At 70.9% G+C, this 56,942-nt stretch carries 51 protein-coding genes (2 of these 51 cut by a window edge); 31 read left to right on the plus strand and 20 right to left on the minus strand.

The window, feature by feature from the left end; all coding sequences use genetic code 11:
* Both OH768_RS03645 and OH768_RS03650 read left to right on the plus strand, forming a co-directional pair.
* Positions 1-235 carry the 3' portion of an MBL fold metallo-hydrolase gene (locus OH768_RS03645; protein ID WP_406449932.1) on the plus strand. 515 nt of this gene lie to the left of the window's left edge, so the window shows 235 of its 750 coding nt (coding positions 516-750); the start codon falls outside the window, past its left edge; its stop codon occupies positions 233-235.
* A gap of 9 nt (positions 236-244) precedes the next feature.
* The gene (locus OH768_RS03650; RefSeq protein WP_406449934.1) at positions 245-1,480 is read left to right on the plus strand and encodes a DUF4032 domain-containing protein; all 1,236 of its coding nucleotides are present in this window, start codon (positions 245-247) and stop codon (positions 1,478-1,480) included.
* 5 nt (positions 1,481-1,485) lie between these two features.
* On the opposite strand, the gene OH768_RS03655 is transcribed toward OH768_RS03650, so the two are convergent.
* Entirely contained in the window at positions 1,486-2,517 is a 1,032-nt protein-coding gene (locus OH768_RS03655) for a LacI family DNA-binding transcriptional regulator (RefSeq protein WP_406449936.1), read from the minus strand.
* 157 nt (positions 2,518-2,674) lie between these two features.
* Between OH768_RS03655 and OH768_RS03660 the strand changes: the two genes are divergently transcribed.
* Both OH768_RS03660 and OH768_RS03665 read left to right on the plus strand, forming a co-directional pair.
* The gene (locus OH768_RS03660; RefSeq protein ID WP_406449938.1) at positions 2,675-3,460 is read left to right on the plus strand and encodes a TIM barrel protein; all 786 of its coding nucleotides are present in this window, start codon (positions 2,675-2,677) and stop codon (positions 3,458-3,460) included.
* A gap of 127 nt (positions 3,461-3,587) precedes the next feature.
* The gene (locus tag OH768_RS03665) at positions 3,588-3,983 is read left to right on the plus strand and encodes a Gfo/Idh/MocA family oxidoreductase (protein WP_406465126.1); all 396 of its coding nucleotides are present in this window, start codon (positions 3,588-3,590) and stop codon (positions 3,981-3,983) included.
* A gap of 238 nt (positions 3,984-4,221) precedes the next feature.
* Here the strand turns inward: OH768_RS03665 and OH768_RS03670 are convergent, their stop codons facing one another.
* Positions 4,222-5,094 (minus strand): universal stress protein, encoded by an 873-nt coding sequence (locus OH768_RS03670; protein WP_406449940.1) that lies wholly within the window; start codon positions 5,092-5,094, stop codon positions 4,222-4,224.
* Positions 5,095-5,269: 175 nt separating this feature from the next.
* Between OH768_RS03670 and OH768_RS03675 the strand changes: the two genes are divergently transcribed.
* The 5 genes from OH768_RS03675 (at position 5,270) to OH768_RS03695 (ending at position 12,476) form a co-directional block, all read left to right on the plus strand.
* A complete protein-coding gene (locus OH768_RS03675; protein ID WP_406449942.1) occupies positions 5,270-5,803 on the plus strand; it encodes an RICIN domain-containing protein in 534 nt (177 codons plus the stop codon).
* Between the two features lie 155 nt (positions 5,804-5,958).
* Positions 5,959-7,635: an FAD-dependent oxidoreductase gene (locus OH768_RS03680; RefSeq protein ID WP_406449944.1), complete on the plus strand. Its 1,677-nt coding sequence runs from the start codon at positions 5,959-5,961 to the stop codon at positions 7,633-7,635.
* Positions 7,632-9,089, plus strand: a complete 1,458-nt coding sequence (locus OH768_RS03685) for an ATP-binding protein (protein WP_406449946.1) — start codon at positions 7,632-7,634, stop codon at positions 9,087-9,089. The genes OH768_RS03680 and OH768_RS03685 overlap by 4 nt, the downstream gene beginning before the upstream one ends.
* Entirely contained in the window at positions 9,086-9,436 is a 351-nt protein-coding gene (locus OH768_RS03690; protein WP_406449948.1) for a UBP-type zinc finger domain-containing protein, read from the plus strand. Before OH768_RS03685 ends, OH768_RS03690 begins: the two co-directional genes overlap by 4 nt.
* Positions 9,437-9,512: 76 nt before the next feature.
* Positions 9,513-12,476: an AAA family ATPase gene (locus OH768_RS03695; RefSeq protein ID WP_406449950.1), complete on the plus strand. Its 2,964-nt coding sequence runs from the start codon at positions 9,513-9,515 to the stop codon at positions 12,474-12,476.
* Between the two features lie 3 nt (positions 12,477-12,479).
* Here OH768_RS03695 and OH768_RS03700 read toward each other — a convergent pair whose 3' ends face one another.
* Genes OH768_RS03700 through OH768_RS03715 form a run of 4 tightly spaced genes read right to left on the minus strand, consistent with a single transcriptional unit; the run spans position 12,480 to position 19,096 of the window.
* Positions 12,480-13,712, minus strand: coding sequence for an SGNH/GDSL hydrolase family protein (locus OH768_RS03700; protein WP_406449952.1), 1,233 nt, complete (start codon positions 13,710-13,712; stop codon positions 12,480-12,482).
* Positions 13,709-16,075 (minus strand): glycosyl hydrolase family 95 catalytic domain-containing protein, encoded by a 2,367-nt coding sequence (locus OH768_RS03705; protein ID WP_406449954.1) that lies wholly within the window; start codon positions 16,073-16,075, stop codon positions 13,709-13,711. The genes OH768_RS03700 and OH768_RS03705 overlap by 4 nt, the downstream gene beginning before the upstream one ends.
* 23 nt (positions 16,076-16,098) lie before the next feature.
* Entirely contained in the window at positions 16,099-17,883 is a 1,785-nt protein-coding gene (locus tag OH768_RS03710) for an alpha-galactosidase D (protein ID WP_406449956.1), read from the minus strand.
* Positions 17,884-17,923: 40 nt separating this feature from the next.
* Positions 17,924-19,096, minus strand: coding sequence for an ROK family protein (locus OH768_RS03715; protein WP_406449958.1), 1,173 nt, complete (start codon positions 19,094-19,096; stop codon positions 17,924-17,926).
* Between the two features lie 135 nt (positions 19,097-19,231).
* Here OH768_RS03715 and OH768_RS03720 point away from each other — a divergent pair, with 135 nt between their 5' ends.
* A complete protein-coding gene (locus OH768_RS03720; RefSeq protein WP_406449960.1) occupies positions 19,232-19,975 on the plus strand; it encodes a hypothetical protein in 744 nt (247 codons plus the stop codon).
* A 49-nt stretch (positions 19,976-20,024) separates the two neighbouring features.
* Here OH768_RS03720 and OH768_RS03725 read toward each other — a convergent pair whose 3' ends face one another.
* Positions 20,025-21,812, minus strand: coding sequence for a M4 family metallopeptidase (locus OH768_RS03725; protein ID WP_406449962.1), 1,788 nt, complete (start codon positions 21,810-21,812; stop codon positions 20,025-20,027).
* A gap of 304 nt (positions 21,813-22,116) precedes the next feature.
* Here OH768_RS03725 and OH768_RS03730 point away from each other — a divergent pair, with 304 nt between their 5' ends.
* The 7 genes from OH768_RS03730 to OH768_RS03760 all read left to right on the plus strand — a co-directional run bounded on the left by OH768_RS03730 (position 22,117) and on the right by OH768_RS03760 (position 30,793).
* Positions 22,117-23,376 carry a serine hydrolase domain-containing protein gene (locus tag OH768_RS03730; protein ID WP_406449964.1) on the plus strand — a complete coding sequence of 420 codons (1,260 nt, stop codon included), beginning with the start codon at positions 22,117-22,119 and terminating at the stop codon, positions 23,374-23,376.
* 146 nt (positions 23,377-23,522) lie between these two features.
* A complete protein-coding gene (locus tag OH768_RS03735) occupies positions 23,523-24,878 on the plus strand; it encodes a CAP domain-containing protein (protein WP_406449966.1) in 1,356 nt (451 codons plus the stop codon).
* Positions 24,879-24,944: 66 nt separating this feature from the next.
* Positions 24,945-25,622, plus strand: a complete 678-nt coding sequence (locus OH768_RS03740; RefSeq protein ID WP_399123027.1) for an AIM24 family protein — start codon at positions 24,945-24,947, stop codon at positions 25,620-25,622.
* A gap of 174 nt (positions 25,623-25,796) precedes the next feature.
* Entirely contained in the window at positions 25,797-26,837 is a 1,041-nt protein-coding gene (locus OH768_RS03745; protein ID WP_406449968.1) for a tetratricopeptide repeat protein, read from the plus strand.
* Positions 26,834-27,862 carry a polyprenyl synthetase family protein gene (locus OH768_RS03750; protein ID WP_406449970.1) on the plus strand — a complete coding sequence of 343 codons (1,029 nt, stop codon included), beginning with the start codon at positions 26,834-26,836 and terminating at the stop codon, positions 27,860-27,862. The genes OH768_RS03745 and OH768_RS03750 overlap by 4 nt, the downstream gene beginning before the upstream one ends.
* Before the next feature lie 82 nt (positions 27,863-27,944).
* Positions 27,945-28,904, plus strand: a complete 960-nt coding sequence (locus OH768_RS03755) for a threonine/serine dehydratase (protein ID WP_406449972.1) — start codon at positions 27,945-27,947, stop codon at positions 28,902-28,904.
* A gap of 182 nt (positions 28,905-29,086) precedes the next feature.
* Positions 29,087-30,793 carry a nitrate/nitrite transporter gene (locus OH768_RS03760; RefSeq protein ID WP_406449974.1) on the plus strand — a complete coding sequence of 569 codons (1,707 nt, stop codon included), beginning with the start codon at positions 29,087-29,089 and terminating at the stop codon, positions 30,791-30,793.
* Positions 30,794-30,805: 12 nt separating this feature from the next.
* Here OH768_RS03760 and OH768_RS03765 read toward each other — a convergent pair whose 3' ends face one another.
* Both OH768_RS03765 and OH768_RS03770 read right to left on the minus strand, forming a co-directional pair.
* A complete protein-coding gene (locus OH768_RS03765) occupies positions 30,806-31,840 on the minus strand; it encodes a hypothetical protein (RefSeq protein ID WP_406449976.1) in 1,035 nt (344 codons plus the stop codon).
* Between the two features lie 65 nt (positions 31,841-31,905).
* The gene (locus OH768_RS03770) at positions 31,906-32,742 is read right to left on the minus strand and encodes an oxidoreductase (RefSeq protein ID WP_406449978.1); all 837 of its coding nucleotides are present in this window, start codon (positions 32,740-32,742) and stop codon (positions 31,906-31,908) included.
* 173 nt (positions 32,743-32,915) lie between these two features.
* Here OH768_RS03770 and OH768_RS03775 point away from each other — a divergent pair, with 173 nt between their 5' ends.
* The 4 genes from OH768_RS03775 to OH768_RS03790 all read left to right on the plus strand — a co-directional run bounded on the left by OH768_RS03775 (position 32,916) and on the right by OH768_RS03790 (position 37,417).
* On the plus strand, positions 32,916-33,593 hold the full coding sequence (locus OH768_RS03775) for a TetR family transcriptional regulator (protein WP_406449980.1): 678 nt from the start codon (positions 32,916-32,918) through the stop codon (positions 33,591-33,593).
* 289 nt (positions 33,594-33,882) lie between these two features.
* Positions 33,883-35,529: a serine/threonine-protein kinase gene (locus tag OH768_RS03780; protein WP_406449982.1), complete on the plus strand. Its 1,647-nt coding sequence runs from the start codon at positions 33,883-33,885 to the stop codon at positions 35,527-35,529.
* A 106-nt stretch (positions 35,530-35,635) separates the two neighbouring features.
* Entirely contained in the window at positions 35,636-36,658 is a 1,023-nt protein-coding gene (locus tag OH768_RS03785) for a hypothetical protein (protein ID WP_406465128.1), read from the plus strand.
* Positions 36,659-36,769: 111 nt separating this feature from the next.
* Positions 36,770-37,417, plus strand: coding sequence for a DUF2238 domain-containing protein (locus tag OH768_RS03790; protein WP_406465130.1), 648 nt, complete (start codon positions 36,770-36,772; stop codon positions 37,415-37,417).
* Here OH768_RS03790 and OH768_RS03795 read toward each other — a convergent pair.
* The gene (locus OH768_RS03795) at positions 37,350-37,835 is read right to left on the minus strand and encodes a DUF6328 family protein (protein WP_406449984.1); all 486 of its coding nucleotides are present in this window, start codon (positions 37,833-37,835) and stop codon (positions 37,350-37,352) included. The two genes, OH768_RS03790 and OH768_RS03795, sit on opposite strands and share 68 nt — an antisense overlap.
* 46 nt (positions 37,836-37,881) lie before the next feature.
* Positions 37,882-38,865: an aldo/keto reductase gene (locus OH768_RS03800; protein WP_406449986.1), complete on the minus strand. Its 984-nt coding sequence runs from the start codon at positions 38,863-38,865 to the stop codon at positions 37,882-37,884.
* A 130-nt stretch (positions 38,866-38,995) separates the two neighbouring features.
* Here OH768_RS03800 and OH768_RS03805 point away from each other — a divergent pair, with 130 nt between their 5' ends.
* Both OH768_RS03805 and OH768_RS03810 read left to right on the plus strand, forming a co-directional pair.
* Positions 38,996-40,720: a cholesterol oxidase substrate-binding domain-containing protein gene (locus tag OH768_RS03805; protein WP_406449988.1), complete on the plus strand. Its 1,725-nt coding sequence runs from the start codon at positions 38,996-38,998 to the stop codon at positions 40,718-40,720.
* 42 nt (positions 40,721-40,762) lie between these two features.
* Entirely contained in the window at positions 40,763-41,686 is a 924-nt protein-coding gene (locus OH768_RS03810) for a squalene/phytoene synthase family protein (RefSeq protein WP_406449990.1), read from the plus strand.
* Here the strand turns inward: OH768_RS03810 and OH768_RS03815 are convergent.
* The 5 genes from OH768_RS03815 to OH768_RS03835 all read right to left on the minus strand — a co-directional run bounded on the left by OH768_RS03815 (position 41,683) and on the right by OH768_RS03835 (position 46,583).
* Entirely contained in the window at positions 41,683-42,267 is a 585-nt protein-coding gene (locus OH768_RS03815) for a TetR family transcriptional regulator (RefSeq protein ID WP_406449992.1), read from the minus strand. The genes OH768_RS03810 and OH768_RS03815 overlap by 4 nt on opposite strands.
* On the minus strand, positions 42,264-43,754 hold the full coding sequence (locus OH768_RS03820) for an MFS transporter (protein WP_406449994.1): 1,491 nt from the start codon (positions 43,752-43,754) through the stop codon (positions 42,264-42,266). Before OH768_RS03820 ends, OH768_RS03815 begins: the two co-directional genes overlap by 4 nt.
* Positions 43,755-43,847: 93 nt before the next feature.
* Positions 43,848-45,059 (minus strand): FAD-dependent monooxygenase, encoded by a 1,212-nt coding sequence (locus OH768_RS03825; protein WP_406449996.1) that lies wholly within the window; start codon positions 45,057-45,059, stop codon positions 43,848-43,850.
* Between the two features lie 131 nt (positions 45,060-45,190).
* Complete coding sequence (locus OH768_RS03830; RefSeq protein WP_406449998.1) at positions 45,191-45,595, minus strand: roadblock/LC7 domain-containing protein; 405 nt, start codon at positions 45,593-45,595, stop codon at positions 45,191-45,193.
* A gap of 289 nt (positions 45,596-45,884) precedes the next feature.
* A complete protein-coding gene (locus OH768_RS03835) occupies positions 45,885-46,583 on the minus strand; it encodes a ribonuclease H (RefSeq protein ID WP_406450000.1) in 699 nt (232 codons plus the stop codon).
* Between the two features lie 90 nt (positions 46,584-46,673).
* On the opposite strand from OH768_RS03835, the gene OH768_RS03840 reads away from it, so the two are divergent.
* Positions 46,674-47,885, plus strand: a complete 1,212-nt coding sequence (locus tag OH768_RS03840; protein ID WP_406450002.1) for a low temperature requirement protein A — start codon at positions 46,674-46,676, stop codon at positions 47,883-47,885.
* A 13-nt stretch (positions 47,886-47,898) separates the two neighbouring features.
* Here OH768_RS03840 and OH768_RS03845 read toward each other — a convergent pair whose 3' ends face one another.
* Entirely contained in the window at positions 47,899-48,366 is a 468-nt protein-coding gene (locus tag OH768_RS03845; protein WP_406450004.1) for a nuclear transport factor 2 family protein, read from the minus strand.
* 57 nt (positions 48,367-48,423) lie between these two features.
* Between OH768_RS03845 and OH768_RS03850 the strand changes: the two genes are divergently transcribed.
* Positions 48,424-49,038 carry a TetR/AcrR family transcriptional regulator gene (locus OH768_RS03850; RefSeq protein ID WP_406450006.1) on the plus strand — a complete coding sequence of 205 codons (615 nt, stop codon included), beginning with the start codon at positions 48,424-48,426 and terminating at the stop codon, positions 49,036-49,038.
* A gap of 16 nt (positions 49,039-49,054) precedes the next feature.
* On the opposite strand, the gene OH768_RS03855 is transcribed toward OH768_RS03850, so the two are convergent.
* Positions 49,055-49,849, minus strand: a complete 795-nt coding sequence (locus tag OH768_RS03855; protein WP_406450008.1) for a VOC family protein — start codon at positions 49,847-49,849, stop codon at positions 49,055-49,057.
* Between the two features lie 292 nt (positions 49,850-50,141).
* Here OH768_RS03855 and OH768_RS03860 point away from each other — a divergent pair, with 292 nt between their 5' ends.
* Genes OH768_RS03860 through OH768_RS03870 form a run of 3 tightly spaced genes read left to right on the plus strand, consistent with a single transcriptional unit; the run spans position 50,142 to position 53,563 of the window.
* The gene (locus OH768_RS03860) at positions 50,142-51,584 is read left to right on the plus strand and encodes a family 2B encapsulin nanocompartment shell protein (protein WP_406450010.1); all 1,443 of its coding nucleotides are present in this window, start codon (positions 50,142-50,144) and stop codon (positions 51,582-51,584) included.
* 16 nt (positions 51,585-51,600) lie between these two features.
* Complete coding sequence (locus tag OH768_RS03865; RefSeq protein ID WP_406450012.1) at positions 51,601-52,638, plus strand: family 2 encapsulin nanocompartment cargo protein terpene cyclase; 1,038 nt, start codon at positions 51,601-51,603, stop codon at positions 52,636-52,638.
* Positions 52,639-52,687: 49 nt separating this feature from the next.
* Positions 52,688-53,563, plus strand: coding sequence for a geranyl diphosphate 2-C-methyltransferase (locus tag OH768_RS03870; RefSeq protein WP_406450014.1), 876 nt, complete (start codon positions 52,688-52,690; stop codon positions 53,561-53,563).
* 2 nt (positions 53,564-53,565) lie between these two features.
* On the opposite strand, the gene OH768_RS03875 is transcribed toward OH768_RS03870, so the two are convergent.
* Complete coding sequence (locus OH768_RS03875; RefSeq protein ID WP_406450016.1) at positions 53,566-53,958, minus strand: STAS domain-containing protein; 393 nt, start codon at positions 53,956-53,958, stop codon at positions 53,566-53,568.
* Positions 53,959-54,122: 164 nt separating this feature from the next.
* On the opposite strand from OH768_RS03875, the gene OH768_RS03880 reads away from it, so the two are divergent.
* The 3 genes from OH768_RS03880 to OH768_RS03890 all read left to right on the plus strand — a co-directional run bounded on the left by OH768_RS03880 (position 54,123) and on the right by OH768_RS03890 (position 56,852).
* Positions 54,123-54,797, plus strand: a complete 675-nt coding sequence (locus OH768_RS03880) for a response regulator transcription factor (protein WP_406450018.1) — start codon at positions 54,123-54,125, stop codon at positions 54,795-54,797.
* 43 nt (positions 54,798-54,840) lie between these two features.
* The gene (locus OH768_RS03885; protein WP_406450020.1) at positions 54,841-55,872 is read left to right on the plus strand and encodes a response regulator; all 1,032 of its coding nucleotides are present in this window, start codon (positions 54,841-54,843) and stop codon (positions 55,870-55,872) included.
* Positions 55,873-55,949: 77 nt separating this feature from the next.
* A complete protein-coding gene (locus tag OH768_RS03890; RefSeq protein ID WP_406450022.1) occupies positions 55,950-56,852 on the plus strand; it encodes an SGNH/GDSL hydrolase family protein in 903 nt (300 codons plus the stop codon).
* Here the strand turns inward: OH768_RS03890 and OH768_RS03895 are convergent.
* Positions 56,806-56,942, minus strand: the end of a protein-coding gene (locus tag OH768_RS03895; protein ID WP_406450024.1) for a TetR/AcrR family transcriptional regulator. The gene runs 529 nt beyond the window's last position; only the last 137 of its 666 coding nucleotides appear in the window; its start codon lies off the right edge, out of view; it ends in the stop codon at positions 56,806-56,808. The genes OH768_RS03890 and OH768_RS03895 overlap by 47 nt on opposite strands.

Below are 56,942 nucleotides of genomic sequence, written 5' to 3' on the forward strand. Positions count from 1 at the left end.
CCCGGACAGCGGGATCGTGATCTCCGGGGACGCCCTGGTCAGCGGTCATCCGACCTCGCGGATCGAGGGCCCGCAGCTGCTGCCCGGCATGTTCCACCACGAGCGCGACCGTGCCGTCGCCTCGCTGGACGTCCTCGAAGCGCTCGACGCGGACACCCTGCTGCCCGGCCACGGCCCCCTGCACACCGGTCCGATCCGTGAGGCGGCCCGACGCGCCCGCGAACACACGCTCTAGGGTCGCCTCATGGCACTGCAGATCAACGCGACCAACCCCGAGCATCCGGTGCTCCTGCTGGAACTGCCCTGGGACGTTCCGCTGGAGGAGTGGCCCGACGAGTACCTGGTGCCGCTGCCGCGCGGCATCTCCCGTCACGTCGTGCGCTACGCCCGCGCCGGCAGCGAGGTCATAGCCGTCAAGGAGCTGGCGGAACGCCCGGCGCTGCGCGAGTACGAGCTGCTGCGCGACCTGGACCGGCTCGGCATCCCCGCCGTCGACCCCCTCGCCGTGGTCACCGGCCGCGCCGACACGGCCGGCGAGCCGCTGGAACCGGTACTGATCACCCGGCACCTGGGCGGCTCGATGCCGTACCGCTCGATGTTCGAGACGACGCTGCGGCCGGCCACCATGCACCGGCTGATGGACGCGCTGGCCGTGCTGCTGGTGCGGCTGCACCTGGCCGGGTTCGCGTGGGGCGACTGCTCGCTGTCCAACACGCTGTTCCGGCGGGACGCGGGCGCCTACGCCGCGTACCTCGTGGACGCCGAGACCGGCGACCTGCATCCGCGACTCAGCGACGGGCAGCGGGAGTACGACCTCGATCTCGCCCGCGTCAACATCAGCGGGGAGCTGCTCGACCTGGAGGCGTCCGGGGCGCTGCACCCGTCCGTCGACCCGATCGAGTTCGGCATGGAGATCTGCGCCCGCTACCAGGGGCTGTGGGAGGAGCTGACCCGCACCTCGGTGTACCCGGCGGGCAAGTACCACTTCATCGAACGCCGGATCCGGCGCCTGAACGAGCTCGGCTTCGACGTGGCCGAGATGCAGATCGAGCACTCCCCGAACGGCGACACGGTCACCTTCGTGCCGAAAGTCGTCGACGCGGGCCACCATCAGCGCCAACTGCTGCGCCTGACCGGCCTGGACGCCGAGGAGAACCAGGCACGGCGGCTGCTGAACGACCTGGAGTCCTGGATGGCCACCCAGGACGACTACGCCCCGGGCGACCCCCTCGCCGCCCGGCCCGAGGTGCTCGCGCACCGGTGGGTGCGGGACGTGTTCCGGCCCACCGTGCGGGCCGTACCGCTGGAACTGCGCGGCTCGATGGACCCGGCCGAGATCTACCACGAGCTGCTCGAACACCGCTGGTACCTGGCCGAGCGGGCGCAGCACGACATCGATCTGGACACGGTGGTCGAGGACTACATCACCAACATCCTGCCGAAGGTGCGCGAGACCCTGGAGCCTGCCTCGGCGGAGTAGCGGGATCAGTCCGTGCCGGGCGCGCCCGTGGTGCCCCGGACCACGAGCCGCGGTGCGACGACCTGTTCGCCGTCCGGTACGGCCTCGCCGTCGAGGCGGGCGATGGCGCGGCCGACGGCGAGTTCCGCGAGGCGGGGGATGTCCTGGGCAACCGTGGTGAGGTCGATGTGCGCGAGCCGGGACAGGCTGGTGTCGTCGAAACCGACCACGGAGATCTCACCGGGGACGGCGACACCGGCCCGCAGGAAGGTGTCGAGGACGCCCGTGGCGCAGCGGTCGTTGAAGGCGAGGACCGCGCCGGGCCGGGGTTTCTCCGCGAGGAGGGTGCGGGCGGCCCGCGCGCCGTCGTCCTCGGTGAGCCCGCCGGGCAGGACCCGGATGTGCTCGTCGAGGCCGTGGCGGTGCATCGCGGTGCGGTAGCCGCGGCGGCGGTCGGCGGCGCCGGGCGCCCGGCCGCCGTCGATGTGGGCGATGGCGCGGTGGCCGAGCGCCACCAGGTGGTCGACGGCCTGGCGGGCGCCCTCGTCGTCGGCGGTGCGCACGACGTCCACGGCCGGCGGGGCGGGCCGCAGCCGCCGGGCGACCGAGACGACCGGGACCTGGGTGGCGAGGTGCGCGAGGCGGGTGGCCGGGACCTCGGGGCCGAGCAGGACCAGGGCCTCGCACCGGTCGGCGAGCAGCGCCTCCACTGCCTGCCGCTCACCGCGCGTGGGCGCCACCGCGCTGAGGGCCACCTGATAGCCGGCGGGCTCGGCGGCGGCGTAGATGCCCTCCACCAGGTCGGTGTGGAAGGGATGGCGCAGCCCGAACTGCACGCCGAGCAGGCGTGAGCGGTTGCTGCGCAGCACCCTGGCCCGGGTGTCGGGCCGGTAGCCGATCTCCTCGGCGGCCTTGAGCACCCGCTCGCGGGAGGCGGCGCTCGCGCCGTAGGCCCCGCGCATCACGATCGAGACCAGCGCGACGGAGACTCCCGCCCGGGCCGCGACATGGGCCAGGGTGGGCCGCTTGCCGTCGGGGACCTCGGGGGTGGCCGGCACGGGAGTCCTTACGGTCGAGGGGGCGTCGCCTGACGGGATCCTAGCTGCTCGACAGGGTTCTGCAACGTTCTAGAAGCATCCCGGGCGAAGCCTTGACACACGCATCCGGTAATGGCGTACTACTGCCATCTAGAACGTTCTAGAAGGGCGAGCGATCATGTACACGTTGGCGGTCTGTGCCGAGATGGTCTTCCGGGACCTGCCGGTCCACGAGCGGGCGCGGCGCATCCACGAAGCCGGTTTCCAGGTAGAGATCTGGGACTGGACCCGGCACGACCTGGACGCGCTCACGCGCACCCCGGCCGAGTTCTCGTCGATGACGGGCTACATCCGGGGCAGCCTCACCGACGAGGCCGGCGCCACCGAACTCCTGCGCACCGCCGAGGAGTCGGTCAAGGCCGCCGATCAACTCGGCTGCTCCCGGCTGAACTTGCACGGCACCGGCCTGAACTCCGAGGGCCTGCCGGTGGTTCCGGTGCGCGGCGAGCCGACGGGCCCGATGTGGATCGCCGCCCACCGCACCCTGACCCGCCTCGCCGAACTGGGCGAGAGCGCCGGAGTCACCTTCACGCTGGAGAACCTGAACGCCGCGGTCGACCACCCCGGTGTCCCGTTCGCGACGGCCGCCGACACCCTGGCCCTGGTCAAGGCGGTGGACCGCCCCGGCCTGCGGATGAACCTGGACCTGTACCACGCCCAGATCGGCGAGGGGAACCTCATCGAACTCGTCCGCAAGGCGCACCGGTTGGGCCTGATCGGCGAGATCCAGGTGGCGGACGTACCCGGCCGCCAGGAGCCCGGCACCGGCGAGATCAACTACCCTGCGATCGCCCGCGCCCTCGCCGACATCGGCTACGACGGCACGGTCGCGATGGAGGCCTGGGCCTCGGACGACGACAGCGAACGCGCCCTGGACCGCTTCCGCACCGCGTTCACGACCTGACCCGCCCCGGCACCCACACGGCTTTCACGGCTTCAGGGAGGACTCGCATGAGCCTCCAACTGCCCCTGGCCATCGGCCTGGTGAGCGCGGGCCGCATGGGCTCCTTCCGTGCCGAGACCCTCGCCGACTGCCCGCCGTCCGCCTCGCCGCCGTCGCCGACCCGGCCTCGGGCGCCACGCGGAACCCGGCCGACCGGCTCGACTGCCCCACCGCGTACACGGAGATCGGCGACCTGTTCGCGGACCCGGCGGTCGACGCGGTGGTGATCGCGACACCGGCCCGCACCCATGCCGACCTGGTCGAGGCGGCGGCACGCGCCGGCAAGGCCGTCTGCTGCGAGAAGCCGATGGCGACCACCCTCGCGGACGCCGACCGCGCCATCGCCGCCGCCGAGGCGGGCGTGCCGCTCCAGGTCGGCTTCAACCGTCGCTACGACGCCGGATTCCGGGCCGCGCACGAGAAGGTGGCTACGGGCGCCATCGGCACCCCGCAGTTGCTGCGCTCCCTCACCCGCGACCCGTAGCTGGCCGACCCCTCCCCCATCCCGCCGTGGACGATCTTCCTGGAATCCCTCATCCACGACTTCGACACCCTGCGCTACCTCAACCCCGGCGCCGAACCGGTCGAGGTCTTCGGCTCGGCGGGCATGCTGACCATGGGCGACATCCGGCGCACCCATCCTGACGTCCTACGGCGCCGACGGCATCGCGGCCGAGACGATCGCCTACGACCACGACCTGTTCCACGAGGCGCATCTGAGGTCAGGGAGCGGGCACCACGACCACCGGGCACTCCGCGTGGTGCAGCACCCCGTGCGCGACCGAGCCGATCCGCGCGCCCACCGCCGTTCGGTGGGCGCGCCGCCCGACGACCACCAACTGCGCCCGCCCGGCCACCGACAGCAGCGCCTGCCCCGCGCTGCCCATCTCGACGTGCTCGACGACGGGCACGTCGGGGAAGCGCTCCCGCCACGGCTCCAGCGCCTCGGCGAGCGCCTTCTTCTCGTACGGTTCCAGACCGCCGGCCTCGTCGAGGAGCTTCATGGAGCCCGGACTGTAGGCGAACACGGGCGGCAGGGTCCATGCCCGCACAGCCCGCACGGTGGCGCCACGTGCCGCCGCCGTCCCGAAGGCGAAGCCGAGCGCGGCGGCGCTGTCCTCCGGGTCCCCGTGCTGCCCCACGACGATCTCGCGCCCACCGGCCTCCCCGGACGCCTCGTCCCCGGCACGCACGAGCACGACGGGCCGTACGGCGTCGGCGATCACCTGCTGTCCGACGGAACCGAGCAGGAAGCCCACGACGGGCCCGTGCCCGCGCGAACCGAGCACCAGCAGTTCGGACTCGGCAGCGGCGGCGGTCAGGGTATCGACGGGGTCGCCCTCCAGAACGTCGGTGGTCACGTCCAGGCCCGGGTGGCGCTCGGCGAGCCTCCGGGCGGCCTCGGCCGCCGCGTCCCGCACCCAGCGGTCCTGGGTCTCCCGGTCCCCCGTGTCGAGGGCCTGGTGCTCCTCGTACCGCCACACGTGCACCACGCGCAGCGCCAGCCCCCGCCGTACGGCCTCCCGGCCCGCCCAGGCGAGCGCGGCGAGACTCTCCGCCGATCCGTCGACCCCTGCCGTGATCGGGCGTGTCATCCCGTGGCCTCCCTGTGTTGCGGTCACCTGTGTCGGACCCAGTCTTCACCACGCTGCCGCCAGGACGGCGTTCGTGAGGGGTCGGCCCCCTGTTCCGATGAACGGAACAGGAGGTGACAGTCCACTCACGGCGGGTCACACTCCACGCGTCCCGAACAGCTCACATGGGGGAAAAATGAACAATGTCCGAAGGCGCACAAGAGTCCTGCTGGCCACCCTGGCGGCCGTGATGATCAGTTGTTGGGGCATCGTCGACGCCTGGGCCGCCGACGCCCCGTCGGCCGGTCTGGCCGCTCCGGCAGTGGCCGGCTCGTATTTCAAGGTGGTCAACCGGTACAGCGGCAAGTGCATGGACATCAAGCAGGAGGAACGCCCGTTGGGGGCCCACGTCCAGCAGTACGACTGCACCGGAACGGACAACCAGTTGTGGACGGCGGTCCCCACCGGTGACGGCTACTACTTCCTGGTGAGCAAGCAGAGCGGCCTGTGCATGGCCCAGTTCGCCGGCGTCCTCTGGATGCTCAACTGCAACGGCGTGACCAGTCAGCAGTGGAGCGCGGTGGCCGCGGGATTCGAGTGGAACGAGCTGCACCATCGCAGCAGCGGTCTGTGCGCGTACGCGACCGGCACGGGCAACCTCGCGCTGGAAGAGCTGACGCCCTGCTCCGCCGGCTCGTTCAGCCAGCACTGGCAGTTCGTCACCGTATGACGAGGTGAGCCGCGCCGCGCTCCCGGCGCCGCCGCGGCCCCGGTATCGGGTGTACCGGAGCGAAGCGGGGCGATCGAACATACGATGGTCGGGAGCCGGCGCGGTGACAACGGCGCCGCCGTGCCGTGAAGCCGACCACTCGGGGTGGGAGACGTATGGCACAGGCCGCCGAATCCGCGCGGACCGTCATCATGACCGTGGACGACGATCCGGGAGTTTCCCGTGCCGTCGCCCGTGACCTGCGGCGGCGGTACGGCGAGTCGTACCGGATCGTGCGCGCAGAGTCGGGCGAGTCCGCGCTGGACGCGCTGCGCGAGCTGAAGCTGCGCGGGGATCTCGTGGCCGTGATCCTGGCGGACTACCGCATGCCGCAGATGAACGGCATCGAGTTCCTGGAGCAGGCCCTCGATGTGTACCCCGGCGCGCGTCGGGTGCTGCTGACCGCGTACGCGGACACCGACGCGGCGATCGACGCGATCAACGTCGTGGACCTCGACCACTATCTGCTGAAGCCCTGGGACCCGCCCGAGGAGAAGCTCTACCCGGTCCTCGACGACCTCCTGGAGGCGTGGCGGAACAGCGACTACCGGCCCGTGCCCGCCACCAAGGTGGTCGGACACCGCTGGTCGGCGCGCTCCTCGGACGTACGGGAGTTCCTGGCCCGCAACCAGGTGCCGTACCGCTGGTACTCGGCGGACAGCCCGGAGGGACTGCGGCTGCTGTCCGCCGCCGGGGAGGACGGGCAGCGGCTGCCGCTCGTCATCACCGCCGACGGGTCGGTGCTGGTCGAGCCGGAGGCACCCGAGCTGGCCGCGGAGGTGGGGCTCGCGACCACACCCACGGCCGACTTCTACGACCTCGTCGTCATCGGCGGCGGACCGGCCGGGCTGGGCGCGGCCGTGTACGGCGCCTCGGAAGGGCTGCGGACCGTCCTCGTGGAGCGGTCGGCGACCGGCGGGCAGGCCGGGCAGAGTTCGCGGATCGAGAACTACCTCGGCTTCCCGGACGGCGTGTCCGGGGCCCAACTCACCGACCGGGCAAGGCGGCAGGCCACCAAGTTCGGTGCCGAGATCCTCACCGCGCGCGAGGTCACGGGGCTGGAGGCCAGCGGGTCGGCGCGGGTGGTGCATTTCGCGGACGGTTCGGCGGTCGCCGCGCACTCCGTGATCCTGGCGACCGGCGTGTCCTACCGGCAGCTGGAGGCACCCGGCACACCCGACCTGACGGGCTGCGGGGTCTACTACGGTTCGGCGCTGACCGAGGCCGCCTCCTGCCAGGGGCACGACGTGTACATCGTCGGCGGCGCCAACTCGGCGGGGCAGGCGGCGATGTATCTGGCCCGGGGCGCCAAGTCGGTGACCCTGCTGGTGCGCGGGCCCTCGCTGGCCGCGTCGATGTCGTACTACCTGATCCAGCAGATCAACGAGGCGGAGAACATCTGCGTGCGCACCGGCACGGTCGTCGACGCCGCGCACGGATCCGACCACCTGGAGCAGCTCACGCTGCGCGACACGGAGAGCGGGACGACCGAACTCGTCGACGCGCAGTGGATGTTCGTGTTCATCGGCGCGGCCCCGCTGACCGACTGGCTGGACGGCGCGGTGCTGCGCGACGAGCGCGGGTTCATCCTGGCCGGGCCCGACCTCAGCGCGGACGGAAAGCCGCCCGCGGGCTGGGAGTTGGACCGGTCGCCGTACCACCTGGAGACAAACATCCCCGGCGTGTTCGTGGCGGGCGACGCGCGCGCCGAGTCCGCGAAACGCGTCGCGTCCGCCGTCGGAGAGGGAGCCATGGCCGTGATGCTCGTCCACCGCTACCTGGAGCAGTCATGAGCGGGCAGGTGCTGCCGTGCAGCCCGCAGGAGATCGGCACGCTGTTCCTGTTCGAGAAGCTGACGCCGGAGCAGCTCGGCAGGCTGTGCTGCGACGGGCAGGTGGAGCAGTTCGAGGCCGGGCCCGTCTACACCGAGGGCGATCCCGCCACCTGCTTCTACGTGATGATCGAGGGCACCGTGGTGCTGTCGCGCCGCGTCGGCGAGGACGACGTGGAGGTCGCGCGCACCTCGCAGCGCGGGGTGTACACGGGCGCCATGCAGGCCTACATCGGGGACCGGGTGCAGCAGGTGTACCTCAACTCGATGCGGGTGACGGAGCCGACGCGGTTCTTCGTGCTGCCCGCCGAGACCTTCGCGGCCATCATGAGCGAGTGGTTCCCGATGGCGGTCCATCTGCTGGAGGGGCTCTTCTTCGGCCAGAAGAGCAGCCAGTTGGCGATCAGCCAGCGTGAACGGCTGCTGGCGCTGGGCTCGTTGTCGGCCGGGCTCACGCACGAACTCAACAACCCCGCCGCCGCTGCCGTCCGGGCCACCTCGACGCTGCGGGAGCGGGTGGCGAAGATGCGGCACAAGCTGCGCGTCATCTCCTCGGGACCGTACTCGCGCGAGGACCTCGCCAACCTCATCGACATCCAGGAGCGCACGGCCGAACGGGTCGCCAAGGCACAGACGTTGAGCCCACTGGAGGCCTCGGACCGCGAGGACCAGCTCACGGACTGGCTCGACGACCACGGTGTCACGGAGTCCTGGCAGATCGCGCCGACGTTCGTGCAGGCCGGACTCGACGTCGAGTGGCTCGACCAGATCGCGGCGGCCGTCGACGAGGAGACCCTGCCGGGCGCGATCGGCTGGCTCAACTACACGGTCGAGACAGAGCTGTTGATGACGGAGATCGAGGACTCCACGACCCGCATCTCCAACCTCGTGGGCGCCGCGAAGCAGTACTCGCAGCTGGACCGTGCCCCGTACCAGGTCGCCGATGTGCACGAACTCCTCGACAGCACCCTGCTGATGCTCGGCGGCAAGGTCGGCGACCGCATCAAGGTCGTCAAGGAGTACGACCGTACGCTCCCGAAGATCCCCGCCTACCCGGCCGAGCTCAACCAGGTGTGGACGAACCTCATCGACAACGCGGTCTCCGCCATGAACAGCGCGGGCGGCGAAGGCACGTTGACGGTGCGGACGGCGCTGGTGCGCGATCAGCTGATGGTGGAGTTCCGTGACACGGGGCCCGGTGTCCCGGCGGAGATCCGCAGCCGTATCTTCGATCCGTTCTTCACCACCAAGCCGGTGGGCGAGGGCACGGGCCTCGGTCTGGACATCTCCTGGCGGATCGTCGTCAACAAGCACCACGGCACTCTCCAGGTGGAGTCGGTACCGGGCGACACCCGCTTCCAGGTCCTGCTCCCCCTCACCGCCACGGACAACGAGACGCCCGAGGAGTCCGCATGAACGACATCACCGGAATCGACCCCAGTGTTCCGCCGAGCGGTGCGGGCTGCGTGGAGTGCGACGCGGCCCAGGGCTGGTGGTTCCACCTCCGACGGTGTGCGCAGTGCGGTCACGTCGGCTGTTGCGACGACTCCCCCGCCAAGCACGCCACGGCCCACTACCAGTCCACGGGCCACCCGTTCATCCAGAGCTACGAGCCGGGCGAGGACTGGTTCTGGAACTTCAGCACCTCCGAGCTGTACGACTCCGGTCCCGAGCTCACCGCCCCGGTGAGCCACCCGAAGGACCAGCCGGTGCCGGGTCCGGCGGGACGCGTGCCGGCGAACTGGGCCGAGACGCTGCGCTGAGCGGAGCCGCCGGGCGGGGACCGTCTCCCGCTCGGCGGCCAGGTGCGCTGTCGGTGGCGCGTGCCAGGATGGGGGCGTGTCGCAATCCGTAGCAGCAGCGCCGCTCATCGGCCGGGACGAGGAAGTCTCCCGCCTCGCCGGTGTGCTGGAGCGCGCCCGCGCGGGTACGGCCGGGGCGGTGCTGATCGCCGGGGACGCGGGCGTCGGCAAGACCCGGGTCCTGGACGAGGTGGCGGGGCGGGCGGCGGACGCCGGCATGACCGTCCTGACCGGGCACTGTGTCGACCTCGGTGACGTGGGGCTGCCGTATCTGCCGTTCACCGAGATCCTCGGAGCACTCGCCGGCGACGACCGCTTCGCCGCCGCCCTGGCCGCGCATCCGGCGGTCGACCGGCTGCTCGGCGCCGGCACCGACGCGGCCCGGGACGCGGGCGGCCGACTGCGCCTCTTCGAGGGCATCGCCGGACTGCTGGCCGACCTCTCCGACATCGCTCCCCTGCTCCTGGTCCTGGAGGACCTGCACTGGGCCGACCAGTCCTCCCGCGACCTGCTCCGCTTCCTGCTCAGCCGGGGCATCCTCCAGCGCCCGGCGGGCGGCGCGCCCACCCACCGCCTCGCGGTCTTCGCGTCGTACCGCGCGGACGACCTTCACCGCCGCCATCCCCTACGGCCCCTGCTGGCCGAGTTGGTGCGGCTGCCCGCCGTGGAGCGCCTGGAGCTGCGGCCCATGGGGGACGCGGAGGTGGCCCGGCTGGTGCGCGCGCTGCGCACGGGCCCGGTGCCGGACGGCACGGTCCGCCGGATCGTGGAGCGAGCCGAGGGAAACGCCTTCTACGCCGAGGAGTTGCTCGCGGCCACCGACATGGAGGCGGGCGGGGTGCCCAGCGGTCTGACCGACGTCCTGCTGATCCGTTTCGAGCAACTCTCGGACACCGCCCAGCAGGTGCTGCGCACGGCCGCCGTCGCCGGGCGCCGCGTCGAGTACGACCTGCTGCGGGACGCGGTCCAACTCCCCGAGGACGAGCTGGAGTCGGCGCTGCGGGAGGCCGTCGAGCGGCAGCTCCTGGTGCCCTGGCACGGCGACACGTACTCCTTCCGGCACGCCCTCGCCCGCGAGGCGGTGTACGCGGATCTGCTCCCCGGCGAGCGCTCCCGGCTGCACGGCTCGTTCGCCCGCCTCCTCGCCGGGCGCGGCCACCCCGCCGAGAGCGCGGCCGAGCGCGCCCACCACTACCGCGAGAGCCACGATCTGGCGGAGGCGCTGGCCGCCTCCCTGGAGGCCGCCGACCACGCCCAGCGCGTGGGCGCGCCCGCCGAGGAGCTACGGCATCTCGAAACCGCCCTCGACCTGTGGCGGTCGGTCGACCCGGCGGCCCGGCCCGCCGGCGAGGGCATCGACAGCGTGACCCTCACCCTGCGGGCCTCGGCCGCGGCGGCGCACGCAGGGGACGCGCACCGAGCGGTCTCCCTCACCCGGTCCGCGCTCGCCGGGATCGGCCAGGACACCGACTCCGAGCTGGCCGCCCGGGTCCGCTACACCCTGGCCGGCAATCTCATGGGCGTCGACAGCCTCACCGCCGCGTTCGCCTACAGCAGCGAGGCCCTCGCGATGATCCCCGCCGAGCCGCCCTCGCGGACCTGGGTGTGGGCGGCGGCCACCCATGTACTGACAGCACGTCAGGTCGGGGAGGACGAGATCGCGCTGCGGGTCGCCCGGCAGGCCCTGCGCATCGCCGAGGAACTCCAACTGGTCGATGCCCGGGCCGATCTGCTGATCTCGCTGGCCACGCTCGAAAGGGGCGGCCGGCGCACGAAGGAGGGCCGCGAGCGGCTCGCCCAGGCCCGCGAGCTGGCGCGGCAGGCCGGGCACGCGAACGTGGAGATGCGCGCCCTGTTCCATCTGGCCATCGGCAATTTCGAGTCCGGGCACCTGGAGGAGTCCCTGCCCTGGCTCACCGAGGGACTGGACCGGGCCCGTCGCGCCGGGCTGCTGTCCTCGCCGTATCCGCTGGAGATGCGCTATCTCCAACTCCTGGTGCTGTACACGCTCGGTCGCTGGGACGAGTGTGAGAAGGCCGCCACGAGCGACGCGAAGGTGTTGCCGCGGGCGGGCGGCTTCACCATGGGACCCGCGCTGTATGTCGCCCTGGCGCGTGGCGACTTGAGGGCCGCCGACCGGGCGCGTGCCCTGCTGGAGGGGCCGTTCGACTGGATGGCGGCCATGGTGGCGGGCATCGTACTGACCGACGCGGGCGGCTTGCGGAACGACCCGGAGGCGGCCGTGGAAGCGGTGCGCGCGACGGTCGCTGCGCTCACCGACGATTCCGGCCGGCGTCCCGACCTCGCGGTCCGGCTCGCCGCCCTCGCCCTCGCCCCGGTCGCCGACCGGGCCGCCGCGCTGCGGCTGACGGGTGACGAGGCGGGGGTGCGCCGCTGGACGGAGACCGCGACGGAACTCGTCGGGCTGGCGCAGGCCGTGGCGGAGGAGGGCGACGGCCACCGGCCGCAGGGGCCGGAGGGAATGGCCTGGCTGGCGCGCGCCGAGGCGGAGTGGACGCGGGCGACCACGGGACCGGACGCGGCGGCCTGGGAGAAGGCGGTGACCGCGTTCGGCTACGGCGATGTCTACGAACGGGCGCGCTGCCAATTCCGGTTCGCCGAAGCCCTGTTGGCGGCCGACCGGCGCGAGGAGGCCGCCGCCCAGGCACGTGCGGCCCGGGAGACGGCCGCCCGGCTCGGTGCCGCGCCCCTGCTCGCGCGGCTGGACATCCTCGTCCGCCGTGGCCGCCTCGGCGACCCGGCGGCGGCCGGCGGGGAGCGCCCCTCGCCGCTGACGGCCCGTGAGCAGGACGTGCTGCGGCTGCTCGCGCTCGGCCGCAGCAACCGCCAGATCGGCGAGGAGCTGTTCATCACCGGCAAGACGGCGAGCGTCCATGTCTCCAACATCCTCGCGAAGCTGGGCGCCGCGAGCCGTACGGAGGCGGTGGCGATCGCCTACCGGCAGGGTCTGATCACCCCGGAGGCGACGGCGTCCGGCTGAGGTTCACCGCCCGCAGTCGAGACCGGCGAGGTCGACCGCGTCGGCCATGGCCTGCATCCCCTTGTCGTTGGGGTGCAGATGGTCTCCGCTGTCGAAGAAGGGCAGCATCCTTTCCTGGTCGTAGGGGCTGCGGAGGATGTGGTCGAAGTCGGTGACGGCGTCGAACTCCCCGCTGTCCTTGATGAATTGGTTCACCTCCTGGCGTACCGCCTCGCCCGCCTGGTCCCATTCGGACCAGCCCTCGTACGGTCCGACCGTGGCGCCGACGACACACTTCCCGGCGGCGTGCGCCCGGGCGATGATCTCGCGGTAGCCGGCGATCAGGTCCTTCGCGGTGACGCCGCTGTGGGCCTTGATGTCGTTGACCCCTTCGAACAGGAACACCGTGCGGACACCGGGCTGCGACAGGACGTCCCGCTGCAGCCGTGCGAGGGCGCTCTGCCCGGCGCCGTCCGCGAGCACCTTGTTGCCGGAGATCCCTTCGTTCGCCACCCCTTTGACGGCCGTGCCGGCGTGCTGGAGCCGGCGGGCCAGATAGTCGGGCCAGCGCCGGTTCTGGTCCGTCGTGGTCGCCCAGCCGTCCGTGATGGAGTCGCCGAGGGCGACCACGGCGCCGGTGTCCGCGCCGGTCCGTACGGTGACGGCGTCGAGGTAGTACCAGGAGCCGATGGTGTCGGTCCAGGCGGCACCGCTCTCCTCGGACGTGTGGTCGCCCTGGGTCGCGTACGACGTCTGCATGGCGAGTCCGTGACCGGTCGCCGGGCCCGCCGCGTCCGGGCTGTGGATGCTGACCACCAGGTTGGTGGCAGCGGTCAGTGCGCCGGTCAGCGGGTCGCTGTACGCGGTCGCCCCGGCGGGGACGGTGACCGACCGTCCGCCGCCGAAGGTGAGCCGCCGGTTGGAACGGGGCACCAGCGCGGCGCCCTCCTTCTGCACGCCCGCGTAGACGCTGTCGAAGGTCACCGGCCGGTCGCCGAAGGCGTTGGAGAGCCGGATCCGCAGCCCGCCGCCCGCGACACTGGTGTGCACGATCAGGCGGTAGCCGCGGCCGGCCACTCCGTCGCCCACGCGGTCGGCGCTCGCTCCCCAGGTGACGACGGTGTGCGAGCCGCCCGAGGCCGTCGCCACTGTAGGGGCGGTGGGCTCCGACCGTGCCTGTGCGGGCACGGTCTGGAGAGTCACGGCCATCATCAGGAGAGCCAGCCCACGGCTTAACCGTGCCCGTCGGGCCGTCACCGGGCGAAGTCCCGCAGCGTGACGGACGCGCCCGGTGTCAGCCGCACCGTCTGTGTGCTGGTGCCGAAGGCCACCGTCGTGGTCCGGCCGTTGATGCTGCGGATCTTCACCTCGGTCGGCTTCCCGTTCTTCCAGTGGAGGTCCACGACGAAGCCGCCCCGGGCGCCGACTCCGGTGACGGACCCGGACGCGGCCCATGCGTCGGGGAGGGCCGGGAGGAGTTCCAGATGCCCGGGGCGGGAGTAGAGGAGCATCTCGATCATCGCGGCGGGGGTGCCGAAGTTGGCCTCGATCTGGAAGATGCCGCGGCCCACCTCGACCTGGTAGATGTCGAAGAGGTTGGAGGCGGTGCCGTTGCTGCCGTCGGTGGACGGGCGGAGGTTGTTGACGACCAACTGGTAGGCCTTGTCGGCGTTCTTGAGCCGCGACCAGCACAGGCTGCGCCAGGCGTTGGCCCAGCCGAAGCTCTCCATGCCACGGGCGGTGAGCAGGGCGGTGGCGCCGTCGACGATGTCCTTCGGGGTGGAGCCGTCGGGGCGGATGCGGTCGCCGGGGAAGAGTCCGATGAGCGGGGACAGGTGCCGGTGTGTGGTCTCCCCGAGGTTGTCCGGGGACATCCACTCCTCCAGCCAGCCCGTCTTGGGGCTGACCACCGGGAGGTACAGCTTCTTGCGGAGTCCCGCGATCGTGCCCGCGTATGCGGTGTCCTGCTTCAACTCGGCTGCCGCGACGCAGTAGTTGCCGAACAGCGCCCACACCAGTTCCTGGGCGTAGGTGATGCCCTTCGCGTCGAGCGGGCCCTGCTCGGGCGACCAGTCGCTGTCGGCGATCAGCACCTCCTTCGAGCTGCCGGGCAGCGTCGTGGTGAGCAGCCGCGCCTCCCAGAACTCGACGGCGCCCTTGAGGAGCGGGTAGATCTTCGTGAGGTGGGCGCGTGAGCCCGTGAACTCGTAGTGCTCCCAGAGGGTGTTGCTCAGCCAGGCGTTGCCGGCCGGGTGCCACCACCAGCCTCCGCCGCCGTAGGGGTTGGTGGAGATGGCGACGGTCCAACCGGCGTTCTTTCCGCTGGAGTTGCGGTAGCGGTTGCGGGAGTCGTTGAAGAGTCTGCGGGTGACGTCGGTCCAGTCGGGGAGCTGGGCGACGCAGTAGTCGGTGAACGCGTCGAAGCACTGGGAGAGTCCGGCGCGGTCGGCCATCCAGTAGTTCATCTGGATGTTGATGTCGGTGTGGTAGTCGCCCATCCAGTCGGGGTCGTTGCCGTCGAGCCAGTTCCCCTGGAGGCCCATCGGCAGACTCCCCCGGGAGCCGGCGATCATCAGATACCGGCCGAACTGGAGGTAGGAGGCTTCGAGTTCGGGGTCGGGCTCGCCGTCGCGGGCCCGGGCCTGGATGCGCTCCCAGGTGTCCAGGGCGCGCTGGTCGGCGGACGAGGTGCCGAGCGAGATGCCCAGCTGTCCGAACAGAGCGCCGTGGTCGGCGACATGGGTGTGCAGCAGGGTGGCCGCCGTGTGCTTGGCGGCTGCGCTCACCTTGGTGCGGGCCAGCTTCTGCGGGTCGAGGGACGGATCGCGGTAGTGGGCCGCCGCGTTGGGCGCGTAGTTGGTGCCGCCGCTCAGCACGACGGTGACGTCCTTGCAGCCGGAGAACGCGACGCGCGAGCCGTTCACGGTGACGCTGCCGCCGGTGCCGTACGCGGTGACGGCGGCGCCGTAGCGCAGGCCGTTGGCCAGGGTGCCGCCGAACGAGCGGGCGTCCGTGGCCGGTTCGCCGTGCGTGCCTGCCAGGTCGACGGTGCCGGTGTAGCGTCCGCCGCCGTTCTGGGTGAAGTGCAGGACGATCACGTCGTCGGGGCGGCTGGCGAACAGCTGCCGCTGGTACGTCACTCCGGAGCGGACGTACGAGGTGGTCGCCACGCCCTGTTCCAGGTCGAGGGCGCGGCGGTAGCCGGAGACCGCGCCCAGGTCGTGGTCGGGGATGTCGACGGTGAGCCGGGCCAGCAGGGTGAGGGAGCCGAAGTCGGCGCGGCCGTAGGGGAATTGGCCGTCCGAGTCGAGGGTGTCGTTGAGGCCGCCGGTCCACATGGTGGCGTCGGTGACGAGGAGTACCTCGTGGCCGGGGTCGTTGCCGGCGAGGGCGCCGAGGCGGCCGTTGCCGACGGGGAGGCCCTGTTCGATCATCGAGTTGTCGTCGGCGGGGGCCTGCCACCACAGGCTGTTGCGTGAAGTGCCGCCGCTGTACGCGGTGTTGGCGGGTCGCTCGGGTGCGGCGGAGGCGGTGAAGGCGGGCAGGCCGGCGAGGGCGCCGGTGGCCGCGGCGAGGGCGAGCAGATTGCGTCTGGGCAGGTCGGGCAGTGCACTGGACATGATGGGTCTCCGCAAAGGTCGGCTCAGGAGGAGGACTTGGGCACGTCGATCCGGTCGATGTCCGGTGCGTAGCTCGAACCGCTGTCGAAGGTGATGGTGTTCGCGCCCGCCTTCAACGTCACCGGCACGCTGACCGATCCGACGGTCCCCCAGTCGCCGGTGGACGGGAACTTGTGGCCGGTGGCGCCGTTGCCGTTCGCGGAGACGGCGACCGAGCGTGAGTCGCCGCTGACGTAGGCGATCTTCACCTGGTAGGTGCCGGCCTTGGCGGCGACGACGTTGTTGACGGTGAGCTTGCCGCCGAGGTAGAGGTTGCCGACCTTGTGGGCGCCGGAACAGGCCGAGCAGTCCGCGATGTTGGCGTTGCCGCCGAGGGTGTTGGTGGTGGCCTCGGCCTCGTAGGCGGTGGAGGTGACGGCGCTGCCGTGCGGGGTGACGGTGAAGAGGCGGGAGCCGTGGGCGGGCAGGGCCTGGGTCACCTTGTTGGTGTAGGAGCCGAGGTCCTCGTGGTTCCAGAGGTCACGGACATCGGCCTTGCCGGTGAAGCCGAGGGCCGTCCAGTTCGCGGAGACGGCGGCGGGGGCACTGGCGAGGTTGAACAGGGCGACGGTGTAGGTGCCGTTGGGGTTCTTGGCGGCCCACACCTGCTGGGCGTCGGACGGGGTGACGGGGCGGGCGGGCGGCGCGTCGCTCTGGTCTACGGCGATGACCTCACGGTTGGTGAGCAGGGAGAGGCCGTAGTCGTCGAGCTGGGTGAGGTCGTCGCCGGTGAACAGCGGGGACTTGGCGACGGCCCAGAGGGTGGCGTAGCTCTGGCGTTCCGCCTTGGTCAGGCCGTCCATCGAGCCGTTGCCGACGTCGAGGGAGTCGAGGTCGTTCCAGCCGCCGGGGCCCGCCTTGTCGGTCCAGGCGGGGGCGTCGTCCCAGCGGTCGTCGACCGAATTCTCCCAGCTGACAAGGGTGTTGCAGTAGCACTCGACGTCGGTGTCGATGCGCCAGCCGTTGGAGTACTTCTTCCAGTCGGCGGCGTGCCCGTAGTCGAGGGACCAGGAGAGTTCGAGGTGGATGGGGCGTCCGGTGGCGGTGATGGCCTTGTTCCAGGCGGCCACGTCGGCAACGTTGTCGTATTGATCACCGCTCTTGCCCGAACCGGGGCCGACACCGTCCAGCTTGAGGAAGTCGTAGCCCCAGCCGGCGATCAACTGGGCCTGGGAGTCGATGTACTTCTGGGCGCAGGGCCGCGAGAAGTCGATCTTGTATGCGCTGTCCCAGCCGTTGGTGGTGCGCAGGTCGCTGTAGACGATGTCGGCGGTGGTGCAGCCGTCGGCGTTCCAGATGGGCGTCTTCCCGTCGCCGTAGGCCCCCTTCTCCAGGCCCGCGGGCAGGTAGATGCCGGCCTTGAGGCCCTTGGAGTGGATGCGGTCGGCGACGGCCTTCATGCCGCTGGGGAAGCGGACCGGGTCGGCCTTCTGGCGCCCGTACTCGTCGAATCCGGACTTCCAGGTCTTGTCCATCCACCAGCCGGCGTCGATGTTGACGTGGTCGTAGCCGTACTTCTTCAGCTTGCTCGCGAGCGCGTCGGTCTGCTTGTTGACGTTCGCCTCGGTGAGGTAGCTGTAGTCGCCGTCCGGGTTGAGGCCGGGGTACTTGGACGACTGCATGCTCCAACTCGACCAGCCCATATAAGGCTTGGCCGCGACGGCCGGCGCGGTGTCCGCGTGCGCGGTGGGGAGGTGGGTGGCGAAGCCTGCGGTGAGGGCCAGGACCACCATGGCTCTCAGGGCGCGAACGGGCGTGAGGGAGTACATCGTTGGGCTCCTCGTGCGGGTCGGAGGGTGATCGTGCGGGCTAGTCGGCGGCTCGGATGAAGGACTGGATCGCGGTGGCGGCGGCCCCGCGCGCCCACTCGTCGAAGGGCAGCGGGCGGGTGCGTACGTCGCAGCGGGCGGCGGAGCCGAAGGCTGCCTCGGCGAAGGAGTCGCGGATCTGCTCGGCGAACAGGTCGTAGGCGGCGAGCCCTTCGCCGGAGATGATCACGCGTTCGGGGCCGAGCAGGTTGGCCACGGTCGCGATGCCCCGGCCGATCGCCTCCCCGGCCCGCGCGTAGACCTCGCGGGCTCCGGCGTCGCCCCGGTGGGCGAGGGCCACGGCTTCTGAGGTGTCGGCGACCTGAACCCCCGTCACCTCGCGGACGCGGGCGACGATCGCGGCGTCCCCGGCGATCGCCTCGACGCAGCCGCGGTTGCCGCAGTGACAGCGGGGCCCGGCGGGATCGACGACGACATGGCCGATCTCGCCCGCGACGCCGTGGGCACCGGCGACGACCCGGCCGTGCACGACCAGTCCGCAGCCGATGCCCGCGCCGACGGTCACCACGGCGAAGTCCGTGAGACCGGCGCCGGCGCCGAACCACTGCTCGGCGACGGTCAGCGCACGCACGTCGTTGTCGACGGTGACCGGCAACCCCGTTGTCATGGCGGCCAGTTCGGCTAGCGGTACGTCACGCCACTCCAGGAACGGCGAGTAGCGGACGACCCCTTCGCCGCGGTCCACGTCGCCGGAGACCGCGAGGCCGAGGCCGACCACCTGGATGCCCAACTCGTCCGCCTCGGTGCGGAGTTCCTGGGCCAGGTCCGCGATCGACGCCAGCACCGCCCGGGGGTCGCGGTCGGTCAGCGGCACATGGCGGGCGACCCGGATGCGGCAGCACAGGTCGGTGAGGACGCCGATGATCTCGTCGCCGGTCACCTTGACCCCGATGAACAGCGCGCGCCCGCCGTCGACCCGGACGAGGTTCGCGGGCCGCCCCAGCGCCGGGGGCGCGTCCTGGTCGGCACCCTCCGCCAGGTACCCCGCCTCGATCAGCGGCCGGACCGCCTTGGTCACGGCCGCCGCCGACAGCCCGGCCCGGCGGGCCACCTCAAGTCGGGTGAGGGGGCCGTGGGACAGCACGGTCGTGAACACCTGTGAGGCGGCCGGCGTGTGGGCCGGGAACGACTCCGTGTGGGGGATCGAGCGCATGGCCGGAACCTAGATGCCTTCTTTTCCGTCGTCAATGAAAGAAGCAGGATTCGTCCGGTCCAAGTTGACGGCAGGTCTAACGGAGCCGCCCGCGGCCGGACCCGCGTTGTCAGTGCCGGGCGGCACAATCGCCGTATGACGACGATCGATTGGTCCGGGCTGACCCACGCCTACGGCAGCGCCGAGGACATCCCCGGTCTGTTCGCGCGCCTCGGCGGCTCCGAGGACGACGCCGTGTGGCAGGAGTTGTGGGGTTCCCTGTGTCACCAGGGGTCGGTGTACGACGCGAGCTGGGCGGCGATGCCCGTGCTGGTCGACATCGCGCTGGAGCGGGCACCGGGCGGGCCGATACAGGCGGTCACCATGGCCGGGCTGATCACCACGGACCCGGACGAGGACTGCCACAAGCGCTATGCGCGCGAGATGGGCCAACTGCTCGACGTCGCACGCCGGTTGCGTGCCGACCCGACGCAGGACGCGCACACCTTCGTCTATCTGCAGATGGCCGTGCTCGCCTTCGAGGGCGGCGAGGTGTGGGCCGAGGCTTTGGAGGGTGTGAACAGCGAGGAGTACGACCTCGAATGCCCCGAGTGCGAGGAGGGCCTGTACGTCGCGTTCGGTTCGTACGGCATCTTCACCTCGGCCGGCGACTACGTGACCGGCACGGGCAAGGAGGAGAACACCGAGGGGCGGACGGAGTTGATACCGGCCACGCCCGACGAACTCGACGGCATCGGTGCGCGACTGCACGGCGAGGCGGTCGAGTTCGGGCAGACAGAAGTCGCGACGGCCTTGACGTATGTGTTCGGGAAGGCGAGCTGCCCTTCCTGCGAGGCCGTGTTCACGGTGTCCGAGGAGGTCGAGAAGCAGTGGATCTGAGGCCGGGCGTCCGGGTGCCCCCGCTCGTGGCGGGACACCCGGAGAGTCATCAGCGCCCGGCCGCGGGGGTGTTGGCGACCGTGACGTTCACGGCGGCCCAGGCCTTGTCGACGGTCTGGTACGCCGTGCTGTTCGCGCCGTAGAGGTCCGCCGCCGCCTTCAGTGTGGCGAGGCGCGCGTCGTGGAAGTCGGTGGTGGACACCATGTAGCGGGTGAGCGCGCGGTAGAAGATCGCGGTAGCCCTGGCGCGTCCGATGCCGGTGACCGTGGACCCGTCGTAGGTGGGCGAGTCGTAGGCGAAGCCGCCGATCGTCTTGCGTCCGCTGCCCTCGGCGAGCAGGTAGTACGCGTGCGAGGAGACACCGGAACCGGCGTGCACCTCGGCGTCGTAGGTCTGCGGCGACCAGTAGTCGATGGTGCCTTCGAGCTTGTCGAGGGAGGGGTGGTCGAGGCGGCGCAGGAACTTCTGGGCGAGGCCGAGTTTCTCGCCGATGAGGTAGTTCGGCGGGTTCTTCGCATTGTTCGCGCTGAACTCGACGTTGGAGCCGAAGATGTCGGCGAGGGACTCGTTCAGTGAGCCGGCCTCGCCGTACTGGTTGCCGTCCGCGTCGACGCGGGTCGGCTCCAGCTCGGCGGTGGCGTCCACGACGCCGTGGGTCAGCTCGTGTCCCGTGACGTCGAGGACGACCAGCGGCTTCTTGAACATGTCGCCGTCACCGTCGCCGTAGAGCATGCAGTCGCAGGTCGAGTCCCAGAACGCGTTGGCCACCTTGTTGCCGAAGTGGACCATGCCGCGGGCAGCCTTGCCGTCGTTCGCTATGCCCTTGCGGCCGAAGGTCTTCTTGTAGAAGTCGAGGGTCTTGGTGATGCCGTACTGGGCGTCGACGGCGGCGCTGTCGCGGTGCGAGACGGTGCCGTTGCCCCACTTGTCAGTGGTGCTGGTGAACGCCTTGCCGCGCGCGAAGCTCTCCAGTTCCTGCCCCTTGGCGTCGCGCGTCTCGGTGCCCCAGCGGGTCGGGTCCTTGAGGAGGTAACTGGTGCGTGCCGTGCGGGTGGTGGTCAGCGGCACCTTGCCGACGAAGAGGGAGGTGCCGGTGCCCGTGGCGGTGACCGGGTAGTGGGTCGCGCCGGCCGCGGTGAGCGCGGTCGGCTGTGCGGCGGTGCCGGTGGCGGGGTTCAGGGTCTCGCCGCGCTCGCGCAGGGTGTCGAGCAGCTCGGGTGAGAGGAACTCGTCACTGTCGGGGGTGTTGCTGCGGACCTTGCCGGTGACGGCGTCGATGACGACGGTGCGGGTGCCGGTGGCCTCGGTGGTGTCGCTGTCGCTGACGGGGATCTGGTAGGCGAGGGCGGCCCGGCCGTCGCGGGCGTCGACCACGAGGCGGGCGGTGCCCGCGTCGCCCTTGGCGACGGTGGCGGCCTTCGTCTCGGCCTGTGCCGCCGTCAGCTCGGGTCGTGTGGTGGCGGGCTTGACGCTGTGGTCGGCCGCTCTGGTGACCCCTATGTAGGCCAGTTGGCGGGACAGGTGGACGACGAGGTCGCCGCCGAGGACCAGCATGCCCTGGTGCGTGCGGATGAACCGGACATGGCGTGCGCCCTCGGGGTCGATCATCACGTCCTTGGCCCGGAGTGCGTCGCCCTGGACGACACCGGTCGCCGGCGCGTGCGCGAAGGCGGCGGCACGCGCGGCCGTGACGACGGACGCGGCGGTGGTGCCGGTGGCCGCCACCGCGTGGTCCGTCCCCGTGGCCGGTCCCGCGAAGGCCGTTCCGGCCAGCCCCGTGGCGGCCGTCGTCACGGCGACGGCGACGGCCAGGCCGCGTATGTGGGGTCCACGCATGGGTGAGGGCTCCTCGCTTCGAGACGGCCGGGATCGCCAACCGCCTTGAGACCGGGCGCGGTTGAGAGCGCCCAGGGGGCTGGTCGGGCCCCGAGGCGAAACCCTTACGGATCAGTCATGTGCATGTAAAGCCGAAATGAATGGTTTTCGTAACTTTCATGGCAATACTTTGCGAATCAGCGTCGCCCAGCGATCAGCGAGTGACCAACTGTGCGTCGGCTGTGGAGATGTGACGGGCCGCGACAAGGTTGCCTCGCGCGACTGTGACCGATCTCGCACACAAGAAAAATGGGAGAGAAACCGGATGGTCTCAAGAACGGTGCGCAGGGCCACGGCGTCGGCAGCGGCACTGCTGACGCTCACAGCGGTACCGGCGCATGCCGCGACCCACGGGTCGGACACCACGAGAACCGGCAGCACAGCCCCGCTTCCGGCCCCCGACATGGCGGGCCTCCGCGCCGTGCTGCGCACCCTGACGACACAGGGCGCACCTGGGGCGATCGCCCGCATCGACGACCACGGAACCGTCCGCACGGCCGCCGCGGGCATCGGCGACCGCACGACACGCCGGGCCATCGACAACGCCGACCGCTTCCGCATCGGCAGCATCACCAAGTCGTTCTCCGCCGTCGTCCTGCTCCAACTCGCCGACGCGCACAGGCTCGACCTGGATGCCTCGGTCGACCGCTATCTGCCCGGCCTGCTGCCCGACAAGCGGATCACCGTGCGTCACCTGCTGAGCCACCGCAGCGGCCTGTACGACTACACGGACTCCATGTTCGCCAACTCGGTCTCCGGCTTCGAAGCCGTACGCGACAAGGTCTTCACCTACCGGCAGCTGGTGCGGCTGTCCCTCAAGCATCCGCGCACCAACGCGCTGGGCGCCGCCTACTCGTACTCGAACACCAACTTCGTGGTCGCCGGGATGCTCATCGAGAAGCTGACCGGCCACTCCGTGGGGAGCGCGTACCGCGACCGCATCATCAAGCCGCTCAAACTGCGCGACACCTTCTACGTCCACCCGGACACGAAGATCCCGGGCCGCCACGCCCGCGGCTACCTCACCCAGGACCGCGCGGACGCGAAACCGGTCGACGCGACCGACCAGACGGTCTCCTGGGCCCAGAGCGCGGGCGCGCTCATCTCCACCACCCACGACCTGAACACCTTCTTCTCCGCACTGCTCTCCGGCAGGCTCACCTCCGCCGCCGCGCTCGCACAGATGGAGCGGTGGACTCCGGTCAACAGCACGACGCGGTACGGCCTCGGCCTGCGGCGGCGCGACCTGTCCTGCGGCGTCTCCGTGTACGGCCACACGGGCGCGGTCCAGGGTTTCTACACCTACTCCTTCACGTCGAAGGACGGCCGCCGCAGCCTCACCGCGCTGGCCAACACCTCGAACAACGGCACGGTGCTGAACACGATGGCGGGCACCCTGGAGTCCGCGTTCTGCGGCAAGCGCACCAGGACGCTCCAGGGCTCGCCGCTCACCGGCCGGGGCTCCTACGTCACCGAACGGCGCGCGGCCTACGAGGACATCGCGCCGGGGATCGCCCGGCACTGAGTGCGCTTCACGGTGGGTGCCGGGCAGCCTCGCACACCGGCACCCAGCGCGCCCTGCGGGAACCCTCTTGCCGTGACGGGACGTTGAGTGGAGGACGAACTCCCCCACCGGGCACTTCCCCGGGCACGAACAGCGAGGGCGGTGCCATGAACGAGCTGGTGCCGGGCGGCAATCTGCCCCTCCCGGGCGGTGCCATGACCTTGCGGGTGCCCGGCCCGTTCGACGTGTCGGCGTTGATCACGGACGAGAGCGGGAAGGTCGGCGGTGACGCGGACTTCGTGTTCTACAACCAGCCGACCGTTACCGGAGCCCGCCTTCAGGGCGACACCCTCACCGTCGATCCCGCCCGGCTCCGCGCCGGCGCCGCCCGGGTCACCGTCGTCGTCAGCCCCGCCGACCCGGGCACACCGCTGGGCCGACTGCCCGCCCCCACCCTGCATGTCGCGGACGCGGGCAGCCGTCCCCTCGCCCGTTTCACCCCGGCACGCCCCCAGCGGGAGACCGTCCTGCTCCTCGCCGAGCTCTACCGACGCGGCACGGGCTGGAAGCTGCGCGCACTGGGGCAGGGGTACGCCGACGGACTCGCGGGCATCGCACGGGACTTCGGCGTGGACATCGTCGAGGACGCGGCTCCCTCTGCCGCCGCCCCGTCACCAGGAGGGGGCGGCGCCACGAGGCCACGGGTCACGGACGCCGGCGCGCGACCCGGGGGTTCCCCCGCCTCCGACCCCACCGGCTTCCTCGCGCTGGTCAACTCGGCCCGCGCCAAAGCCGGTTCACCGCCCGTCTCACTCGACCCCCGGCTCGCCTCGGCCGCGCAGGCCCACGTCGCCGACATGGCCGCCGCCGGGCACCTCAGCACCGAGAGCCGGGACGCCACCTCCGTGTACCAGCGGGTGATCCGTACCGGGTACGCCTATCTCACCGTCGGCGAACACCTGGTCTCCGGTCCGCGCAGTCCCGCCGAGTTCGTCGACTACTGCCTCCGCACCGAACAGGCCCGCCGGACACTGCTCGAACGCGTCTTCACGCACACGGGCCTCGCCCAGGCCGTCGATCCCCGCTCGGGCGACATCTACTGGACGGCGCTGTGGGCGAGGCCGCTCACCGAACGCAATCTGGCCGGGACGGCGGACAAGGTCGTAGCACTGACCAACGCGGAGCGGGCCAGGGCCGGGCTGCGGCCCCTTGCCGTGGACCCGCTGCTCGCCGCCGCCGCGCAGGCGCACAGCACGGACATGGTGGCCCGGGCCTTCTACTCGCACACCTCCCCCGACGGCTCCCAGCCCTGGGACCGGGCCGCCGCCGCGGGCTCGCGCAGGCGCACGATCGGCGAGAACATCGCGTGTGGTCAGCGCTCCCCCGCCGAGGTCGTGGAGGGCTGGATGAACAGCCCCGGCCACCGCGCCAACATCCTCAAGCCGGACTTCACCCACATAGGCATCGGCTTCGCGGGCGGCGGACAGATGGGGACGTACTGGACGCAACTCTTCGGCGCCTGACCACCTTGCAGGGTGAACCCCTCCACGATCTTGGCGGAATGAGATCTTCCGGGTCAGGATGCCCGCATGAAGGGTGATCTGTTTTCCAGTGAGCACATGGTGCAGCCGGCCACCGCGCCGGGCATGACCGTAGAGAACGCCAAGTGCATCAAGTACGCGGTCAACGGCGAGATGCTCGCCCGCCAGGGGGCGATGATCGCCTACCGCGGCAACCTCCAGTTCGAACGCAAGGGCCAGGGCGTGGGCGGCATGCTCAAGCGCGCGGTCACCGGTGAGGGCCTGCCGCTGATGGCGGTGCGCGGCCAGGGCGAGGCGTGGTTCGCGCACGAGGCGCAGAACTGTTTCGTGGTCGAGATCGACCCCGGTGACGAGTTCACCGTCAACGGCCGCAACGTCCTCTGCTTCGACGCCTCGTTGTCGTACGCGATCAAGACGGTGAAGGGCTCCGGCATCGCGGGCGGCGGCCTGTTCAACAGCGTCTTCACCGGGCAGGGCAAGCTGGGCCTGGTCTGCGAGGGCAACCCCCTGGTCATACCCGTCTCGCCGCAGTACCCGGTGTTCGTCGACACGGACGCGGTCGTCGGCTGGTCGGCCAACCTCCAGACCTCGCTGCACCGTTCGCAGTCCATCGGGTCGATGCTGCGGGGCGGCTCGGGCGAGGCCGTCCAACTCATGCTCCAGGGGCAGGGATTCGTCGTCGTACGGCCCAGCGAGGTGACTCCGCAGAAAGCGCAGCAGCACTGAGGCCCGGCGAGTGATCTGCGCCGCACAGGCAACCTCGCCGACCGCATCGACGTCTTGATCCGCAACAGCAGATGACGCCCTGGCCCCCACGGCCAGGGCTGATTTTCGACGCTCTATACACGCTATGTATACACACAGTGTCTACATGTGGTGTATACAGACCGGAAGGCATCGATGTACGGCAAGGCATTCGCACCGGAGTACCAGGGCGCCCTCACCACCCTGTCCGTGAACTCCTCACTGGTCGACGTACTGGCCGCCGGCACCGAGCAGTTGGCGGCGGCCGAGCGGTCGGGGCAGCGCGGCGAGGCGGCCCGCTCGGGGCTCGCGGTCGCCGAGGCGCACCGGCGGCTCGGGCAGGTGCGGGAGGCGGACCGGGCATGGAAGGCGAGTTATCGCGCGGCCCGCGAGGCCGGGGACACGGCCGCGATGGCCTGGGCCCTGTGGAGCGGCGGCACCCTGGCCCGGCAGCGCGGCGCCTTCCCGCTGGCCTGGCGGCTGCTCGGGCTCGCGGCCGAACTCGGCGAGCGCGGCGGCGACATCGTCGTACGGGGATACTCGCTGGCGGGCCTCGCCGAGACCGGCCGTATCCAGGGCGACTACGAGGCCGTGGCACGGCTGCACGAACAGTTGCTGGCCGAGGCCCGCAAGCGCGGCGAGGCCCGGCACACGGTGTGGGCGCTGGAGGGCATCGCACAGATCCATCGCAACAGGGGTTCCTACGACACGGCGTACGCGATGTTCGAGGAGGCGGCCGCGATCGCGGCGGGCGCCGACGACCGGCGCGGGCACGCCTGGGCGCTGCGCGGACTCGCCGACATCGTCTCGGTGCGTGACCGGGACCCCGAGCGGGCACTCGGCCTGCTGTCCGAGGCCGAGGAGAGCTGTCGTGCGATGAATCTGTCCAGCGCGCTCGCGTACAACCACAAAATGCGCGGCAACGTCCTGTACCGCGACGGGCGTTACGCCGAGGCGCGGGACCTCTACGAGCAGGCGCTCGCCGAGTTCCGCGCGATGAGCGAGCCGCGCGGCGAGGCACTCTCACGGCTGGGCCTGGCCAAGTCCCTGGCCCGCCTGGGCCGCGACAGTGCCGAGACGGCGGCCGAACTGGCGGATCTGGCACGGGTGTTGGAGCACATAGGGCTGCGGCACGCGCGCCAGATGGTGGCACGGGCGCAGGACGAGCTGGGCGTCACGGTGGAGGTCGTAAGGTGACGGCGCTCCCCTCAGTCGTAGCGGCACCGACCGCACCCCAAGTCCTCGACCGTTGCCGGGAGTTGGTGCACCCCGCGCTGAAGGAGACGGTCGGGCGGCTGCATCCGTGGCTCGGCGAGATGGCGGCCTACTCGTTCGGCTGGTGCGAGGTGGGCGGTACGCCCGTCGTCGCGCCGGGCGGCAAGGGCGTGCGGCAGGCCCTCGCCGTACTCGGCGCGGAAGCCGCCGGTGCGCCTGCGCGGGCCGGGATCGCCGCTGCCGTGGCAGTGGAGCTGGTGCACACCTTCTCGCTGCTGCACGACGACATCATGGACGGCGACGAGACCCGGCGCCGCCGCCGCACGGTGTGGAAGGCATACGGCACGGGACCGGCCGTTCTCGCGGGCGACGCCCTGTTCGCGCTGGCCGTGGAGACGCTCGCCACGGCCTCGGGCGGCGCGGGCGGGTTGCGCCTGCTGTCCACCGCGCTCGGCGACCTGGTCCACGGACAGGCTGACGACCTGCTGTTCGCGGCACGTCCCTGGATGGGTCCGGAGCGCGTGCGCCCCGACGAGTACCGGGCGATGGCCGAGGGCAAGACCGGTGCGCTGCTGGGTTGTTCGGCCGCGCTTGGTGCCGTACTCGGCGGGGCGCCCCCGGCGACAGTCGCCGCACTGGACCGGGCGGGACGGCATATGGGCATCGCCTTCCAGCTGGTCGACGACGTCCTGGGGATCTGGGGCGACCCGGCGGTGACCGGCAAGCCCGTGCACGGCGATCTGCGGGAGCGCAAGAAGACCTTCCCGGTGCTGACCGCGCTCTCCGCCCCCGGCGCTCGGCACCTCGCCACACTGCTGGAATCGGGTGCCGAACCCGCCGTGGCTGCCGGGCTGATCGAGGAGGCCGGTGGCCGAACGGCGACGCTGGCGGAGGCCCGTCGGCACATCGCCGCCGTGGAGACGGCTCTCGCCGGTGTTCCCCTGGAGGCCGGGCCGGCGGACGAGCTGCGGTCCCTGCTGGAGTTCCTGATGCGCCGCGATCTCTGAAACGTGTTGACCTGCACGTCCTTTCCGAGTCAGGGTCGACACGGCACGGACCGCCTCGCCCCGTGCCGGGAGGATGACTGCCTTGATCGGCATCTCGGACATCGAAGCCGCCGCCGAGCGGATCGCCGGACACGTCGTACGCACCCCGACCGTGGAGAGTCCCGGGCTCTCGGAGCTGCTCGGTGTGCCGGTCACGACGAAGCTGGAGCTGTTGCAGCGCACGGGTTCCTTCAAGGCGCGCGGTGCCACGGCGAAGCTGCTGTCGCTCGGCGAGGACGAGTTGGCGGCCGGGGTGGTGGCGGTCAGCGGGGGCAACCACGGGATCGCGCTCGCGGTCATGGCGGCGGCGCTGGACGTGAAGGCCACGGTGGTGATGCCGCGTTCGGCGCCGGCGCGGTCCGTGGCGCTGGTGGAGGCGGCGGGCGCGTCGCTGCGGCTGACCGACGACATGCCGAGCGCGTTCGCGCTGGTGAACCGGTTGCGGGACGAGGGGCTGACCCTGGTCCACCCGTTCGACGACCCGGTGGTGATCGCCGGACAGGGCACCGTGGGGCTGGAGTTCGCGGACGACGCCGGTGAACTCACCGACGTACTGGTCAGCATCGGCGGCGGTGGACTGATCGCCGGGGTCGCCGCCGCCCTGCACGAGCGGCGGCCCTGGATCCGGGTCTGGGGCGTGGAGACCGAGGGCGCCGAGGCCATGTCCGCGGCGCTCGCGGCCGGTGGCCCGGTGCCGGTCGCACCGTCCTCGATCGTGACCACGCTCAGCGCGCCGGCCGTGTCGCAGCTGACGTACGACCATGTGTCGGCCCTGGTCACCGAGGTGTTGACCGTCTCCGACCGGGACGCCGTGCGGGGCTGTCTCGACCTCGCCGAGCACGGCAAGGTGTGGACCGAGCCCGCCGCGGGCTGTCTGCTGCCCGCCGCCCGGCAGGTGCTCGAGCGGGTCGGCGAGGGCGCGCGGCTGGGGCTCGTGGTGTGCGGGGGCAATGCGACTGCCGCGGAGATCGCGGACTGGTCGGAGCGTTTCGGACTGCGCTGACCTGCCGCTGACGGCACAGGCGATGCCGTCTTGCCGCACGCGGGGTCCCGTTCTCGACCCCGCGTGCGAAGGCTTGTCACGCATCTAGCCGTACCGACTAGTCGGTACTACGCTCCGCCGAACGGAAGGACCCCCACCCTCCCGCCGCTCACCCCGTCCCCAGCAGCTCCAAAGGGAGTCGTATGTCTTCCGCTTCCGCACCCTTTGACACGAGTAACCCCGGTACCGACGCGCCCGGCGCCGACTCTCGTGGCGCGCTCGCCCGGCTGTACCGCCGCGATCTGCCGGCGTATCCGGCCACTGGGCGACGCATGTCGTATCTGGCGATCGTGGTGGTCACGACCGTCGTCCTCTACTACATGCTCTACATCCAGTACGCGGTGGCGACGTCGATCATCACGCACTTCGACATGACCTACCGCTACTTCGTGTGGGTCTCGGTCATAGGCAACGCCTTCGGGGCCTTCGCCTCCCTCGTGGCCGGCCTCGCGGACCGCTGGGGACGGGCGAACCTCGTGGTCTACGGACTGCTGATCGCCGCGCTTCTCGTCTTCTTCGGACTGCCCAACGCGGCCGACAAGACGGCGTACTTGGTGCTGTTCGCCGTCGTCAGCGTCATCGAGGGCATCGTGCTGGTCGCGACCCCGGCGCTGATACGGGACTTCTCACCGCAGCTCGGCCGCGCCACCGCGATGGGCTACTGGACGATGGGCCCGGTCATCGGCAGCCTGGTCGTCACCTCGGTGACCAGCAGCACCCTCGACTCCGCCGGCTGGCAGGACGAGCTGCGCTACTCCGGGGCGGCCGGGCTGATCGTGTTCGCCGTCGCCCTGTTCGCCCTGCGCGAGCTGTCGCCCGGGCTGCGCGACCAGATCATGGTGAGCCTGCGGGACCGGGCCCTGGTCGAAGCCCGCGCCAAGGGACTGGACACCGAGGCGGTACGGCGCGGCGAGTGGCGGCAGATGCTGCGCCTGGACATCCTCGGCTCCGCCTTCGCGATCGCGGTCTTCCTGCTCCTCTACTACGCCGCCGTCGGCAACTTCGTCGTCTACTTCTCGACCACCTTCGGCTACAGCGAGCAGCGCACCAACGGCCTGGCCAACTGGTACTGGGCCGCGAACGCCCTCGCGCTGATCGTGGCCGGCCTGCTCTCGGACCGGCTGCTGGTGCGCAAGCCCTTCATGATCGTCGGCGGGATCGGTGCCGTAGTGGCGACCGCGGTCTTCGCCTCACGGGCCACCCACGCGACGACCGGCTACTACACCTTCGCCTGGCTGTTCGTCGCGATCGGCGTGTTCAGCGGAATCGCCTACGCCCCCTGGATGGCGAGCTTCACCGAGACCGTGGAGAAGCGCAATCCGGCCGCGACCGCCGCCGGCCTCGCGGTCTGGGGCTGGACGGTACGCATCGTGGTCGCCGTGTCGGCGGCGTTCATCCCGGTGCTGGTCACCTCGGTCACCCCGCTCGTCGAGCACGGCGCCGAGGTCGCGGCGGCGCAGAAGCAGGCCGCCCCGGCGCTGGCCGTCGTCGGCGCGCACCCCCAACTCTTCGCCGAACTGGGCAAGTACACGCCGACCACCACACCCGCCGACCTCGCCGCCCGCGCGGTCAAGGAGGTCGGCCCCGCCGACCTGGCCGTCGTACAGAAGGCACAGCCGCAGCTCAAGGTGCTCAAGGAGTACGGCCCGAAGGTGCAGCAGGCCGCGAAGGACGGTCCCGGCGAGTGGCGCACCTGGTGGTGGATCTGTGTGGGCGGCCAGGTCCTCTTCCTGCCCTTCGTGTTCGTGATGGCCGGCCGCTGGAGCCCGAAGAGGGCCCGCGAGGACGCCCGGGCCCACCAGGACGCCGTCGACCGCGAACTGGCGGCGCTCGCGGTGAGCGAAGCCTGACCGTGGGCACAACTAGCCCGCGATGGAACGGGAGTTGCGCGCCCGGCCGCGCACGATCTCGGCCAGACGGGCGGCCTGCTCGTCCGCGGCCTGGGGCCCGTTGCCGGTCAGCAGGGAGTGGCCGGCGTCCCAAACCACCTTTGCGGCCGAGGGGTTGAGGGTGAGGTTGACGTCGTAGCCGGCCTCCTTGAGCGAAACGTCGACGTAGTAGGTCAGGCGCGTGCGCTCCCCGGGCACCTTGGGGTACTGGAAAGCGAGCATCGCCTTTTCGCCGTACTTGGGCACGGTGGTGATCCGCGCGCCCTTGAAGGCATGGTCGGGATCGGTCGTGACCGTCCCGTCGCCGCCGACCCGGTAGCGCGCCGAGGTGAGGGCGATCGGCGCGTGGCAGATGAGGGATATCGGGACGTCGACCTCACGCAGGGTGTGGAGCAACTCCCCCATCCACGGGTTGTCGTGGAAGTCGACCATCGGGGCGTGTCCGCCGGGCATGTGCACGAAGGCCAGGTCCGCCAGCGAGAAGTCGGATGCGGGATCGCGGTGCCGTTCGATCAGCTGCTGGACGGACAGGTACTCGCGCTCCGGCAGCGCGTCGAAGCCGGCGACGACATCGCCCCGGACGGAGATGGCCTCCGCGTCGGTCCTGGGAAGCGGATCGGAGACCAGGATGCGGCCGAGAAGCCGGTGGGCGAGGGCGAGTTCGGTCTCACGGCGCTTGTGGAGGTCGGGGTTCTTCTCGCGCAGCTTCGCGGGGCCGAACCGCTCGACTCCGATCTGCATGGTGGTGCGGGCGGTGGCAGGGCCGAGGTTTGCGCCCGCGTGGAAGTTGAGAGCGAGTCCGTTGACGTCGAGCTGCGGCAGTTGGCCGTCCGGTGTGGCCAGGATGAAGTCGTATTCGCTCTCGAACTCCGCCATGACGGCGGCGAGTTCGACGAGGAAGAACCCGGTCGGTATCCCGGGGTGGCCGGCGGGCTCGCTCAGCGGGAGCAGCCGTGCCGACGACAGGACGATCAGGGCCTTGGGCCGAGGGCCGGTGGATTCGGGCATGGTCTTTCCTTCACTCGTGAATTGGTGGTGGATTCTCGGGAGTTGTCGGTGTCAGAGCGCGGCGTTCACGCCGGAACCCCTGACGAGCGTTTGATGAGCGCGTCGAACGTGCGGTCCGGCAGCAGCCTGTTGAGGAGGATGAGGGGGCGCGCTCCGAACCCGACGCGGTAGCGGGTGCGCGGACGCCGGGCGGTCGCCGCCGTGACCACGGCCTTGCCGATGACGGTGGCGGGTGAGGTCATGCGGGCGCCGGGCCGCGAGCTCCGCTCCAGGGACCTGGCCATCGCGTCGGCCTGCTCGGCGTACGGCCCGCGGCCGGAGGCGGCACGCAGTTTGCCGGCCGCGATCGCGCCCCACTCGGTCCGGACGGAGCCGGGCTCGATGAGTACGACGTCGATGCCGAACCGCTTGACTTCCAGGCGCAGCGCGTCACTGAGGCCTTCTACTGCGTACTTGCCGGCGTGGTACCAGGCCCCCATGGGCGTGGCGAACCGGCCGCCCATGGAGCTGATGTTCACGACGGTGCCGCCGCGCTGGGCGCGCATGTGCGGAAGGACCAGCTGAGTCAGCCGTGCCAGGCCGAACACATTCACCTCGATCTGTGCGCGCGCCTCCTCCATGGGTACGTCCTCCAGCGCGCCGTACGAGCCGTAGCCGGCGTTGTTGACGAGGACGTCGATGCGGCCCTCGGCAGCGATGATCTCGGCGACCGCCTTGTCGGCCGAGGTCTCGCTGGTGACGTCGAGCGCGAGCGTGCGCACGCCCGACGCCGCAAGGCCGCTCATCCGGTCGGTGCGCCGGGCCGCGCCGTAGACGACGAAGCCGGCCTTCTGCAGCTGTCGGGCGGTGGCTTCGCCGATGCCCGAGGAGGCACCGGTGACCAGGGCTACTTTTTTCGTCATGACGGCTTCCCGCTCTCAGAACTCGTGGGGCCTGGTGACCTGGCGTCGGACCGGCTCGCGGTCATGGCCGGGCAGGCCACCGACACCGCCCGACCTAACAGACCGGCGGGCTCTTCGAGCATAAGAGACCTTCGGTCTCTACGCAAGGGACCGGAGGTCTGTAACATATGTCCATGAATACGTTCCAGCGCGCCAGAACCGAGGAGCAGCGCGAAGTCCGCCGCCGGACCATCCTGGAAACCGCGGCGACCATGCTCAGCGAGATGCCGGTGTCGGCCCTGAGCCTCAATGAGCTCAGCCGCCGCGTGGGTCTCGCGAAGTCCAACGTCATGCGCTACTTCGAGTCGCGGGAGGCGGTCCTCCTGGAACTCCTGGAGAGCCTGACCCGCGACTTCCTGACCGAGGTGGTCGATCAGCTGCCCGCCTGCATCGACCGCACGGGATCCGCTACGGCGAGAGCCGAGTCGGCGGCATCGGGTCTGGCCTCGTCGTTCGCGTCCCGGAGGATGCTCTGCGAACTGCTCAGCGCCCAGGCCGGCATCCTTGAGCACAATGTCTCCGCCGAGGTGGCCGCGAGGTACAAGCGGGGGGCCCACGAAGGACTTGCCGGTCTGGCGGCCATGCTGCGGGAGATCCTGCCGGAGCTGGGCGACCGGGAGGCCGCCGAAGCGGCCAGCATGACGATCGTTCTCGTCGGAGCACTGTGGACGCACAGCCATCCGGCGACGGCCGTGCGCGACGCCTACGCCAACGACCCGAGTCTCGTATTCCTCCGCACGCCCTTCGCCGCGACCCTTGAGCGTTCCATCACGGTCTACCTGATCGGCCTGCTGGCCGCTTCCGACCGCTGATCTGAACTCCCGGGAACAGCAAGGTAGCTGCGGGAAGTCCCCGGGCCCATCGATCCGCCCCACCGAGGCAAGAGGACCTGGTCAGAGCGCCAACGGCGGGAAAGTCGCTCGTTACCGGTGGTTACCGCCAGGTCGGGGCACGGATATTCCCGTCGACATTTCCTCGCACACCTGACCGCCGCGATTGAATAAAAGGCAAGAACCACCGGGGAATTGGGGTTGCTTTGAACCACCCCATCACAACCGCCGTACTTCTGGGAAAGGTGAGAGCCCGGGGTTTCAGCGAGGGATGGCCATGGTCGAGACACACGTCTCCGTACACGAGTCGGTCGCCGGCAGATACCGGCCCATGGAGGTCGCGCATCGCGAGACGAACCGTGTCACCTGGTACGGCGAGGACATGGCCGCCGAACGCCCCTGCCTCCTCACCCAGGTGACACTGCCCGGCGCGCTGGACGAGGAGAGCGCCCGCCGGACCACCGCCGCCATCATGCGCACCTCCGAGATCATGGTGCTGCTCAGCCCCACCCGGGTCGCACAGGTCATGGCCGCCGTCGAGGACGCCGGCACGCTGTGGACCGTCACCGACTGGATCGACGGCACACCGCTCGGCCAACTCCTCGCCCAGCAGGGCACGTTCCACTATGTACGGGCGGCCCGCATCGGCCTCGAACTGCTCGACATCCTGGAGGCCGCGCACAACGAGGGCATCACCCACGGCGAACTCAGCCCCGGCCAGGTCTTCGTGCGGGACCGGGGCACCGTCGTCCTCACCGGCTTCGGACTCGCCGGCGCCACCCTCGTCCCCCGGCTCACCGCACCCTCGTACGCCTCCCCCGAACAGGCCCGCGACGAGCGCATCGGACCGGCCGCCGACCTGTGGGCGCTGGGCGCGATCCTCTACACACTGGTCGAGGGACACCCGCCGTTCCGCGACCGGGGCCGCCCCGAGGCGACCTTGAAGGGCGTGGACCGGCTCCCGATGCGCAGCCCGTCGCGCGCCGGGCCGCTGGCGCAGGTCATCCAGGGGCTGCTGCGCAAGAACTCCCGCGAGCGGATGACCCGCCCGGTGGTCCGCGAGGCCCTGACCCGCATCCTGCACGAGGACCCGTACGCGGACCGCGCGCCCGTCCCGCTGCCCCGGCTGCGGCGGGCCTACGACACCTTCCGCGGCGCGGGCACCACCTGGAGCGGGCGCGGCATGGCCGTCGGGACCGCCCTGGCCGTCGGCACCGTCACGGTCGCCGTCCTCGCCGCAACCCACCAGCTCCCGGGAACCGAGACCTCGTCGGCCGCTTCCTCCCCCTCGCCCCTTCCGTCCGCCTCTGCCTCGGCCAGCACCCCCGGCGAGAACGTCGACGGACACAACTACAGCCCCTCCACCACGCCTTCACCGACATCCCCCACCTCCCCCGCGGCCTCCGCCTCGCCCTCGGTCACCGCGTCCCCGTCGCCCACCGCCTCCGCGCTGCCCGCCGGCTTCCGGGTGTTCAAGGCACCGGAGGGCTTCTCCGTCGCGCTTCCCGAGGGCTGGAAGGTGGTGGACACCCAGCGGGAGACCGACATCGCCTATCGCGTCACCTTCGGCGCCTCGGGCGACCCGCGCACACTCGCCGTTACCTACAGCACTCAGGCGGGCCCGGACCCCGTCGCCATCTGGCGCGACGACGTCCTGCCGGGACTGAAGCAGACCGAGGGCTTCCAGCAGATCGGCGACATCAGGGCCACGACGTACCAGGGCGACAAGGCGGCCGACCTGGAGTGGTTCTCCGGCACCGGCGACGCCAGGGTCCGCACGCTCGGGCGCGGTTTCCTGCTCGGCGGCGGGCGCAGTTTCTCGCTACGGTGGACGACGCCCGCCGGCGAGTGGAACGATGCGGCCAACCGCCAGGCGCTGCAGACCTTCTTCAAGACCTTCCGGCGGTCGGCGAGCTGACGGCGACGCCAGGGCCGGGCGCTCAAACCAGCGGCAATGGGTGGATATAGGCTGCCTGTTCGCACCATGCCTCATCCCAAGCCCAGGAGAGTCCGCCTTGACCGTAGTGATCGACCAGGCCGAGACGTCCTTCACCGCCCTCGACGACGCCGGCCTCGTCGCCCGGGACGCGCACGAGTTCGGAGCCTACGCCCGCACCGGCGGCTGGGCCTTCGGCCTGAAGGTGGCGCGCAGCGTACGGCCCGGCGGGCAGAGCGCGGACGAGACGCCGAAGGTGTCCGCGAAGGAGTTCGCCGAACTCGCCGACTGCTCCCCCGAGCGCGTCATGCGCTACTACAAGGCCTGGGACCGGGCCGCGGACGACGGTCTCGTCCCGCACTTCGAGGAGCTGGCCCCCGGCCAGGAGGTCGAACTCCCGGACTCCGACGTGTGGTTGAACTACTACGTCTCCCGCTCCAGCGCCACCTCCGAGCGCGGCACCGCCATCTCCGAGGCCGCCGAGGCGGAGGGTATCCGGCCCACCAAGGCGCTGGAGGTCGCGGAGAACCCGACCGCGCTGCGGGCCGCGATCCTCGCCGACCCGTCCACCGCGCGCGCGGCCCGGCAGGCGCTGCTCGACCGGGTGCGCGAAGACCCCGAGCTGCAGGCCGAGTTGGCCCGCGACGTGGTCCGCACCGACGACCTGAAGAAGGCCGTAGCGACGGAGAACCGCTCGGCGGACCGGATCGGCTACGTCCGCCAGATCGCCGAGTCGGGCCAGATCAAGACCCCCGCCGGACAGACCGTCGACGCGCCCCTCGACGTACGCCAGGAGGCAGAGCGGCATCTGTCGCTGCTCGACGAGCTGGAGGAGGGCGAGGACACCGGCGAGTGGGCCACCGAGGCCTACGACACCATGAAGAACCTGGTCGTCGAGACGGTGGAGGCGGACCCCGAACTGCGCGTCCAGGATCGGCGGACGAAGTTCTACAGCAGCCTCCAGAAGGCCACGAAGGTGTTCGAGGAGCTGACCTTCGACGACGCCCAGGACTTCTACGAGGACGACATGGTCAAGCGTCTGGAGGAACTCCAGCAGGCCATCGACAGCTGCCTCACCGCGCTGCGCAAGAGCACCACTCCGGCTGAGTAGCCGTACTCATGTAGCGGCTTCGCCCTTCGGACACGATGGGGCTCCCCACGACAAGGGAGCCCCATCGTGTCCGTTCTCGCTTCCGCGCCGCGGCGCCGGCTGCCCGCCGCCATGGTCGCGCTGGTGATCGTCGGCATGGCCCTCTCCGCCTGGCATCCGCACGACCGTACGACCTGGTTCCTGGAGACTGTGTGGGTCTTCGTCGGACTCCCGGTGATCGTCCTGACCTGGCGGCGCTTCCCCCTCACCGGCCTCCTGTGCTTCCTGCTCGCCGCGCACGCGCTGGTCCTCGCCGTGGGCGGCCACTACACCTACGCGCAGGTGCCGATCGGCGACTGGGTCCGTGACACGTTCGGGCTCAGCCGGAATCCCTACGACCGTTTCGGCCACCTCATGCAGGGCTTCGTACCGGCGGTCCTGGTACGGGAGTTGCTCACCCGCACCTCGCCGCTGCGCGGCAGCCGCTGGCTGGCGCCGCTCACGGTGTGCGCGTGTCTCGCCTTCAGCGCGCTCTTCGAGTTGTTCGAGTGGGCGGCGGCCGTGATCGGCAGGCACGGCGCGGACGCGTTCCTGGCCACTCAGGGGGATGTGTGGGACACGCAGTGGGACATGTTCTGCGCGCTGATCGGGGCCACGGTCTCGGTGCTGGTGCTCAGCCGGGTCCACGACCGGCAGATGACGCGGCTCGGTGTCATCGGGTCGTATGCCGGTGTCGCGCCCACATGGGCAGTACGAACCAGCACAGCAGGTACCAGGTGACCACCCCCGCGACCAGCCAGGGCACATAGCCGTCGTGGGTCGCGACCCGGAGGATCAGCAGCAGCGCGGCGGTCATCGTGGCGAGCAGCAGGACGAGGCCGACGAAGGTCAGCCGGGACGCCCAGCGCACCGCCTGGGGTTTCACGCTCCGGCCGGACACCAGGCGGTGCAGGGAGACCGGACCGATCAGCGCTCCGGTGGTGGTGGCTCCGAGGACGACGGTGACGATGTAGAGCACCTGGTTCGCGTGCTCCAGCTGGTCGTACTTCGGGGTGAAGACGACGGTGAGGAGGAACCCGAACAGGATCTGTACGCCGGTCTGCGCGACCCGGACCTCCTGGATGAGCTCGCCCCACATCCGGTCCGCGCGCTCCTCGTCGGACTCGTCGCGTCCCGTCCGCCGGTCTTCCTGGGTCATGCGGTCCGTGTAACCGGACCGCCGACCGTTCAAACAGCGCCGGGGACTACCAGCGGCCCTCCACCTGGTCCTTGATCCGGCGGTCGTAGAGGTCGCGGATCGCGGTGAGCGTGTCCTCGGACAGCGCGGGGAGCTTGGCGGCCGCCGCGTTGGCGCGGGCCTGTTCGGGTGAGCGGGCGCCGGGGATGACCGTGGTGACACCGGGCTGGTCGATGATCCAGCGCAGGGCGAGCTGGGCCGGGGTGTATCCCTCGGGGGCGAGGGCGGAGAACTCGGCGGCGGCCTCGACGCCCCTCGTGTAGTCGACGCCGGAGAAGGTCTCGCCCTGGTCGAAGGCCTCGCCGTGGCGGTTGTAGGTGCGGTGGTCGTTCTCGGGGAAGAACGTGTCCTTGGTGTACTTGCCCGACAGCAGCCCGGAGGCGAGAGGCACGCGCGCGATGATGCCGACGCCCGCCTCCTGCGCGGCCGGAAGCACCTGGAGCAGGGGCTTCATACGGAACGCGTTGAGGATGATCTGCACGCTGGTCACGTTCGGCCTGGCGATCGCGGTGAGGGCTTCCTCGCAGGTCTCGACGCTGACGCCGTACCGGGCGATGCGCTCCTCGGCGACCAGGGTGTCGAGGGCGTCGAACACCTCGTCCGAGGAGTAGACAGGCGTCGGCGGGCAGTGCAGCTGCACCAGGTCGATGCGGTCGACGCCGAGGTTGCGGCGCGAACGGTCGTTCCACACGCGGAAGTTGTCGAGGACGTAGTTCTCGGGGATCTGGTCGACGCGGCGGCCCATCTTCGTCGCGACCAGGACATGCAGATCCGGCCGGCCACCGAGGAAGGCGGCGATGGTCTGCTCGCTGCGTCCGTCGCCGTACACGTCGGCCGTGTCGAAGAAGGTCACCCCCGACTCCGCCGCCGCCTCCAGCACGGCGAGGGCCTCCTTGTCGTCGACGTCTCCCCAGTCGGCGCCCAGCTGCCAGGTGCCGAGGCCGACGACGGATGCCTGCTGCTGCGACCTGCCGATTACACGTTCGTCCATGCCGTCAGTCTGTCATCCGGCACTGACATGCGCGGAACGGGCTCCTCCGGGTCGCGACCTGTGAATCTTTCACTCACACGAGTGAACCGGTTCGACAGGACGCCTACTCGTGTCAACTCCCACCTAGCGTGTGCGCGTGACCGATCACGTGGCGAACAACCTCCAGACAGGGAACGACAGTTCCGCCTGGACCCGTCGGGGCTTCCTCCTCTCGGCGGCGGCGCTGGCCGCCGTACCCGTCCTCCTGACGGCCGATCCGGCCGTCGCCGCGGCCGAGCTGCCCGACTTCCCGGCCGAGGTCGACCTCTACCGCTCGGCCTACCGCAACTGGGTCGGCGAGATCACCGCCGACGGGCTGTGGGCGTGCGCGCCGACCGACGCCGACCAGGTGGTGTCCGTCGTCAACTGGGCCTGGCAGCACGGCTGGCGAGTCCGCGCCCGCGGCTCCTCGCACGGCTGGTCACCGCTGACCATCGAGTCCGGTACGGCGTCCGACGCGCCGGTGCTGCTGGTCGATACCGCCCCGCACCTCACCGGCCTCACCGTGGATTCCGCCTCCACCGTCCGGGCCGGCACGGGCGTCACCCTGGAGGCGCTGCTCACGTTCCTGGAGGGGCACGGCCTCGGTCTCACCGCCTCGCCCGCGCCCGGCGATCTGACGCTCGGCGGCGCCCTGGCCATCGACGCGCACGGGACGGCCGTACCGGCGAAGGGTGAGGAGCGGACGGCCGGGCACACGTTCGGGTCGCTCAGCAATCTGGTGCTGTCGCTGACGGCGGTGGTGTGGGACACGGACACCGGCACGTACGTCCTGCGGACCTACACCCGCGACGAGGCGGACTGCGCGGCGCTGCTCACCCATCTGGGGCGTTCACTGGTCACCGAAGTCGCGCTGCGGGTGGGGGCGAACGCGAATCTGCGCTGTCTCAGCCGTACGGACATCCCGGCCACCGAGCTCTTCGCCGCGCCCGGGTCCGACGGGCGGACCTTCGCGAACTTCCTGGACGAGGCCGGGCGGGCCGAGGCGATCTGGTTCGCGTTCACCGAGTTCCCCTGGCTGAAGGTGTGGAGCGTCGCGCCGAGCCGGCCGCTGACCTCGCGGCGCGTTTCGTCGCCGTACAACTATCCGTTCTCCGACAATGTGCCGACGCTGGTCGCGGATCTGGTGGGGCGGATCCTGTCCGACGGCGCGTGGTATCTGGCGCCGGTGCTCGGCAACGCCCAACTCGACGTGGCGGCACTGGGGTTGACGGCGACACTGTCGGCGGACATCTGGGGGCCGTCGAAGAACACGCTGCTCTACGTCAGACCGACGACACTGCGGGAGACCGCGAACGGCTATGCGGTGCTCACCACCCGGGCCCAAGTGCAGCACGTGGTACACGAGTTCACGGAGTTCTACCGGGAGCGGCTCGCCGCGTACGCCGCGCTCGGCCGGTTCCCCGTCAACGGCACCGTCGAGATCCGGGTGACCGGCCTCGACCACCCCGCCGACGCCGAACTCACCGGCGCCCGCGCCCCGTTGCTGTCCGCGCTGCGGCCGAGTGCCGAGCACCCCGAGTGGGACACGGCGGTCTGGCTGGACGTCCTGACACTGCCCGGCACGCCGTACGCGGAGGAATTCCTGCGGGAGTTGGAGCAGTTCCTGTTCCACTCGTACGACGGCACCCGGGTCGAGTGGTCGAAGGGCTGGGCCTACACCGACCAGGCCGCGTGGAGCGACGAGGAGGTGCTGGGGACGGCGGTCCCGGGTTCGTTCGGGGAGTCGGTGTGGGGGCAGGCGGCCGGGACCTTCGACCGGCTCGACCCGCACGGGGTGTTCGGGAACGCCTTCCTGGACCGGCTGTTCGGCTAGCACTGACTAGGCTGTGTCGGGGATCTTGACACAGGGAGAATTGTGACCGGTTGGCCGACCGCGCTGACGAAGGCGGGCATCACCGACCCGCGACTGCGGCGCGCCTACGACGCCCAGCGCGGGATCGTCCGCAGGTACGCACTGCACGAGTACGTGGCGGTACGGCTGTTGCTGCCGGCGGAGCTGCATCCGCCGGTCGTCGCCGCGGTGGCCTACATGCACACGACCGACGAACTCATCGACACGGGTGGAGTGGACGCGCGTGCGGCGGCCCTCGCCGCCTGGGGCGCCGAGACCACGGCGGCCCTTGCGGGCAGTGAACCGCCCCACCAGGACGACCTGTTGGCGCTCTGGGACACCGCTCGCCGTCACCCGCACATGGCTGCCCGGGTGCGGGCCTTCCTCGACGGCGCTCCCGTCGAGGCGAGTTGGACCGGCTTCGAGACGGAGGCCGACTTCCAGGCGTACGTGGACAGTTACTCGCTTCCCGCTCTGATGCTGACCGCGTCGCTGCTCGCGCAGGCCGACCCCGAAACGTACGAGTCGTACGTCAAGGGGTGCCGGGATCTGATCGAGGGCTGGCAGCGCAGCGACTTCCTCGCCGACCTCCGCGAGGACGCCGAGAACGACCGCATCGGCATCCCACGGGACGAACTCGCCCGGCACGGGCTGAAGTTCGAGGATCTGCGGAGCAGGTCGGAAGCGTGCGTGCCCGCGCTGGACCAGGTGGTCCGGGCGCAGGCCGACCTCGCCGAGACCACGCTCGCCGGCTGCCGCGCGCTTCCCGCGCTCGTCGCGGCGGAACACCGGCCGTTCCTCGACGCCTTGCTCGCCGTCCAGGAACTGCGACTGGGCGCGGTACGACGCGCAGGGGGCAGGGTCCTGCTGCGCGACACGGGGCCGTCGGCGTTCGCCACGCTGCGGGTCCTGGCCCGGCAGTACCGCAGGGCTCGCCGGTACGCCTAGGACTCCAAGTGGGCCTGCACAGTGGGCCCGTAGCGGTCCACGATGACGTCCGTCGCGGTCTCGCGCAGCCGGGTGCCGCGTGCGATGCCGTACATCACGCCGAGGCCGAGGATGGTGGAGACGGCCAGTTCGGCGCGCAGGGCGGCGTCGGGGCCGGGGAGCCGTTCGGCGAGGCGGTCGACCACCTGGGCGCGGAAGTTGACGCGCAGAATGTCGCCGTGGTCGCCCTGCAGGGGCGCGAACGCGATGCGCAGCAGCGGGTCGGCGCCCCGCTCGCGCTGGCTGACCAGGACGTGCCGCACCATGTGGCGGCCGAGTTCGTCGAGCGGGGCGTCCAGCAGGGCCTCCGCGTCCGACTCGAAGGACATCACGCGGGCGAAGAGGGCTTCCTTGTTGCCGAAGTACTTGAGGATCAACGGGGCGCTGACACCGGCGCGTTCGGCCACGGTCTTGAGGGTGATGTCGGCATGCGCGTTCCGGGCGAGAAGGTAGCGGGCCGCCCTGAGGATGGCCGCCTTGGTCGCCTCGGCGTCCCGGCGTGCGGGCGGGGACGCGGTGGGTGGGGTGCTCACGGCCCTCATGCTCCCTCCAGCGCCTCGTCCCGCGCGCCCCGGGTACGGCCGTCCGTGCCCCGCGCCTTGTCGGGCGTGGCGTCGCCGGGGATGGTGAGCGCCGTCGCGCAGGCGATCAGGGCGACCGCGGCGGCGATGCCGAACGCCATCAGGTAGCCGTGCAGCGTGGGCAGCGGGCGTCCGCCGATCAGGCTGGTGTGGTGCACCAGTACGGCGGCCACCACGGCGCTGGAGACGGCCTGGCCGATGGTGCGCATCAGGACGTTGACGCCGTTGGCGGACGCGGTCTGGCCGGCCGGGACGGCGCGCAGGATGAGGGTGGGCAGTGCCGAGTAGGCGAAGGTGGTGCCGGTGGCCACCACGGTCGCGCCGAGGATGACCGTCCACAGGTCGTGGCTGTCGGCGATGCGCACCACATAGCCGAGCGCGATGATCGCGGCTCCGATGGCGAGCGTGATCCGCGGACCGCGGGCAGCGGATATCCGGGCCGAGACGGGTGAGAGCAGCAGCATGGTGATGCCGCCGGGCAGCAAGCACAGGCCGGTCTGGACGATGGACAGTCCGAGCCCGTATCCGGTGGTCTTGGGCGCCTGCACCAGCTGGGCGGTGACCAGGGAGTTGGCGTAGAAGGCGAAGCCGGTCAGCAGGGCCGCCACGTGGGAGAGGCCCACCCGGGGCCGGGACACCAACCGCAGGTCCACCAGCGGGAGTTCGGTGCGCAGCTGCTGCCACCACCACAGGGCCAGCACGACGACCGCGCCGAGGAACAGCGCCAGGATCCGCGGGCTGCCCCATCCCCACTGGCCGCCCTGGGACACGCCGAGAAGCAGGCACACCAGCCCGACGGCCAGTCCGAGCGCGCCGAGCACGTCGAAGCGGCCGGGCTCACGGACGGGCGACTCGCGCACCGCCCACCAGACCGCCGAGACGCCGATCGCTCCGAGGGCGCCGGTCGCCCAGAACATGACGTGCCAGTTGGAGTACTGGACGATCAGCGCGGCGAGGGGCAGTCCGAGTGCGGCGCCGATGCCGACGGTGGAACTCATCAGTGCCACGGCGCTGCCCCTGCGTTCCGGGGGCAGTTCGTCCCGCAGGATGCTGATCGACAGGGGTACGACGGCGGAGGCGGCGCCTTGGAGGGCGCGGGCCGTGATGAGCACGCGGATGTCGGAGGACAAGGCGCACATGACGGAGCCGACGGTCATCAGGCTCAGGGCGCCCGTCAGGACCCGCCGTTTGCCGTACATGTCGCCGACCCGGCCGAGTACGGGGGTGAGGACGGCGCCGGAGAGCAGGGTCGCGGTGACCATCCAGGAGACGGCGCCCGCGGAGGAGTGGGTCAGCCGGGGCAGGGACGGGAGCAGCGGGACGACCACGGTCTGCATGACCGCCATCAGGATCCCGCCGAAGGCCAGCACCGGAACGGTGAGCCGGTCCCGCAAGGCGGTCCGTCCGGTGGTGCCGGGCGGGTCGGGTATCGGTACGGGCTGGCCCATGGGCACTCCAGCGGACACGTAAAAGAAGGTGAATGGCTATTCACCCTATCCGGTGAATAGCCATTCACCCAACGTTCTCGGGAGCCGGGCGCCCTACTTGCGCGAGGCGAGCGCCCGCGAGTGGACGGTGCGCGCCAGCCTGGGGCCGAGCCAGCGCCTGAACCGGCGTAGCGCCTCCAGCCGTCCGGCCGCCTTGTCGAGGCCGTAGTAGACCTGCGGCGGGACGTACGGCAGCAGCGGCGAGTGGCGCCGGCCGAGCAGGGCGAACATGCGGTGCGGGGGCAGGTGGATGTAGCGCTGCAGGTTCTCGTACCACTGGGCGCTGTAGCGGGCCGCGCTCTGGATGGACAACAGGGCGGATTTACGGCGCTGTTCATAGGCGGCGAGGGCCTGCGGCAGTTCGGTGTGGTCGCGCAGGGCGTCGGCGAGCGCGATGGCGTCCTCCAGGGCGAGGGTGGTACCGGCGCCGATCGAGTAGTGGGTGGTGTGGGCGGCGTCGCCGAGCAGGACGAGGTTGTCGCGGTGCCAGGTGCGGTTGGTGAGGGTGCGGAAGTTGAGCCACTGGGCGCTTCCGTCGGCGGAGGCGCGGCCGATCAGGGAGTGGCCGTCGAGGAGGTCGGCGAAGAGCTTCTCCAGGAGGGCGAGTCCGTCGGCCTCGGCGGCGGTGTCGAGGCCGAGGCCGGTCCAGGTCTCGGGGGCGCACTCGATCACGCAGGTGCTGCCCTCGGGGCCGAACGCGTAGCCGTAGCACCAGATCCAGCCCTGGCCGGTCTCCACGAAGGCGAAGGTGAAGGAGCCGAAGACCTTGCTGGTGCCGAGCCAGATGTACTGGTTGCGGCCGGGTTTGAGTTCGGCGCCGAAGTGGTCGGCGTGGCGGGTGCGCAGCGCGCTGTTGACGCCGTCGGCGGCCACGATCAGATCCGCGTCGGGGAGGTCGTCGGCCGTGACCTCGGACTCGAACTCCAGCCGTACGCCCAGGGATCGGGCCCGTTCGGCGAGGATCTTGAGGAGGCGGTGGCGGCCGATGCCGTGGCCCTCGTCGCCGGGCTGAGTGGTCGTCAGATCCCGGATGCGGGCGACGCCGTCGCTCCAGCGCACCGAGTGCTCGTCGACGGCCTGCGCCGACTCGGGGTCGTACTCCCGGAGTTGGTCGAGCAGTCCGCGCCAGTACGTGACACCCCAGCCGTAGGTCGAGCCCTCGGGGTTGCGCTCGTAGACGATGATGTCGTGGGACGGGTCCTGCCGCTTCAGCAGGATCGAGAGATACAGGCCGGCAGGCCCGCCTCCGACACAGGCGACCTTCACGCGTACACCCCTGGGTTTTACTCAAAGTGATCAAGTGGATCCGCAGAGTAGCAGGAGGGGGCGACAGGGAATTCGCGTCAACCCGCACAGGACCGATGGGACGACCGGGACGGCTCAGACGTCCTTGTCGATCAGACGTCCTCGTTCAGATCGCGCCGCAGTTCCGCCGTGAGCGCCGGGATCTCGCGGCGGAAGGCCGCTTCGTCGAGGCCGTCGTCCGCCACTACGGCGAGCAGCGCGTGGTCTCCGACGGCCGTCACGATGACGTGGCCCCTGCTGCCCCGCGCGGTGATCTCGCGGAGGCGCCTCACGCCGCCGTGATCGGCGAGCCGGTGACCGAGCGCGAGGCCCGCCGCCGCGAGGGCGGCATGGACTCGGAGTGCGTCTTGTTCGCGTCGCCGGCCAGGGTGGATTCGGTGACTCCCATTACGTTGTCCCGCAGGGCGATGAGGAGGTCGGTCACAGGGTCGCTCATGGCGTCTTCTTCCTGTTGCGTGCAGGCGTTGGGACAACGAGGCGGGAAGGGATCCGGTCACGTCGGGTCCGGTGCGTCCGCGGGGCGTCTCTGCGCGAACGGGCGGGGCGGGGCAGGTCGTTCAGCCGTGGGGCCGGGGCTCGGGTGCGGAATTCCGGCCGGGCCGGCGGCGCGGGAGCGGTGCGGAGTCGGGTGCGGTGGACGACCCGGCGAGGGGCACGGTGGGTGCGCCGCGGGCCCCCGTGCCGGGCCTGTTGTCCGCCGAGACCGGTCCGGCTATTGAGCCCGACCTTTGCGAGGCCGAATTCCCGGACGGCGCACGACCGTTAAAGCGGAGGGACTGTAATTGTCTAGTCCACTTTCTCGGTACGGCACTCCGGGTGGCCCCAGCCCTGGGCGTTCTTGCTGATCGGCTCCCCGGCCGCATAGGCGCGTCCGCACAGGCAGCGGCCGGGGAACTTCGCCTTGATCGTGCGCGAGGACGAACTCGCGCCCTTCCGCGCCGACTTGGCACCGGCCGGACGGGCGGACTTCTTCGGGGTGTCGGGCGAAGGGGGCGGCTCCGGGGAGCCGAGGTCGCTGCCCGCGGGCTCCTGCACGATGGCGGCCTGGCTGGCGGCGCGGTCGGCGAAGTCGTTCAGCGGGTCGCCGTCGACCTGGTGGGCGGGGACGTAGCGGAATTCGACCGAGCGGCCGTCGAGCAGTTCGTCGATGCGGACGACCAGTTCCTGGTTGGCGACCGGCTTGCCGCCGGACGTCTTCCAGCCGTTGCGCTTCCAGCCGGGCAGCCAGGTGGTGACCGCCTTCATGGCGTACTGCGAGTCCATCCGGACCTCCAGCGGTACGTCCGGTGCGGTCGCCGTCAACAGGCGCTCCAGCGCGGTGAGTTCGGCGACGTTGTTGGTGGCCGTGCCGAGCGGTCCGGCCTCCCAGCGGGCCGGGCTCTCCTCGTCGTCCGACACGACCCACGCCCAGGCCGCGGGCCCCGGATTTCCCTTCGAAGCCCCGTCGCACGCGGCCACCACACGTTCACGCATGCGCCCGATCATGCCATGACCGCACCACACACTCTCCGCCGGCCCGACCCGGTCGCACGCCCCGTCGGAGGATCCGGCCACCCGGCCCTCTACGCTGCGCGCATGACCTCGCGACACGAGCAGTGGGCCCGGCTGCGCCGCCTGTTGTGGCTGCCTCCGCGCCCCCACGGGGAGCAGCCGCGCGAGCGGGTGGTCGGGCCGCTCGAACTCTTCTACGACCTCGTCGTGGTCGTGCTCGTCGCCCAGGCCGCCCACCACCTGGCCGGGGAACTCGACTGGCACGGACTGGGCCTGTTCGCGGCGGTGTTCGCGCTGGTGTGGATCGCCTGGTTCAACGGCAGCCTGCACCACGAGCTCCACGGGCGCGAGGACGCCCGCGGCCGGAGCATGTTCCTGCTGCAGATCCTGGTGCTCGTGCCGCTGGGCGCGTTCATCCCGGAGGCGGGCGACGCGCGCGGAGTCGCGTTCGCCGTGGACGCGGGCGTGCTGTTCGCGGTCCTGGCGCTGCTGTGGCTGCTGGCCTCACGCGGCGACACTCCCGAATTCCGGCGCTCCAGCATGCTGTTCGTGACGGGAACGGCGCTCTGCTCGGTCGTCCTGGCGGCGAGCGCCGCGCTGCCCGCCGACGCCCGGGTGCTGACGTGGGGTGCGCTGGCCGTGGTCTACCTGCTGGGGTTCGTGTTCGTGCTCGCCAGGGCCATTCCGGAACGTGTGGTCGCGTTCAGCGTGACCGACGCGCTCGCCGAGCGGTTCGGGCTGTTCATCATCATCGTGCTCGGCGAGAACGTGACCGGCGTGGTCGACGGACTGTCCCACGAGCCGACCGGCGCGCTCACCCTCGCCGTCGGCCTGATCGCCGTCGTGGTCGGCTTCGGCGGCTGGTGGACGTACTTCGACTTCGCCGGACACCGGCTGCCGCGGCCCACGCGGGCGAGCGCCCTGCAGTGGATGATGATCCATCTGCCGCTCACGGCCGCGGTGGCCGCCATGGGCGCCGCGATGGTGGGCCTGGTCGAGCACGCCCATGACGGCCGGACCCCGGCCGCCACGGCCTGGATGCTCTGCGGGGGCACGGCCGTCGTGCTCTGCGCGACGATGGTGCTCGCGGCGTCCCTGCGGATCTGGAGCGAGGACCTCGGCCTCTACCGGCCGCTGGCCCGGACCTGCGCCGCCATGGCCGTCGTGTGCGTGGCCCTGGGCGCCCTGCGTCCGGCTCCGCTCCTCCTGGGTCTGGCCCTCGTGGTCGTGCTCGCCGTGCCCTGGGGACTGGCCGTGGCGCACCGCGTGGCCCACGAAGGGGAAGCGGCCGTCTGACTCCGCAGGGGTGTCAGGGCGTCGAGGAGCGGGTCTCGGTCCAATCGACCATCAGCCGGCGTTCGGCGAAGTACCAGTCGCCGTCCAGCTTGGTGAACTCGTCGAGGTAGCGGATGGACGCGATCATGAGCGTGCGCTGCCCGGACTCGTCGACCGAGACGTGGTGAGCCAGGCAGTAGCTCTCGCCACTCGCCCGGTCCCCGTCCAGGGTGATCGTGCTCTGGCCGTTGAAGTGCGTGGTGGCCCGGTAGACGTTGAGGTTGTCGAAGACCGGGGCCAGGGACTCGCGGCCGTGCAGCTCCTGTGTCGGCTCCGCCGCGGTGGCGTCCATGAACACCAGGAAGCGGGTGTCCTCGGTGAACAGGGCCATCTGTCCCTTGGCGTCCCGTCGGTCCGCGCAGTGCGCGTAGGCGTCGACCAGCTCGCGGATGGCCAGCCGGTCGGCGGCCTCCTGGGGTGAGATCGCGGTGTGCGAGGCCATGACCGTTCCTTTCGCCGCACTATTTGACATGTGTATAAAATCACTCGTCGTGGCAGAGTGCAACGTGAACCCCAGGAGGGCGGAGCGCTGAACCAGCGGATCGATCCACGCGTCACCCGCACGACGCGGGCCTTCGAGGAGGCCGTCGTGGACCTCGCCTCGCAGCGGTCCGTCTCGCGGATCTCCGTCGCGGAACTGGCCGACCGCGCCGGGGTCACCCGCGCCACGTTCTACAACCGCTACAGCTCCCCGCTGGACCTGCTCATCCAGGTGCTCCAGGCCGATCTGGACCAGGGCCACCGCAGGGAGGCCGAGGCCCGCGCACAGGGCGGGCACTCGGCCGCCGAACTGCTCCGGCTGGCCACCGCGGAGGTCGCCGACCACGTCGAGCGGCATCTGCCGATCTACCGGCGCGCCCTCACGGATCCGGCGGACAGCGGTGTGTACGAGGCGCTTGTGCGCCACTTCGGCGACTACACGCTGTCCTTCATGGCCGACGGCGACCATCCGGGGCTTCCGGAAGCCAATCGCCGGGTCGTCGCACAGTTCCTGGCCCACGGCTTCGCGGGCGCCATCAGGGCGTGGCTGGAGGACCCGGCGGTCACCAAGGACGACATGGTCGACGCGGCCGTGGCCTGCGCCCCCGCCTGGTGGACGGCCGAGGGCCGCTGACCGACGGCCCGCCCGGTCAGACGTCCGTCATCTGCGGCATCTCTCCCTGGGTCGTGGTCATGTCGATCACCGAGAACGAGGCGCCCTGCGGGTCGCTGAGTGCCGCGAACCGCCCGAAGGGGCTGTCCATGGGCCCGAAGCGGAGGGTCCCGCCGAGCTTGGTGGCCTTGGCCACGGCGTCGTCGCAGTTGTCCACCGTGAAGTAGACGTTGACGTACGACGGGATCTCGGGCGGGAACTCGTCGCCCATCTCCATCCGTCCGATGACCGTGTCCTCGCCGACGTTGTAGACGCGGTAGTCGACGCCGGGGTCGTCCATGCTCTTCGCCGAGTACGGGAAGACCGCCGGGAAGAATCCGTCCGCCTTCGCGGGCTCGCGGGTGAAGACCTCGGCCCAGGCGTACGCGCCGGGTACGCCCGACACCTCGAAGCCCTCGTGGGTGCCGCCCTGCCAGACGCCGAACACGGCGCCGCTGGGCTCACGGGCCAGGCACATCGTGCCGAACTCGCCGACCTGCATCGGCTCCATCAGCACCTCGCCGCCGTTCTCCCGGATCTTCGCCGCGGTCGCCGCGGCGTCCGGTGAGGCGAGATAGAGGCACCACTGCGACTGCCCCTCCTGGCCGGGCATCGGCGGCACGACGGCGGCCACGGCCTTTCCGTCGACGTAGGCCTGCGTGTAGTTGCCGTACTCCGACGACGCCTCGCCGAAGGTCCAGCCGAGGACGTCGCCGTAGAAACTCTTGGCTCCCTCGACGTCGCCGAACATCGCGTCGGCCCAACAGGGGGTTCCTTCAGGTTGTACGGCCATGGCTGCGGCCCTCTCCGGTAGTTCGGGGTGTCTTGGTCGGGTTGTCCGGATTCTCACGCTAGTCACCCGGGGAGTGGGGCGCGCGTCGAACGCCGGAATCGCCTGCCACCGCGCCCGCGCGCCCCGCACGCCGGGGTGCGGGCACGAACCATCGCCGTCCCCGACTCGAGCGGGGGTTTACGACCTCCGGGACGTGAAGCCGCCCCTTTCGCGCGGTTACCGGTGCTGGGCAGGGCTGTTTGGCTTGTAAACCGACGACGCGCTCACCCCTGTTCACCTCCCGGGAGGGAATGTGTCCACACCGGAAAGCGTCAACGGACCAGCCACCGACGACTCCGCCCCCGAACCGCCCGGCAACGGACAGCTCACCAGCCTCAGCACCGTCGCGGCCCGGCAACTCGCCACGACCACCAAGTCCGAACCGCAGATGCAGGCCATCACCTCGCGCTGGCTGCTGAAGATGCTGCCCTGGGTGGACGTCAGGGGCGGTGCCTACCGGGTCAACCGGCGGCTCCAGCTCAGCGTCGGCCGCGGCCGAGTGCGGTTCGAGCAGAACGGCGCCGACGACGTCAAGGTCATCCCCGAGACGCTCACCGAACTGCCCGTGCTGCGCGGGTACTCCGACACGAAGGTCCTGAAGGAGATCGCCACCCGGTTCCGGGTCCGGGAAGTGCGGGCGGGCCAGGTCCTGTTCGAGGCCGGACAGCCCGTCACCGAGGCCTACCTGGTCGCCCACGGCCGCTTCACCCGCTACGCCGCCGGACCCTACGACGACGAGGAGATCCTCGGAGTCGTCACCGACGGCGACCAGATGGGGGACGAGGCCATAGGACAGTCCGACCCACTGTGGCTGAGTTCCGTGCGCGCCGAGACCGCGGGCGTACTGCTCGTCCTGCCCTGGGACGTCGTAACCGAATTCACCGACCGCGTACCGTCGTTGGCCGCCCATCTGGAGGCGTACGCCGAGCGGCAGCGGCTGCCGATGAACCGCAAGGGCGAGGCCGATGTGCCGGTGCAGGCCGGCCATGTGGGCGAGCCGACGCTGCCCGGCGGCTTCGTCGACTACGAACTCGCCCCGCGCGAGTACGAGTTGTCCCTCACCCAGACCGTGCTGCGGGTGCACACCAGGGTCGCCGACCTCTACAACGACCCGATGGACCAGACCCGGCAGCAACTGCGGCTCACCATCGAGGAGATCCGCGAGCGGCAGGAGTGGGAGCTGGTCAACAACCGGGACTTCGGACTGCTGCACAGCGTCGACTACACCCAGCGCATCAGCACCTTCACCGGTCCGCCGACCCCGGACGACCTCGACGAACTGCTCGCCATGCGACGCAAGACCAAGCTGTTCCTCGCCCATCCGAAGGCGATCGCGGCCTTCTTCCGGCAGTGCAACAGGCGCGGTCTGGTGCCGGGCACGGCGAGCGTCGACGGGCACGAGATCCCCGCCTGGCGCGGGGTGCCGTTCTTCCCGTGCAGCAAGATCCCGATCTCTCCGCAGCACACCAGCAGCATCATCGCGCTGCGCACCGGGGAGGCCGACCAGGGTGTCGTCGGCCTGTTCCAGACCGGTATCCCCGAGGAGTACCAGCCCGGTCTGAACGTCCGCTTCATGGGCATCGACTCGGCCGCGATCATCCGCTACCTAGTCACCGCGTACTACTCGATGGCCATCCTGGTCCCCGACGCGGCGGGAATCCTGGAGAACGTGCAGATCGGCCGGACCGCCGAGTGACGGCCTGGAGAAGCTCATGACCACCTCCCTTTCGCCGCCCGGCCCGCCGAACCTGGCGGGCACTCTGCGGGCCCGCCGCACCGGCGCGATCCCCGGACTCACCTACCGGCCGGCGGCGCCCGCCGACCCGGAGAAGGCCGCCGAGCTCGACCGCAGACTGGAGACCTGGGCGCGCGGCCTCGACCTGTTCCCGGCCGCGTGGGACGGGGACTTCGCCGGGTTCCAGTTCGGCCGGGCCGTGGTGCTCCAGCACCCGGGGGCGCTCGACCTCGAACGGCTCACCGCCGCGGGCAAGTTGCTGCTCGCCGAGAACATCGTCGACAACTGCTACTGCGAGGAGGACGAGGACAAGGGCGGCTCCCACCGCGGGCTCGGCGGCCGGCTGATCATGGCCCAGTCCGCGCTCGACCCGCTGCACAGCGCCCCCGAGCTGGAGGCGGAGTGGCAGCAGGGTGTGCAGGCCGACGGGCCACTGCGCTCGTACCACTTCGCACTCAAGGACTACGCCCTCCTCGCCACCCCGAGCCAGACCGACCGGTTCGTGCACGACATCGCCCGACTGCACCTCGGCTATCTCGCGGAGGCCGCGTGGGCCGAGATCCGGTACAAGCCCCGGGTCTGGGAGTACCTGGTGATGCGGCAGTTCAACAACTTCCGGCCCTGTCTGTCGATCGTGGACGCCGTCGACGGCTACGAACTGCCCGAACAGGTCTACGCCCGGCCCGAGATCCAGCGGATCACGGCGCTCGCCGGCAACGCCACGACGATCGTCAACGACCTCTACTCCTTCACCAAGGAGCTGTCCGACCCGGGCCACCTCAACCTCCCGCAGGTCGTCGCCGCCAACGAGCGGTGCGGGCTGAAGGCCGCCTATCTGAAGTCCGTCGAGATCCACAACCGGATCATGGACGCCTTCGACGAGGAGTCCGCGGCGCTCTCCGCCGCCTCGCCCCTCGTCGCGCGCTACACCGAGGGCCTGGCCGCCTGGGTGTCCGGCAACCACGAGTGGCACGCGACCAACACCCACCGCTACCACCTGCCCAACTACTGGTAAAAGTCCGGTCCCTGACATCTCGTCAGACGCACCACGCTAGGAGTCACCGTTGACCACCACCGACGCCGGCACCACAGCACCACCGGTGCCGACCCAGTCCACGTACCAGAGCCGTGTCGCGGACTACTGGAACGCCGAAGAGAACCCGGTCAACCTCGCCCTCGGACAGATCGACGACCTGTACCACCACCACTACGGAATCGGCGGGGCCGACGAGTCCGTACTGGAGGAGCCCGACCCCGTCCGGCGCCGCGAACGGCTCACCGCCGAACTGCACCGGCTGGAGCACGCCCAGGCCGAACTCCTCTCCTCCCACCTCGGCCGACTCACCCCGGACGACCGGGTGTTCGACGCCGGCTGCGGGCGCGGCGGGGGCAGTGTGGTGGCGCATCTGCGCTACGGCTGCCGGGCCGACGGGGTCACGATCTCCGCCAAGCAGGCCGAGTTCGCCAACGCGCAGGCCCGCGCCCGGGGCATCGACGGCAAGGTGCGCTACCACCACCGCAACATGCTCGACACCGGCTTCCCGACGGGCCAGTTCGCCGCGTCCTGGAACAACGAGTCCACGATGTACGTCGAGTTGGACCTGCTGTTCGCCGAGCACGCCCGGCTGCTGCGCCGCGGCGGACGCTATGTGGTGATCACCGGCTGCTACAACGACACCTACGGCCGGGCCTCGCGCGAGGTGTCCCTCATCAATGCCCACTACATCTGCGCCATCCACCCCAGGTCGGAGTACTTCCGGGCGATGGCCCGCAACCGGCTGGTGCCCGTCCACGTGCAGGACCTCACCGAGGACACGCTTCCCTACTGGGCCCTGCGCAGCCGGGCCGACCATCTGGTCACGGGCATCGAGGACACCTTCCTGAGCGCCTACCGCAACGGCAGCTTCCAGTACCTGCTGATCGCGGCCGACCGGGTCTGAGCTCAGCGGCCGGCGATCCTGGAGGCCGCCTCAGGGAGACCGGGCGCCGGGTCGAGTACGTCCACCGTGCCGTGCGCCCGCAACAGGCGCACGGTGCGCGGGGCGCACACCACGGCGAAGCCAGCCTCGTGCTCCCGCACCCGACGGCGGAAACGCAGCACCAGGTTGAGTCCGGTGGAGTCGATGAACGTCGTACGGCGCAGATCGACGACATAGGCGGGCGCGCGCAGGGCGACGACCGAGTCCAGCCACTCGCGCAGCGGGGTCGCGGTCGCCAGATCGATGTCGCCGTGCAGGTCGACGACCAGCAGGCCGTCCCTGGCGCCCAGCAGGGCGTGGTCGCCGGGCGCCGGCCAGGCCGCCCCGGTCACCGGCTCCAGGCTGTTCTCGTGCAAGGTGTTCCGTCCCCGTTCCGTGCCTGTCGCGCGCGGGCCCGCGATCCGGCACGGGTTCGCACGGCGGCTTCGGCATCCCCGCACCGTCACCGCATGGTCGGGGCATCAACGCCCGCTCATCAGCGACACGACGAGCGGGCCGAGGTCGGGCCGGGTGATGCGGGATGCGTCCGCACGTGGCACTGATCGAGGACGAACCCGATTTCGCACTGATGTGCCGTTCCTATCCGGAGCACGAGGGATTCACCGTCACCTGGGCCATGGACGCCCGCGCCGGTAAGTCCGTCCTCCACGAGAGCCGCGTCGATCTCGCCGTCCTCGATCTGGGACTCCCGGACGGCAGCGGCCTGGAACTGCTGCGGGCGCTCCGCTCCACCAGCCGGCTTCCGGTCATCGTGGTCACCGGCCGGGGCGCGGAGGCCGACCGGGTGGAGGGCCTGGAGATCGGCGCCGACGACTACCTCGTCAAGCCGTTCTCACAGCGGGAGTTGGTGGCCCGCATCAGGGCGGTACTGCGCAGGTCACAGGCGCCCGAGGTCCCGGCGGTGATCCAGGTCGGCTCACTGCGGATCGACACGGCCGCCCGCCAGGCGTCCGCCGACGGCGTCCTCCTCACCCTGCGCCCCAAGGAGTACGCCCTGCTGGAGATGCTCGGCGAGGCGCCCGGCCGGGTGTTCTCCACCGAGCAGGTGCTGGAGCGGATCCGGGGCGCCTCCTGGCAGCAGCCCGCGACCGTGATCGAGCACGTCTACCGCCTGCGCGGCAAGCTCGCGGCACTCCCCGTGCCCGCGCCCCGGATCACCACGGTCCGCGGCTACGGCTACCGCCTCGACCCCTGAGACCACGAGAACCCTGAGACCCCAGAGACCTCTGAGAGCCGCCATGCCGCCCCTCGCCGCCCCCGACTTCCGGCTGCTCTTCGACTCCGCGCTGTCCCCGCTGCTGGTGCCCAGCCCCGACTTCACCATCGTCGAGGTCAACCGTGCGTATCTCGCGGCCACCCGTACGGAACGCACGATCGTCGGTCAGCGGATCTTCGACGTCTTCCCCGACAACCCGGACGACCCCTCGGCGGACGGGGTCGCCAATCTCCGCCGCTCCCTGGAGTCGGTGGTGGCGACGGGCCGCAAGGACACGATGGCCCTGCAGCGCTACGACATCCCGTCCGGCGAGGCGGGCGGTTTCGCCGAGCGGTACTGGAGTCCCGTCAACTCCCCCGTCCTGAACGCCGAGGGACGGGTCACGCACATCATCCACCGGGTCGAGGACGTCACGGACTTCGTGCATCTGCGCCGGGTCGGCCGGGAGCAGGAGCGGGCCGCCACCGAGGCGCAGATGCGGGCCGAGGGCATGGAGATCGACCTGTTCGTGCGGGCCCGGGAGATCCGCGAGGTCAACGGGCAGCTGAGCCGCGCGAACGCCGAACTGGACGCGGCGGGACGGCAGCTGAGGGAGGAGCAGCGGGCCAAGGACCGGTTCATCGCCACGCTCTCGCACGAACTGCGCAACCCGCTCACCGCGGCCTGCGCGGCCGTCGAACTGCTCGCGCTCGACCTGCCCGACGGCGGCCGTCCCGCATTGTCGGTCCTGGAGCGCCAGGGCCACCATGTCACCGCCGTCCACACCGGCGCGGACGCGCTCACCGCGACCGAGTCCGACGTCTTCGACGTGGTGCTGTGCGACCTGGGCCTGCCCGACACCGACGGCCACACGGTGGTCCGTACGGTACGGGCCCGGCCGCACGGTGACCGGCCGCGGCTGATCGCGGTCTCCGGCTTCAGCCGGGGCACCGACCGCTCGCTGTCCCGGACGGCGGGCTTCGACGCACACCTCGCCAAGCCGCTCCCGCTGACCGACCTGCTCGACCTGCTCGACCTGCTCGACCTGCTCGACCTGCTGGAGCGCCTGGAGTAGCGAAGCGTCTTCCCCCTTCGCCCTGCCTGTGCTTGCCTGGGGAGCCGTTTTCCGGTGCCCGGGGCGGGAGTCGCCGTATGCGGAAGCCGTGGATCGTGGGTGTGCTGCTGGCCGGAGTGCTGCTCGGCGCGTGCACGGACCCGGCGTCCGGGCCCGAGGTCACCCCGCCGACCCCTTCGGTGCCGTCCTCCACACATCGACAAGTCCCCGTCGCCCCGGTGAATTCGGCGCCCGCCGTGCTGTATCTCGGGGACTCCCTCGCGGTGGAGAGCCAGAACGTGCTCGGGCGGGAACTGCGGAACACGTTGGACGCGACGTACACAAGCGCCCCCTACTCGGGAACCACGCCGTGCGACTACCTCGAGGGCGCGAAAGCGGGTTCGCTGGTCCCGGACGCGGACAAGGCCGCCACACTGGTGCGTTCGCTGCACCCGGACTACGTGGTGTTGCAGTTCTGGGGCAACGCGTGGGCCTACACACCCTGCATGGACGGAATCACCTACGCCGCCGACCGGGAGACGTACTTCGCCCGGTACAGGGCCGACGTAAGGAAGCTCACCGCACAGATCGCCGCAGCCGGGGGCGCCCAACGGCCCACGATCGTTTGGGTGTTGCAGGGACCCGACCCGATCACCCCCGAACGCGTCCAGGCCGTCAACGCGCTCTACAAGGCACAGACCAGGTCCACGCGCGACACCGTCGCCGACGCCGGCAAGGCCGTGAGCCCCGCCGGCGCCCGCTACACCTGGGCCCAGTACCTCCCGTGCACCGCCTACGAGCGCGCCCACCCCGACTACTGCACCCAGCCGGGCAACGGCCGTACGACACTGCATCGGGACGACGACTATCTGCACTTCTGCCTGGCGCCGACGACCTCGACGCCGAGGCCGTGTCCGGTCCGCTCCCCCGGGATCCTGCGCATGGCCCGGGAGATCACCCGCGCGATCGGCGCCCGAGCTCCGTCTCGATCAGCCGGTTGAGGTGTCTCCGGGCGTCATCGGTGCTCAACGGCGGTGCCTGGCGCAGCCGTTGCAGGGCGAGGCCGTCGGCGAGGGCGGCGAAGCGGACGG

Source organism: Streptomyces sp. NBC_01622 (genome assembly GCF_045209635.1).
GTDB lineage: Bacteria > Actinomycetota > Actinomycetes > Streptomycetales > Streptomycetaceae > Streptomyces.

What these genes read in the sequence shown, in the direction of transcription:
- OH768_RS03685 (WP_406449946.1), top strand. Translation starts at nt 7,632, where the DNA reads ATGAGCGGGCAGGTGCTGCCGTGCAGCCCGCAGGAGATCGGCACGCTG.
- OH768_RS03890 (WP_406450022.1), top strand. Translation starts at nt 55,950, where the DNA reads ATGCGGAAGCCGTGGATCGTGGGTGTGCTGCTGGCCGGAGTGCTGCTC.
- OH768_RS03720 (WP_406449960.1), top strand. Translation starts at nt 19,232, where the DNA reads ATGACGACGATCGATTGGTCCGGGCTGACCCACGCCTACGGCAGCGCC.
- OH768_RS03815 (WP_406449992.1), bottom strand. Translation starts at nt 42,267, where the DNA reads ATGAGGGCCGTGAGCACCCCACCCACCGCGTCCCCGCCCGCACGCCGG.
- OH768_RS03745 (WP_406449968.1), top strand. Translation starts at nt 25,797, where the DNA reads ATGTACGGCAAGGCATTCGCACCGGAGTACCAGGGCGCCCTCACCACC.
- OH768_RS03715 (WP_406449958.1), bottom strand. Translation starts at nt 19,096, where the DNA reads ATGCGCTCGATCCCCCACACGGAGTCGTTCCCGGCCCACACGCCGGCC.
- OH768_RS03690 (WP_406449948.1), top strand. Translation starts at nt 9,086, where the DNA reads ATGAACGACATCACCGGAATCGACCCCAGTGTTCCGCCGAGCGGTGCG.
- OH768_RS03740 (WP_399123027.1), top strand. Translation starts at nt 24,945, where the DNA reads ATGAAGGGTGATCTGTTTTCCAGTGAGCACATGGTGCAGCCGGCCACC.
- OH768_RS03730 (WP_406449964.1), top strand. Translation starts at nt 22,117, where the DNA reads ATGGTCTCAAGAACGGTGCGCAGGGCCACGGCGTCGGCAGCGGCACTG.
- OH768_RS03710 (WP_406449956.1), bottom strand. Translation starts at nt 17,883, where the DNA reads ATGTACTCCCTCACGCCCGTTCGCGCCCTGAGAGCCATGGTGGTCCTG.
- OH768_RS03760 (WP_406449974.1), top strand. Translation starts at nt 29,087, where the DNA reads ATGTCTTCCGCTTCCGCACCCTTTGACACGAGTAACCCCGGTACCGAC.
- OH768_RS03770 (WP_406449978.1), bottom strand. Translation starts at nt 32,742, where the DNA reads ATGACGAAAAAAGTAGCCCTGGTCACCGGTGCCTCCTCGGGCATCGGC.
- OH768_RS03790 (WP_406465130.1), top strand. Translation starts at nt 36,770, where the DNA reads ATGGTCGCGCTGGTGATCGTCGGCATGGCCCTCTCCGCCTGGCATCCG.
- OH768_RS03820 (WP_406449994.1), bottom strand. Translation starts at nt 43,754, where the DNA reads ATGGGCCAGCCCGTACCGATACCCGACCCGCCCGGCACCACCGGACGG.
- OH768_RS03840 (WP_406450002.1), top strand. Translation starts at nt 46,674, where the DNA reads ATGACCTCGCGACACGAGCAGTGGGCCCGGCTGCGCCGCCTGTTGTGG.
- OH768_RS03725 (WP_406449962.1), bottom strand. Translation starts at nt 21,812, where the DNA reads ATGCGTGGACCCCACATACGCGGCCTGGCCGTCGCCGTCGCCGTGACG.
- OH768_RS03885 (WP_406450020.1), top strand. Translation starts at nt 54,841, where the DNA reads ATGCCGCCCCTCGCCGCCCCCGACTTCCGGCTGCTCTTCGACTCCGCG.
- OH768_RS03705 (WP_406449954.1), bottom strand. Translation starts at nt 16,075, where the DNA reads ATGTCCAGTGCACTGCCCGACCTGCCCAGACGCAATCTGCTCGCCCTC.
- OH768_RS03765 (WP_406449976.1), bottom strand. Translation starts at nt 31,840, where the DNA reads ATGCCCGAATCCACCGGCCCTCGGCCCAAGGCCCTGATCGTCCTGTCG.
- OH768_RS03660 (WP_406449938.1), top strand. Translation starts at nt 2,675, where the DNA reads ATGTACACGTTGGCGGTCTGTGCCGAGATGGTCTTCCGGGACCTGCCG.
- OH768_RS03795 (WP_406449984.1), bottom strand. Translation starts at nt 37,835, where the DNA reads ATGACCCAGGAAGACCGGCGGACGGGACGCGACGAGTCCGACGAGGAG.
- OH768_RS03880 (WP_406450018.1), top strand. Translation starts at nt 54,123, where the DNA reads ATGCGTCCGCACGTGGCACTGATCGAGGACGAACCCGATTTCGCACTG.
- OH768_RS03670 (WP_406449940.1), bottom strand. Translation starts at nt 5,094, where the DNA reads ATGACACGCCCGATCACGGCAGGGGTCGACGGATCGGCGGAGAGTCTC.
- OH768_RS03650 (WP_406449934.1), top strand. Translation starts at nt 245, where the DNA reads ATGGCACTGCAGATCAACGCGACCAACCCCGAGCATCCGGTGCTCCTG.
- OH768_RS03855 (WP_406450008.1), bottom strand. Translation starts at nt 49,849, where the DNA reads ATGGCCGTACAACCTGAAGGAACCCCCTGTTGGGCCGACGCGATGTTC.
- OH768_RS03845 (WP_406450004.1), bottom strand. Translation starts at nt 48,366, where the DNA reads ATGGCCTCGCACACCGCGATCTCACCCCAGGAGGCCGCCGACCGGCTG.
- OH768_RS03800 (WP_406449986.1), bottom strand. Translation starts at nt 38,865, where the DNA reads ATGGACGAACGTGTAATCGGCAGGTCGCAGCAGCAGGCATCCGTCGTC.
- OH768_RS03735 (WP_406449966.1), top strand. Translation starts at nt 23,523, where the DNA reads ATGAACGAGCTGGTGCCGGGCGGCAATCTGCCCCTCCCGGGCGGTGCC.
- OH768_RS03680 (WP_406449944.1), top strand. Translation starts at nt 5,959, where the DNA reads ATGGCACAGGCCGCCGAATCCGCGCGGACCGTCATCATGACCGTGGAC.
- OH768_RS03675 (WP_406449942.1), top strand. Translation starts at nt 5,270, where the DNA reads ATGAACAATGTCCGAAGGCGCACAAGAGTCCTGCTGGCCACCCTGGCG.
- OH768_RS03835 (WP_406450000.1), bottom strand. Translation starts at nt 46,583, where the DNA reads ATGATCGGGCGCATGCGTGAACGTGTGGTGGCCGCGTGCGACGGGGCT.
- OH768_RS03775 (WP_406449980.1), top strand. Translation starts at nt 32,916, where the DNA reads ATGAATACGTTCCAGCGCGCCAGAACCGAGGAGCAGCGCGAAGTCCGC.
- OH768_RS03865 (WP_406450012.1), top strand. Translation starts at nt 51,601, where the DNA reads ATGACCACCTCCCTTTCGCCGCCCGGCCCGCCGAACCTGGCGGGCACT.
- OH768_RS03780 (WP_406449982.1), top strand. Translation starts at nt 33,883, where the DNA reads ATGGCCATGGTCGAGACACACGTCTCCGTACACGAGTCGGTCGCCGGC.